Origin of the sequence: Streptomyces sp. NPDC089919 (genome assembly GCF_040684615.1) — a bacterium.
Classification (GTDB): domain Bacteria; phylum Actinomycetota; class Actinomycetes; order Streptomycetales; family Streptomycetaceae; genus Streptomyces.
This window is the reverse complement of sequence record NZ_JBFBGK010000027.1, coordinates 1-54,746: the sequence shown is the minus strand read 5'-3', so window position 1 is coordinate 54,746 and position 54,746 is coordinate 1. Positions and strand designations below refer to the sequence as shown.

Sequence of the window (54,746 nt, the reverse complement as noted above, 5' to 3'; positions counted from 1 at the left end):
ACCATGGAGGTGCACCAGATCAAGCGGCTGCCGGTGATCGACGTGGTCAACGGACACCGGCTGATCGGCATGATCACGGAGGCGAACATCGCCAAGAACCTGTCGGACGCGGACATCGCGGAGTTCGCGATGCGCGTCTACACCCACTGACGAGGGGGCGGTACCACCCCGCCCGGCCACCACGGGCGTCCCGGGCGCGCCGGACCGGAGCCGGCCGGCGCGCCCGGGACCGGGTCAGCCCTGTCGGGGCTCCGGCTTGAGGACCGCGAAGGCCGCGGCGTGCCCGTCGGCCAGCCAGGCCATCCGGCCGACGCCGTCCAGGTCCATCGCGGGCATCACCACCGAGCCGCCCGCCGCCTCGGCCCTGCGCACCGTCTCGTCGGTGTCGGAGACCATGAAGTACGGGATCCACTGCGCGGGCATCGGCGCCTGGGCGGGGGCCACGTCGGTCGGGGCCACCCCGCCGAAGGACGCGTCCTGGATGTCGCCGTCGGCGGTGGACAGCACCCGGTAGGTCATCCCGGGGGTCGGCATGTCCTGGTGGCGCCAGCCGAAGAGGCCGTTGTAGAAGCCGATCGAGGCCAGGGGGTCGGCGGCCATCAGCTCGACCCACAGGAGCGTGCCCTCCTCGGAGGTCCGGCCCAGCCCCTTGGTCCGGCCGGGCTCCCAGACCGCGAACCCGGCGCCGCCGGGGTCGGTGAACTGGGCCAGCCGGCCCTCCCCCATCACGTCCATGACCTCGGCGCGGACGGTGCCGCCGGCCTTGGTGACGGCCGCGGCGGTGGCGTCGGCGTCGTCGCTCTGGAAGTAGACCGTCCACGCGGACGAGGCGCCCTCCTCGGTGAGCGGGCCGACCGCGCCGACGGTCTGCCCGCCGAGCTGGAAGAAGCCGTAGCCGCCGGCCTCGGGGCCCGCCGAGACGAACTCCCAGCCGAAGACCTGCTGGTAGAAGCCGGCGGTGGCCCCGGTGTCCGGGGAGCCGAGGTCGATCCAGTTGGGCGAACCGTGGACGTAGTCGGTGCCGAGCATGGGGGCCTCCTTGGGTACGCGTGCGTCCGTACGTGCGTCCGAGCCACGATGTCCGACCCGTACCCGGCCCGCCCGCGGCCACACCGCCGTGTCATCCCTCCGGGGGAACACCCGAGCGAGTCGCGGCCGACCCGGACCGCGCAGCGGTATGCGCGGACGGCCCCTTACCGCCGCGCCGAAGGCGCCGGCGTGGGACGGACGATCTCGCCGAGCGTCGGCACCGCCTCCGGTCTGGCGCGGACCGCCTCCGTGCACTCCCAGGCGCGGGGCGGGTCGGTGTCCGGGCCGCCCAGGACCACCGGGCCGGTGGAGCCGAGGGCCCCGCTGTCCGCGAAGGTGCAGACGATCTGCGCCAGGGCCAGCGGCGGCAGGTCCTCGGGCTTGCGGCTCAGCCGCAGGGTGCCCTTCGGGTCCCCGGTCCGGGCCGGCGCCACGTCCAGCCCGGCCGGCACACCGGTGGAGAAGCCGGCGTCCCGCTCCTCCTGCGAGGGCGTCCGCTCCAGCTCGCTCAGCAGTGCCTGCGCCTCGTGCAGCGGCCGCTTGTCGATGCCCTCGAGCACCCGCTCCAGCCCGACCAGCTGGGATCCGCAGACCAGTTCGACCGTGGCCCGCACCCCCTCGCGGACCGCCGGCCGGTCGTCCGCCGCCGGCGTGTCGCAGGAGACCCGGGAGGGCGCCGCGCCCACGTCGACGGGCACGGTGGTGGCCCGGATCCCGCAGCCGGAACCGAGCAGCGCGAGCGCGACCACCGTCGTCACCCAGCGGGCCCTCATCGCGCACCGGCCTCTCCCAGCGGCGGCACCGGCAGCCGCAGCGTGAACAGCGCGCCCCCGCCGGGGGCGTTCTCGGCGGTGATGTCACCGCCGTGGATGTGGGCGTTCTCCATCGCGATGGAGAGCCCCAGGCCGCTGCCGTCCGACTTCGGCCGGCTGGCGCTGGCCTTGTAGAACCGGTCGAAGACGTGCGGCAGGACCTCCGCCGGGATGCCCGGGCCGTTGTCCTTGACCGCGATGACCAGCGTGTCGCCCTCGGCCCCCGCCTCCGTGCGGATCGACACCCGCACCGGCGAACCGCCGTGCTTGAGGGCGTTGCCGATCAGGTTGGCGAGGATCACGTCGAGCCGGCGCGGGTCCAGCCGGACCATGATGCCGCGGGCCGCGTCCAGTTCGACCGCGTCCAGCCAGGCCCGGGCGTCGATGCAGGCGGTGACCTGGTCGGCCACGTCCACGTCGTCGACGACCAGCCGGGCGGTGCCCGCGTCGAAGCGGGTGACCTCCATCAGGTTCTCGACCAGGACGTTCAGCCGCCGGGTCTCGCTGACCACCAGGGCCACCGCCGGCGCGATCATCGGGTCGAGGTCCTCGATCTCCTCCTCCAGCACCTCGGTGACCGCCGTCAGCGCCGTCAGCGGCGTGCGCAGCTCGTGCGACATGTCCGCCACGAACCGCCGGCTGGACTCCTCGCGGGCACTCATGTCCGCGACCTTCTTCTCCAGCGCCTCGGCGGTCTTGTTGAACGTGTGCGACAGGTCGGCCAGTTCGTCGGTGCCGGACACGTCGAGCCGGGTGTCCAGCTCGCCCTCGCCGAGCCGCCGCGCGGCCTCCCCCAGCCGCTGCACCGGCCGCAGCACGGTGGTCGCCGCGGCCTGGGCCAGCAGCGCGGAGCCGAGCAGCGCCAGGGCCGTGGCGATCCCCAGCGACCAGGCCAGGGAGTTGAGGTCGTCGCGCTCCTGGGCCAGCGACTTGTACATGTAGCCGGTCGGCCCGCCGCCCACGATCCGGGTGCCGCCGACCAGGTACGGGTTGCCGCCGGGCTTCGTCCGCTGCCAGTAGACGTGGTACTGCGCGTCGTTGGCCGCGGTCACCTTCTGACGGTCGTTCACCGCCTGCTGGAGGGAGGACGGTACGTCGGACAGCTCGAAGGCGTCGGGCCCCGCGGAGCCCACCACCCGCCGGCCGTCCGGCTTCTCGTCCACCAGCAGCACGCTGTAGCCCGGACTGGAACCGGCCATCAGCTCGGCCGTGCGCTGCAGTTCCTCCGGGGTCGGGTCGCCCGGCAGGGCCGCGGCGCGGTTCTGCATCTCCTGCCGGAAGTCACCGAGCGCGGCGTCCTGCGTCCGGGTGAGCACCGCCTCGCGGTTGAGCCAGTAGGCGATCCCGGAGGCGGAGACGGCGGCGGTCAGCGCGACCAGCCCGAACACGACCATGAGCCGCAGCCGCAGGCTGGTCCAGCGCCGGCCCGCGAACAGGGCTCGGATCACTGCGGGGAGTCCAGTCGGTAGCCGACGCCCCGGACCGTTCGGATCAGCGTGGGCGAGGAGGGCACTTCCTCGACCTTCGCGCGCAGCCGCTGCACGCAGGCGTCGACGAGCCGCGAGTCGCCCAGGTAGTCGTGCTCCCACACCAGCCGCAGCAGCTGCTGGCGGGAGAGCGCCTGGCCGGGCCGGCGGCTCAGTTCGAGGAGGAGGCGCAGCTCGGTCGGCGTGAGCTGCAGGTCCTCGCCGTTCTTGGTCACCGTCATGGCGGAGCGGTCGATGACCAGCGAACCGAAGACGGCGGAGTCGGTGGCCTCGCGCTCGCCGCGGCGCAGCACGGCCCGGATCCGGGCGTCGAGCACCCGGCCCTGGACGGGCTTGACGACGTAGTCGTCCGCGCCCGACTCCAGGCCGACGACCACGTCGATGTCGTCGTTGCGCGCGGTCAGCAGGATGATCGGCAGCTGGTCGGTGCGGCGGATCCGCCGGCACACCTCGAAGCCGTCGATCCCGGGCAGCATGACGTCGAGCACGATCAGGTCCGGCCGCTGCTCGCGGAGCAGCTTCAGGCCGTCCTCGCCCGTCGCCGCAGTGGCCACGCGGTGGCCCTGGCGGGACAGGGAGAGCTCGAGGGCCGTGCGGATGGCGTCATCGTCCTCGATCAGCAACAGGAAGGGCACCCGCTCATTCTGTCCCATGGTCCGGCGCGGCTCGACCGTCAGGACCGTTCGTCTTGGGTCCGCGCGGGCCGGCGGCGGGCCCGGCGGGCCCCCGCCGGAGCTTTCCCGCCAGAGCTCCCCCGGGCGCCCGGTCGCTGTGACAGGCCTGTGACAGTCGACGGACACCCCGGTTATGTGGGCCGGGCAGAGTTCTGGTCAACGGAACGAAGCAGACTCCACGACGGGGGGCGCGAGATGAACACGCTGCACAGCACCACGACCAGCGCGGTTGTCACGCGGCTGCACGATGTGACCCGCCGGGCGGGTGTCCGTACGGCCGCCCGTCCGCGGCCGGCACACGTGGTGGCCATCGACGCGAACACGTACGCGGTGCCGGTGACGGTTCCCGCCCAGCGCCGCCTTTCCGCCAACGCGGAGGCCGAGTTCACCGCCTACGTCCAGGAGCGCCGGGCCTCGCTGTACGCGACGGCCTACCACCTGACGGGCGACCGCCACGAGGCCGAGGACCTGCTGCAGAGCGCGCTCTTCTCCACGTACCGCGCCTGGGACCGGATCACGGACAAGGCCGCGGTCGGCGGGTACCTCCGCCGCACCATGACCAACCTGCACATCAGCGCCTGGCGCCGGCGCAAGCTCAACGAGTACCCGACGGAGGAGCTGCCGGAGACGGTGGGCGAGACCGACGCGATGCGCGGCACGGAGCTGCGCGCGGTGCTCTGGCAGGCGCTGGCGAAGCTGCCCGAGCCGCAGCGCACGATGCTCGTGCTGCGGTACTACGAAGGCCGGACCGACCCGGAGATCGCCGACATCCTGGACATCAGCGTCGGCACCGTGAAGTCGAGCATCTGGCGCTCGCTGCGCCGCCTGCGGGAGGACGAGGCCCTGAGCTTCGGCCCGACCCAGGCCGAGTGCTTCGGCGAGCTGGTCGCCTAGCGGCCATGAGACGGGTCGGTGGCGTCGTCGCACACGCCACCGGCCGGGCACCACGCGGCCAAGGGGGCCGTCCCGCGGGGGTGGGACGGGGCCGAGGGGGACGAGGGAGCGGGACCGGAAGCCGTCGGGGGTCGGCGACCGGTTCCGCTCCCTCTTTTTTGCGTACGGGTGCTGCGGGTACGGGCCTGCGCACGGGAGGCGACCCGCGGGGGCGGGTCAGGCGCCGGCGGCGGCCTTGGCCACGCGGTGCCGGCCCGCGGCGGCCGCGGCCAGCCGGCCCAGCGCCTCGTCCCGGGCACAGGCGTGCGCCCCCAGGGCGGTGTGCCGGGCCACGATCCCGCGCTCGGCGCGCATCAGCCGCCAGCCGCGGCGGACCAGGAACAGCGCGGACTTCCGGCCCTCGCGCAGGTCCCGGGCGAGCCGGCGGCGGAAGGTCGTGGCGGGGCGGCCGCGCAGGCAGATGGCGTCGGCGAGCAGCCCCAGCTCCTCGCAGCGGGCCACGATGTCGGCCGCGAAGATGCCCTCGGCGATGAAGAGCGGGGTGCGGGAGATGTCCAGGACCTCCGCGCCGGTGCGCGAGCTGGTCGAGATGTCGTAGACCGGCACCCGGGTGCGCCCGGTCCGGCACAGCTCGGCCACCGCGGCGACCGCGGCCTCGGTGTCCCAGGACAGCGGGGAGTCCCAGTCGATGTCGGAACTGCCCGGCACCTGCGGGAGCGAGGGGTCGTCCCCCTCCTTGTAGAAGTCGTCCAGGCGCAGCACCGGCAGCCCGGACCGCGCCGCAAGGGAGGACTTGCCCGACCCCGAGGGACCCGTCAGCAGGACGACGCGCGTCGGAAGAGGAGATGAACAGCTCACGGGACACCAGTGTGGCGCATTACCCCGCGTAGGGGACTCCCTCCGGGGCCCGTTGGTATTCAGCATCACACCTCCACTACGCTGCGTGCCCGTCCGATCACCGGCCTCGAGCGACTTCAGGCGGATTCCATGGCACGTCACGCACTCCCCGGCAGCAAGCGGCGCACCCTGCTCAGTGCAGGTCTGACGGTCTCGATGGCCGGGGCGGCCCTCGGGCTGGCCGGGGCGGCCGCGCAGGCCGACCAGATCTCGGTGCCGCACGCGCTGGCCGGCACCCTCGGGCCGCTGAAGGGGCTCCAGGTGGACCCGCTGGCCAACACGGGCGTGGACCCGCTGGACAACGGCGTGGGGACCTCGGTCGGGGACTTCAAGCCGGTCAGCACCAAGGCCGTCACGGACACCATCACCAAGGGCGCCAAGATCGGCGAGCTGCCGGGGGTCGCCCTGCTGTCGCCGCTGCTGCCGGGCTGAGGCCCCGCGGCCCCGGGTGCGCCGGAGCCCCCGACCGCGGAAGAGCGGCCGGGGGCTCCGGTGTGCCGTACGGGGCGGCTAGTACGCCGAGCCGGAGGCGCCCAGCGAACCCGTGGGGTGCCAGACGGTCTTGGTCTCCAGGAAGGCGGTCATCCGCCGGGTGTCCTGGTCGGCGCTCCAGTCGTCCACAGGCTGTGGACGCAGCACGCGCTTGAGGTTGTCGGCCGCGGCGATCTCCAGCTCCTTGGCCAGCGCCGCGTCGGCGCCCGCCAGGTCGATGGCGTTGACGTCCTGGTGCGCGGCCAGGTGCGGACCCATCTCGGCGGCCTTGCCGGACAGGATGTTGACCACGCCGCCCGGCAGGTCGGAGGTGGCCAGCACCTCGCCCAGGGACAGGGCCGGCAGCGGGGCCTTCTCGCTGGCGATGACCACGGCGGTGTTGCCGGTGGCGATCACCGGGGCGATCACCGAGACCAGGCCGAGGAAGGACGACTCCTGCGGGGCGACGACGGTGACCACGCCGGTCGGCTCCGGGGTGGAGAGGTTGAAGTAGGGGCCGGCGACCGGGTTGGCCCCGCCCACGACCTGGCCGATCTTGTCCGTCCAGCCGGCGTACCAGACCCAGCGGTCGATGGCCTGGTCCACGACGGCGCCGGCCTTGGACTTGGACAGCCCCTCGGCCTCGGCGACCTCGCGGACGAACTGCTCCCGGCGGCCCTCGAGCATCTCGGCGACGCGGTAGAGGACCTGGCCGCGGTTGTAGGCGGTGGCGCCCGACCAGCCGCCGAAGGCCTTGCGGGCGGCGACCACGGCGTCCCGGGCGTCCTTGCGGGAGGACAGCGGGGCGTTGGCGAGCCACTTGCCCTTAGTGTCGGTCACCTCGTACACCCGGCCGCTCTCGGATCGCGGGAACTTGCCCCCGACGTACAGCTTGTAGGTCTTGAAGACGTTCAGACGCGTCGACTCAGACATCGAGGTAGGCCTCCAGACCGTGCCGGCCGCCCTCGCGGCCGAAGCCCGACTCCTTGTAGCCGCCGAACGGCGAGGTCGGGTCGAACTTGTTGAACGTGTTGGCCCACACGACGCCGGCCCGCAGCTTGGACGCGACGGCCAGGATCCGGGAGCCCTTCTCGGTCCAGATGCCGGCGGACAGGCCGTACTGGCTGTTGTTCGCCTTGGCCACGGCCTCGTCGGGGGTGCGGAAGGTCAGCACGGAGAGCACCGGGCCGAAGATCTCGTCGCGGGCGATGGTGTGCGCCTGGGTGACGTTGGTGAAGAGCGTCGGGGCGAACCAGTAGCCGGCGGACGGGATCTCGCAGGCCGGGGACCAGCGCTCGGCGCCCTCGGCCTCGCCGGTCTCGGCGAGGGCCGTGATCCGGGCGAGCTGCTCGGCGGAGTTGATCGCGCCGATGTCGGTGTTCTTGTCGAGCGGGTCGCCCAGCCGCAGGGTGGACAGCCGGCGCTTGAGGGAGTCCAGCAGCTCGTCGTGGATCGACTCCTGGACCAGCAGCCGGGAGCCCGCGCAGCAGACCTGGCCCTGGTTGAAGAAGATGCCGCCGACGATGCCCTCGACGGCCTGGTCGATGGGAGCGTCGTCGAAGACGATGTTGGCGCCCTTGCCGCCCAGCTCCAGGGTGACCTTCTTGTCGGTGCCGGCGACCTGGCGGGCGATGGCCTTGCCGACCGCGGTGGAGCCGGTGAAGGCGACCTTGTTGACGTCCGGGTGCGCGACCAGGGCCGCGCCCGCCTCGCCGTAGCCGGGGAGGATGTTGACGACGCCCTTGGGCAGGCCCGCCTGGCGGCAGATGTCCGCGAAGAACAGCGCCGACAGCGGCGTGGTCTCGGCCGGCTTGAGGACCACGGTGTTGCCGGTGGCCAGCGCCGGGGCGATCTTCCACGCCAGCATCAGCAGCGGGAAGTTCCACGGGATGACCTGGCCGGCCACGCCGAGCGGGCGCGGGTTCGCGCCGTAGCCGGCGTGGTCGAGCTTGTCGGCCCAGCCCGCGTAGTAGAAGAAGTGCGCGGCGACCAGCGGGAGGTCCGCGTCGCGGGTCTCCTTGATCGGCTTGCCGTTGTCCAGGGTCTCCAGGACGGCCAGCTCGCGGCTGCGCTCCTGGATGATCCGGGCGATCCGGAAGAGGTACTTGGCGCGCTCGGAACCGGGCAGCGCGGACCACTTCTCGAAGGCCTTGCGGGCGGCCTGGACGGCCCGGTCCACATCGGCGGTGCCGGCCTGGGCGACCTCGGCCAGCACCTCCTCGGAGGAGGGGCTGACGGTCTTGAAGACCTTGCCGTCGGCGGCCTCGGTGAACTCTCCGTCGATGAAGAGGCCGTAGGAGGGCGCGATGTCGACGACCGAGCGCGACTCGGGGGCCGGTGCGTAGTCGAATGCAGATGCCATGGTGATCAGTCCACCGTCACGTAGTCGGGACCGGAGTAACGCCCGGTGCTCAGCTTCTGGCGCTGCATGAGCAGGTCGTTCAGCAGGCTGGAGGCGCCGAACCGGAACCATTCGTTGGTCAGCCAGTCCTCGCCCGCGGTCTCGTTGACCAGGACCAGGAACTTGATCGCGTCCTTGGTGGTCCGGATGCCGCCGGCCGGCTTCACACCGATCTGGATTCCAGTCTGCGCCTTGTAGTCGCGGACGGCCTCGAGCATCAGGAGGGTGTTGGCGGGGGTGGCGTTGACCCCGACCTTGCCGGTGGAGGTCTTGATGAAGTCGGCACCGGCGAGCATGCCGATCCAGGAGGCGCGGCGGATGTTGTCGTAGGTCGACAGCTCGCCGGTCTCGAAGATGACCTTCAGCCGGGCGGCCGTGCCGTCCTCCCGGACGCAGGCCTCCTTCACGGCGCTGATCAGCTCGTAGGTCTCCAGGTACCGGCCGGCGAGGAAGGCGCCCCGGTCGATGACCATGTCGATCTCGTCGGCACCGGCGGCGACGGCGTCGCGGGTGTCGGCGAGCTTGACCGGCAGTGCGGCCCGGCCGGCCGGGAAGGCGGTGGCGACCGAGGCGACCTTGACGTCGGCGCCGTTCAGGGCGGCCTTGGCGGTGGCCACCATGTCGGGGTAGACGCAGACCGCGGCGGTCATGGGGGTCGTCCGGTCGGTCGGATCGGGGTTGACGGCCTTGGCGGAGAGCGCCCGGACCTTGCCCGGGGTGTCCGCGCCTTCCAGCGTCGTCAGGTCGATCATCGAGATGGCCAGGTCGATGGCGTACGCCTTGGCCGTCGTCTTGATCGAGCGGGTACCGAGCGCGGCCGCGCGGGCTTCCAGGCCGACGGCGTCGACGCCGGGCAGCCCGTGGAGGAAGCGGCGCAGTGCGCTGTCGGACCTCGTCACGTCAGCGAATGCGGGAGATGTGGTGGGCATGGTCACCAGATGAGCATATCTACGCGCGTAGCGACCTGTCACCCCCCAGCGCTCCTCCGAGCCGTACGTGACGCATCTGTGACGGGAGCGGGTCCGCCCGGCGCTCCGTCCGGGCCCGCGGAAGGCGGGTCCGCCCTTCTCGTCGCCGGCCGGGGCGTGAGGCAGAATCGACCCCATGACGAACCCCCCGAGCCCCGCCGAGCCGGTCTACGCGGACCGCGTCTACCGCTCCCCCGCCGCGCTGGTGGCGGGTGTGCTGCTGCTCGGGCTCGTCGCCTGGATCGGCGGGGACGCCCTGCTGCGGGGCGACGGCTGGACCCCCTGGATCGCCGCGGCCGGCCTGCTGGTCGCGGTCCCGCTGATCGTCGCCTTCACGCTCCGCCCGGCCGTGCAGGCCAACGACGACCGACTGCGGGTGCGCAACCCCTTCCGGCTGGTGACCGCCCCCTGGGCGGCCGTCGAACACCTGCGCTCCGGGTACTCGGTCGAGCTGTTCGCGGGCGGCGCCAAGTACCAGCTCTGGTCCATCCCGGTCTCCCTGCGCGAGCGCAAGCGGGCCAACCGCGGCGCCATCGGGGCCCGGCCGGGCGTCTTCGGCCGCAGCGGCCGGGAGGCCGGCTCCGGTACGGAGGCCGTGGCCGCGGCCGGCGAGCAGACCCGCCGGGCCACCGCGGACCGCACCGTCGACGAGCTGAACGACCTGCACCAGCGGTGCGCCGGCCGGCCCGGCGCCCAGGGCCCGGTCACCGTCCGCTGGGCGTACGAGATCCTCGCCCCGCTGGCCGCGGGGCTGGTGCTGCTGGGCGTGGTGCTGGGCCTGCGGTAGGGCGCCCGCGACCGCGGCCGACCGGGCCCGCGTCACCCTGCGTCACCTCACACGCACGTTCGGGAATGTGTGATTCCGGCCGCGTGGCCCGCCCGGCGGAACCGCCACCACGCACTATGGCGTCCCTCGGGGTGTGCAACAGCGTCATGAGCTGGGCGGCGGCGCCGCCCTACGACTCCGGGCCGTGAGCGGCGTACTGCTCCTCGCGCACCTCGTACTGGTCGGCTGGGTGACCCTGAGACCGCTGGACGTGCCCTGGGCCGCGGCGGCGAACATGACCCCGCTGGACGGCATCCGCGCCGACCTCGCCTACGAGCCGCTGGAGGCGGCCCGGCGGATCGGCGAGGGGCTGGTGCTGCTGGCCCCCCTGGGTGTGCTGCTCCCCCTGGCCCTGGGCCGGATCGGGGGTTCACCGCTGGCCTCCCTGCTGCGCACCACCGCCACCGGCGCCCTGGTCTCGCTGGGCATCATCCTGCTCCAGACGGGCGTGCCGGGGCAGGTCGCCGACGTGGACTCGCTCCTGCTCAACACCCTCGGGGTGGCGCTGGCGCACCTGGCCGTGGTGCCGGTGCTGCGAGCGCGGCTGCGGCGCGGGCGGTCGGCGGTACCCGCCTCTCAGGGGCCGCCCGGAGACGACCCTCAGGGGTCGACCCCGAGGGTTTCCAGGGTCGGCATCGGCCCGTGGGGCGACGTCCTGTCGGCGGTGCCGCGGGAGTATTGAGACATCGCAGAAAGCGAGCAGACCGAAGGAGAAACCCCATGAGCGCGCCCCTCGTCCGACCGGCCAACGGCCGCATGATCGGCGGCGTCTGCGCCGCGCTGGCGCAGCGCTTCGGGACCTCGGCCACCACGATGCGGGTGATCTTCCTGGCCTCCTGCCTGCTGCCCGGCCCGCAGTTCCTCCTGTACCTGGCCCTGTGGGCCCTGGTGCCGTCGGAGCGCAGCCCCAAGGCCGCCTGGTAGTTCCCGCCCGGCCGGCCCCGTCGGCTCAGCGCCCCGCCGCCACCTTCGCCACCTGCCGGTCCGCCACCTCGTGCGGTACCTGCGCCGGCTTCGAGGCCGCGGCGACGTTCAGGGCCATCAGGCGGATCACGGTCGGCCCCTTGCGGACGACCACGACGTGGATCGGGGCCGAGACGCCCTCGGCGGTGGCCGTGGTGGTCCAGCTGACGCTCTCGTCGCCGCCGACTGCATAGGGCGCCGGGCGGACGTCGCGGTAGGTGCCGCTCTGCTGCTGGATGGCGGCGGTGAAGCCGTCGCCACAGGCGCGGACGGCCCGCCGGAGCCTGGCGAGGAGCTGTTCCGCCCCGGCTTCGGAGTAGGTGCTGAGCGAGGCGGAGACCGCGAGGCCGAGCTGCTTCTGGGAGCCGATGCCCCGGTTGACGGTCTCACCCGCGGCCGGGTCCGGCTTGTCGCCCATCACGTCCGCCAGCGGCTGGCAGGCCTTCTTGTCGGCCTGCGGCTGCCCGTCGGGCGCGGCCGGGTTCTTGGCCTGGGCCGAGATCTGGTAGCCGGGCAGGTCGCCCTGGACCAGGGCGGCCCGCTCCAGGGGCGTGCCGGGCGCACGGGTGGCGCCGGCCGGGGAACCGGCCGACGGACCGGAGGAGGGGCCCGGCGTGGCGCCGGAGGTGGCCGGGGCTTCGGCGCCCTTCCCCTCGGGTGCGGCCGCCGGGCCGCCGTCGCCGCCGGACGAGCAGCCCGCGGCGAAGAGCAGCACGGGCACCGTGAGGAGCGCAGCCGCGCCCCCGACCTTCACGCGCATGGTTCGGAACCCCATCATCCGTATGTCCTGCGGCAGTTGTCGGCGATGCTGGCACACCGCACGTCGGGGCGCACACCCGATCGAAAGGGTGTGCGCCCCGGTGCTTGCGCGTTCGAATGACGCAGCTCAGCCGCCGAGCGGCAGACCGCCGGCCAGCGGGATGCCGCCGAGCAGGCCCTGGACCGGGTCCGTGGCCTGGCCACCGGACTGCTCGGCCTGCGCGTCCTGAGAGTGGTTCAGGGTGTTGGCGAGCGGGCCGGCGATCCCGGTGACCGTGTCGAGCGGGCCCGCGGCACCGATGGCCGGGGCGGCGGAAGCGGTGCCGGCGGCGGCTGCGGCTGCGGCGACGCCGAGGGCGACGACACCGAGGGTCCTGGCAGCTGACTTCTTCATGAAATCTCGTCCTTGCGACGGGGAATTGAGCGGCTCCGCAAAGTAGCCATCCCAAACCCCCCACCGCAAACATCCTCAAATACGAGGAAGCGCCCGGGAACCGGGGTTCCCGAGCGCTTCCGCGTACCGCCGGACCGCTTACGCGGAGACAGAACCGCTGGTGGAAGCGGTCTGCCGGAACAGCCACTCCGACTTCAGCTCCGCGTAGCCGGGCTTGATCACGTCGTTGATCATCGCCAGTCGTTCATCGAAAGGAATGAACGCCGACTTCATCGCATTGACGGTGAACCACTGCATGTCGTCGAGCGAATAGCCGAAAGCACCGACCAGGTGCTCGAATTCACGGCTCATGCTGGTGCCGCTCATCAGGCGGTTGTCCGTGTTGACCGTGGCGCGGAAGTGCAGGCGGCGCAGCAGGCCGATCGGGTGCTCGGCGTAGGAGGTGGCCGCACCGGTCTGCAGGTTGGAGGTGGGGCACATCTCCAGGGGGATGCGCTTGTCCCGGACGTAGGACGCCAGCCGCCCGAGGGTGACGCTGCCGTCCTCGGCGACCTCGATGTCGTCGATGATCTTCACGCCGTGGCCGAGCCGGTCGGCGCCGCACCACTGGAGCGCCTGCCAGATCGACGGCAGGCCGAAGGCCTCGCCCGCGTGGATGGTGAAGTGGTTGTTCTCCCGCTTGAGGTACTCGAAGGCGTCCAGGTGGCGGGTGGGAGGGAAGCCGGCCTCGGCGCCGGCGATGTCGAAGCCGACGACGCCGTTGTCCCGGTAGCGGTTGGCCAGTTCGGCGATCTCCAGGGCGCGGGCGGCGTGCCGCATCGCGGTGAGCAGTGCGCCCACCCGGATGCGGTGGCCGTTCTCCTTCGCGCGGCGCTCGCCCTCGCGGAAGCCGTCGTTGACGATCTCGACGACCTCTTCGAGGGTCAGGCCGCCTTCGAGGTGCTGCTCGGGGGCGTAGCGGATCTCGGCGTAGACGACGCCGTCCTCGGCCAGGTCCTCGGCGCACTCGGCGGCGACCCGGAAGAGGCCTTCGCGGGTCTGCATGACGGCGCAGGTGTGCGCGAACGTCTCCAGGTAGCGCGGCAGGGATCCGGAGTCGGCGGCCTCCCGGAACCAGATGCCGAGCTTGTCGGCGTCGGTCTCGGGGAGGTTCTCGTAGCCCACCTGGGCGGCCAGCTCGATGATCGTCCCGGGGCGCAGACCGCCGTCCAGGTGGTCGTGCAGCAGCACCTTCGGCGCGCGGCGGATCTGTTCGGGGGTCGGCAGGTTGAGAGTCTCGCTCGTCATCTCCGCACTGTAACTCCTACGCGCGTAGAGTTCGTCGGCGACCGCCGCGGTCGATACGTAACAGTGACCGTGCGGACGGGTGGCGTACACCTCCGCGTCTGAGACTGTTCCGCCATGGCACAGCATGCGACCCGTCTGGGACGGGCGAACGGCGCGGGTGGCGCGGTCAGCGGCGTGGTGCTCCTCCTCCCCGGTTCCTCCCGGCTCGCGCCGGGCCCGGTGCACCGGCTGACCCGGGCGCTGAGCCGGGCCGGTACGGCGGAGGGCCTGGTCACGCACGTGGTGCGGTACGGGAGAACGGAAGCCGGCGGCGGGGCGCTCACCGAGGCCGCCGAGTGGGGTGCGGCCGAGGCGCTGCGCCGGTACGGGGACGTGCCGATATGCCTGGCGGGGTACGGGGACGGCGCCCTGGCCGCGCTCCGGGCGGCCGGCCACGAGGGCGTCAACTCCGCGCTGGCGCTTGCCCCTTGCGTGCCGGAGGGGGAGTTCGGCAACTCCCCGGAACCGGTGAAGCAGCTCTCCGGGCGCCGGGTCCTGATCGTCCACGGCACCAACGACTCGCGTACCGACCCGGAGTTGTCCTTCCATCTGGCGGCCCGCGCGAAGAAGGCCAACCGGAACACCTGCCGCTTCGAGGTGCACTCGGACGGGCACGGCCTGCGCGAGCACCGCGCCGAAGTCGTGGCGCTGGCCGTGGACTTCGTCCTCGGCTCGGTCTTCACCGGGCGCTACTCGCGGCCGGTGACCGACGCCCTGGCGGCGCCCCCGCCGCTGGGCCTGCGGATGCCCCTCGCCTCCGGCTTCGGCCGGGCGCTGCGCGGCTGACCCGGGTGCCGGGGCGGGCCCTGGAGGCCGTACCGAGCGGTGCTGGAGCGGGCCTCGGCCCCCTCTCGAGCGAGGGGCCCTAGTCCATGGTGAACCGGGCGTCCCCCCACACCGCGTGGAAGGGGGCGTTCACCGTGCCCGCGGGGCGCCGGGTGACCTCGACCTCGATGGTCAGCCGCCGGGCACCCGCGACGTCCAGGTCGATCGTGCGCTCCTCGCCCACCGCCAGGGTGGCGCCGGAGTCCACGGGAGTGCGGTCGCGCTCGACCTGGAAGAAGGCCGCGGAGCCGTCCTGCGTCCGGTCGTCGAAGCCGGTCACCGCCTTGAAGTGCCGCATTCCCGGAGGGATGTTGTACGTCACGGTCAGGCGACCGGATGCGAAGGAGCTGGGGGCGTGGACGATGCTGTTCCCGTAGGTCCGACCGCCCATCTCGACGGTGCCGGTCCGCGTCCAGTTGCCCAGCCCGCCGACCGGATCGAGGGCTGCGAGGTACTGGATGCGGGGCTGCGGCGCGGGATCGGCGGGCTCGTCACCGGGCGGGCTCTCCGGGGGCTCCGTACGCGGCGCGGCCGTGGTGGGCTCCGCAGTATCGGCCGGCGGGGGCTCCGGCGACCGCGTCACCTCGTCGCCGCCGGGCGGCGCGGTGGGCGTCGGCGAGAGCGGGGCGAGCGCGGTCGGCTGCGCGCCGCCGCTCTGCGGGCCCGCGGCTCCGTGGGAGTCGTCCGCTGAGAACAGGTTGGTGAGGACAGTGATGAGGCCGCCGACGAGGGCCAGCGCCAGGCCGACCTTGAAGGCCTCGCTCTGCCACCACGGCTTCGGATTGACCGTTCCCACGCCCGTCCCCCTGAGTGCTGGGCCGCCAGTCGGTGGCCGCGATGCTACACCCGGGGAGCAGGTCTCCAACTTCATTCGATAGTACGGAATTTACGGACCGACGGGACGGGGCAGGCGGGGCCCCAGGAGTTCCGTGGCACGGGAGAGGGTGGCCGCCAGCTCGAAGGCGGTCGGGGCGGTGGCCAGCACCCAGGCGTGGTGCCGGCCGCCGGTGGGCGGGTGCCGGACCACCGCACCGGGCGGGATCCGCAGGGCCACCCGGACCACCCCCGGCAGCGCCCGGATCCCGGCCAGCCCGGCGAGCGGGACCGGTCCGGCCGGGAAGTCGAGGTAGCGCACGCCCGCGTGGGCGGCCCGGGGCCGGCCGGGCGGGCCGGGCAGCCCCAGCCCGGCCGCCACCGCCAGCGCGTACGGGTCCGTGCCGTGGGCCAGCCGCAGCAGCGCGGCCAGTTCCTCGCCGCCGGGCCGGGCGTGGCACTCCACCAGCCGGGGCCCGGCCGCGGTGAGGACCAGCTCGGTGTGCGAGGGGCCGTCCCGGTGGCCCGCGAGGTCCAGTACGGCCCGGACCAGCCGCCCCACCTCCTCGCGCACCGCCGGGGCCATCAGGTAGGGCAGCTCGTACCCCTCGGCGGCCAGGGCCGCGCCGCCGGAGGGCAGCCGCCGGGCGCAGCCCAGGATGCGGTGCCGGCCGCCGCGGGACAGGGCCGCCACGGTCAGCTCGGGGCCCTCCAGGAACTCCTCCACCAGCAGGTCGGTGATCCTCGGGTAGGCGGACGCGGCCAGCACCGCGTCGGCCGGGTCGAGGATCCGCCGCACGCCCTCCCCACCGTGGCCCGCGCGGGGCTTGACCACGCACGGGTAGCCGATCAGGTGGGTGAGGAAGGGGACGAGGTCGGCCCGGCCGCAGCGTACGAAGGAGACCGGCCGGCCGCCCAGGGCGTTCACCCGGGCCCGCAGCGAGGCCTTGTCCATGAGGGCGGTGACGGCCCCGACCGGGGTGCCGGGCAGCCCGAGCGCTTCGTTGGCGCGGGCGGCGGCCAGCGCGCCGGCCGCGTCGAAGCCGAAGACGGCGGCACCCTCCCGCAGCTCGGGCCGCTCCCCCAGGGCCCGGACCAGCTCGGCGTGGTCGCGCCAGTCCGCCCGTACCGGCCGATCCGCCCCCTCACGGTCGGACGCCACGGTGCGGTCCGGCGCGACCACCACGGGATGGGCGCCCGCCCTGCGGGCCGCCGCCACGACGGCGGGGAGCGGACCGAGAAGAAAAGCCACCGGCTTCCGCTGTCGCATACCGCGCTCCCCCTCCACGCCGTGCGACCACCATGCCCCGCTGTCATATGCCGGGCGGCGGTTCCGAGGCCTCATCTTGGCGCCTGTCGGAAATCCGAGGGGTTTATAGAACGGCGGTTTCCGGGACGAATACGCACATGCCAGCCGACCACCCCGACCCGCCCGCCGGGCCCGGCCCGGACACCCGTACCGAGGTCCGCACGCCGGCCCCGCCCTGCCCGGACGGGCTCGGACTCGGGCCGGTGGCCCGGGCGCTGTACGCGTACGCGGTGGACCGGTACTCCTTCACGGCGGAGGAGGCGGCCGCCGCGCTGGGCCGGGACCTGGCCGGGGTGCGCACCGCCGTCGGCGAGCTGACCTCGGCGTACCTGCTCCAGCCCGCGCCGGGCCCGGCGGCCGGCCGGCGCTGGAGCGCGGTGGCGCCCCGGGCCGCGGCGGCCCGCGCGCTGGCCCCGCTGACCCGCCGGGTGCGTGAGACCCAGGACGAGATGGACCGGCTGCGGGGTGCGCTGGAGGAGCTGGTCCCGCAGTACGAGGCGGGGGCCGCCCAGCGGGACCTGACCCGGTCGGGCCACCTGGAGCTGGTCACCGACCTGGCGGCGGTGCGCGGGGTGATCGCCGAGCTGGCCGAGTCCTGCGAACACGAACTGCTGACCTCCCAGCCGGGCGGCGGCCGCCCGCAGTCGGCCCTGGAGGAGGCCATCGGCCGGGACGAGGCGATGCTGGCCCGGGGCGTGCGGATCCGCACGATCTACCAGCACACCGCCCGCTACAGCCGGCCCACCGCGGCGTACGTCGAGCGGGTGACCGCGCTCGGGGCGCAGGTGCGGACCCTGGGCGACGGGCTGATGCGGATGCTGGTCTTCGACCGGCACACGGGGGTGATGGGCGTGCGGGACGTGGGCGGGGCGGCGCTGGTGGTCCGGGAGGCGAACGTCGTCCACTTCATGGCCGGTGCGTTCGAGAGGTCCTGGGTGGGGGCGGAGCCCTTCCCCGTCTCCGTCGGGCCGGACCTGGCCCGCACGATCTCGGAGGAACTGCGGCGGACCATCGTCCGGCTGCTGTCGGAGGGCATGGAGGACAAGGTCATCGCGCGGCGGCTGGGCATGTCCCAGCGGACCTGTCAGCGGCACATTGCCGAGATCATGCGGGCGGTCGGCGCCACCAGCCGCTTCCAGGCCGGCTACCTCCTCCACACGGCCCTGACCTCCCCTCAGCACCCGCCCCCTGACGAGCCGTAGCCCCGCCGCAGGTGGTCGGGCCCGGGGCTGAGCCGCGCTCAGCCCACGTACGGCTCCTGGCCGTCCGGGAGCAGCTTTCCGCGGCGGGAGAGGAGGAAGCGCTTGAAGGCGGCGACCGGTGGGGTGTCGGGGTGGCCGTCGAGCCAGGCGACGCCGATCTCGCGGACGGCCCGGGGGGCGGTGACGGTCAGTTCGACGACGCCGGGGCGGGCCACCGCGGGCGGCGGCAGCAGGGCGACGCCCAGACCGGCGGCGACCAGGCCGCGCAGGGTCTCCGCCTCCTCGCCCTCGAAGGCGACCCGGGGCCGGAAGCCCGCCTCGGCGCACAGGTCGTCGGTGATCCGGCGCAGTCCGTAGCCCGCCTCCAGGGTCACGAAGGTTTCGTCGGCGGCCTCCGCCAGCCGGATCCGGCGCCGCCCGGCCAGCCGGTGGTCGTCGGGCACCACCAGCCGCAGCCGCTGCTCGTCCAGCCGGCGGGCGACCAGGTCCGGCGCCTCCGGGACCGGCGAGGTCAGGCACAGGTCCAGCTCCCCGGCCCGCAGCCGCTCCAGCATCGCCTCGCCGTAGTTCTGCACGAGGGAGAACCGCACCTTGGGGTGGTCGGCGCGGAAGGCCCGCAGCAGGGCGGGTACCGTCTCCGAGCCCAGGGTGTGCAGGAAGCCGAAGGCGACCTTGCCGGTGGCCGGGTCGGCGTCGGCACGGACCGCCTCGGCGGCCCGCCCGACCTCGCCCAGGGCGCGTTCGGTGCCGTCCAGGAAGGCCCGGCCGGACGGGGTGAGGGAGACGCTGCGGCCCTTGCGGACGAAGAGCGCCACCCCGAGGTCGGCCTCCAGCCGGACCATCGCCCGGGACAACGTCGGCTGCGGGACGCCGAGTTCGTGGGCGGCGCGGGTGACGTGCTCGTGCCGGGCGACGGCCGCGAACCAGGCCAGCCGGGGCGCGAGCAACTGTGTCACCAGAGCGTCTTCTTCGTAACGGCTCATCGACATCCACCCCTGTGACCTGTGCTCATACGCCAGTGTATGGATTTCCGGGATTCCATGCATTGGACGCATGAAAAGCATCGGCCTACTTTCGACGTATGCCTCCCGCTCATACCGGGGCACCCGTCACCACGGGTGCCTCCACGCCGTCGTCCCCGCAGCCCCTCTCCCCCGGTGCCGCCGGCTACCGCCGGCTGAGCCTCGCGCTCTTCGCCGCCGGACTCGCGGCCTTCGCCCTCCTCTACTCCACGCAGGCGCTGCTGCCCGCGGTCTCCGCCGGCCTCGGCGTGAGTGCCGGCCAGGCCAGCTGGACGGTCTCCGCGGCCACCGGCGCACTCGCCCTGTTCGTCCTGCCGCTGAGCGCGCTCTCGGAGCGGTTCGGCCGGACCCGGATGATGACCGTCGCCCTGTCGGTGGCGGTGGCCCTGGCGCTGCTGATCCCCTTCGCCCCGAACCTCGAGTGGCTGGTGGCGCTGCGGGCGCTGCAGGGCGCGGCGCTGGCCGGGCTGCCGGCGAGCGCGATGGCGTACCTGGTCGAGGAGGTCTCGCCGAAGGCGCTGGTCGGGGCGATCGGACTGTTCGTGGCGGGCAACTCGATCGGCGGCATGAGCGGCCGGCTGGTCACCGGCTGGACCGCCCAGATGTGGGGCTGGCGGGCCGGGCTGGCCGCGGTCGGCCTGATGGCGCTGGGCTGCCTGGTGGTCTTCCGCGTGCTGCTGCCGCGGGCCCGGTTCTTCTCGCCGGCGGCGCTGGACCCGCGCTCGGTGGTGCGGACCGTCGCGGGGCACCTGAAGGACCCGCTGCTGCTGCGGCTGTACGCGATCGGCGCGCTCTTCATGACCGTCTTCGGCGCGGTCTACACGGTGATCGGCTACCGGCTGGTGGACGAGTTCGAGCTGCCGGCGGGCGTGGTGGGCTCGGTCTTCCTGGTCTACCTGGTGGGCACCGCCTCCTCGGCGGCGGCCGGGCAGCTGGTGGCCCGGGCGGGCCGGCGCGGGGCCCTGTACCTGGCGGTCGCGGCGACCACCGCGGGGCTGCTGCTCTCGCTGGCCGGGTCGCTGGGCTGGATCATGGCCGGCCTGGTCCTGATCACGGCGGGCTTCTTCGCGGGGCACGCGGTGGCCTCCTCTTCGGTCAGCCGGGCCGCGAAGACCGGCCGGGCGCAGGCCTCGGCGCTCTACCAGTCGGCGTACTACCTGGGGTCCAGCGCGGGCGGCACGCTCGGCGCGGTGGCCTACCACGCGGCGGGCTGGCAGGCCACGGTCGCGCTGGGGCTGGTCGCGGTACTGGGCGTCGTCTCGATCACGCTCTACGGCACCCGGGTGGCACGCCTGGAGGAGCGCACGGCCCGGGCGGCCCGGGCGCTGGTCCGGGCGGCCTGAGCCGCCGGCCGCGGAGGGCCCGGAGCGGTACGTGCGGACGGCTCGCGCGTACCGCTCCTGCATGAGCCGAAGTACGCCCGCCGGCCGTGCAACTGTCCCCCGGGTCCCGTGCGTCAACCTTCCGAGGGCGGACCGCGGAGACCTGCGGAGCCCTGGGGAACGGGAGGGATCCGATGGGGGTTTTGGCGGCGATACGCACGGCGTCCGCGACGCGTACGGTGCGGACCGCGGGGGTGGCGGGCGCGGTGGCCGCGCTGGCCGTGCCGCTGGCGGTGGTGGGCGGCGCCTCGCCGGCCGGGGCGGCCTCGTGCACCGCGGGCACCGGGCCGTACCAGAAGCAGGTGGAGAAGTTCCTCGGGCGGCCGGTCGACGGCCGGCAGTCCACCGCCGACTGCACGGCGATCCGGGGCTTCCAGGCCCAGCACGGCATCGTCCCGACCATCGGGTACGCCGGGCCGATCACCTGGCGGACGATGAGCACCATGCTGGCCCAGCGGGCGGCGGGTTCCAACCCCAACAAGGCCGGCACCTGCCCCACCAACCGCGGCCGGATCGCGTGCGTGGACCTGACCCGGCAGCTGAGCTGGATCCAGGACGGCCGGACGCTGAAGTACGGCCCGGTGCCGGTGCGCACGGGCAAGGACGGCACGGAGACCCGGACCGGCAGCAAGAAGGTCTACCAGCGCGAGATCAACCACTGGTCGACGCTGTACCACGTGTGGATGCCGTACTCGCAGTTCTTCGACCGCGGGCAGGCCTTCCACTCCACGACCAAGGACATGTGGAACCCGCCGGGCTCGGGCGGCTGCGTGAACATGCGGCCTGCCGACGCGAAGGCCTACTGGAACCTGCTGAGCCGGGGCGAGGACGTCTTCGTCTACGGCCGCAAGCCCGGTACGTGACGGTTCCGGCTGCCGTTGTCAGTGCCCTCGGGTAGGTTCCGGAACATCGGGACCGACCTGGGGGACGGACGGCATCATGAGTGATCTTGCGACACGACCGGAGCTCGACTCCGCCATGGATCGGTACCGGGTCGAGCTGACCGGGTACTGCTACCGGATGCTGGGCTCGTCCTTCGACGCGGAGGACGCCGTCCAGGACACCTTCGTGCGCGCCTGGCGGTCCTACGACAAGTTCGAGGGCCGCGCCTCGCTGCGGTCCTGGCTGTACCGCATCGCGACCAACGTCTGCCTGGACCTGCTGGGCGCCGCCAAGCGGCGGGCCCGGCCGATGGACCTCACCGAGCAGGGCCACCAGGCCACCGCCACGCTCAACGCCCTCCCCGAGGTCACCTGGCTGGAGCCGGTGCCGGACGGCCGGGTGCTGCCGCAGTCCGCCGACCCGGCGGAGCTGGCGCTGGCCAAGGAGTCGGTGCGGCTGGCGTTCATGGCCGCCCTCCAGCACCTGCCCGCCAAGCAGCGGGCAGTGCTGATCCTGCGCGAGGTGCTGGCCTGGAAGGCCGACGAGGTCGCCGAGCTGCTGGACACCTCCGTGGCCTCGGTCAACAGCGCCCTGCAGCGCGCCCGGGCCACGATGTCCGCCCGGCAGATCAAGGAGAGCGAGTCGGCCGACCCGCTCGACGAGGAGCAGAGCAAGCTCCTCGCCCGCTACCTGACCGCCTTCGAGGCGTACGACATCAGCGGCCTGGCCGCGCTGCTCCACGAGGACGCGGTGCTGTCGATGCCGCCGTTCGACCTGTGGATCCAGGGCCCGGCGGAGATCGCGGCCTGGCACCTGGAGCAGGGCATCGGCTGCAAGGGCTCCCGCATGATCCCGACCACGGCCAACGGCATGCCCGCCTTCGGCCAGTACCGCCCGGCCGCGGACGGCTCCGGCCACGAGCCGTGGGCGCTCCAGGTGCTGGAGGTCTCACGGGGCCGCATCACCGGCCTCAACGCCTTCCTGGACACGGCCAGGTGGTTCCCGCTCTTCGGCCTGCCGGAGCGCCTGGCCTAGGCCGGTCAGTTCGAGCAGGGCCGCCAGCTTCAGGGGCGTGCCGGTCAACCGGAGCCGACCGCCGCAGCGGCGGGCGGTGAGGGCGAGCCGGGCCAGTGCCTCCAGCGTGCCCGGGCCCGGGGCGGTGAGGGCGGCCAGGTCGCATCGGACCTCCGGCGTCCCGCACCGGTAGCGCTCCGCCAGGGCGGCGCACAGCCCGGGCACGTCTTCGGCCCTGATGTCCGGACCGGGCAGTGTCATGTCCTCCGTGGTCGTCACGTAGGGGATGACCGCCGCCCGGGCCCGGACTCATCGGTCCGGGCCGGGCGGGCCGGTGCCGGCGGGGTTACGCGATCCGGTCGAGGACGATCGGGGACGCGGTGAAGGCGGTGCCGGCGGGGGCGATGTCGTACGTGCCTTCCAGGGACTGGAGGGCGTAGGAGAACTTCTCCGGGGTGTCCGTGTGCAGGGTCATCAGCGGCTGGCCCGCGGTGACGGTGTCGCCCGGCTTGGCGTGCAGCTCGACGCCCGCGCCGGCCTGCACCGGGTCCTCCTTGCGGGCCCGGCCCGCACCCAGGCGCCAGGCCGCGACGCCCACGCCGTACGCGTCGAGGCGGGTCAGCACGCCGGAGGACGGCGCGGTGAGCACGTGCTGCTCGCGGGCCACCGGCAGCGCCGCGTCCGGGTCGCCGCCCTGGGCCGCGATCATCCGGCGCCAGTGGTCCATCGCGGAACCGTCCGCCAGGGCCTTCGCCGGGTCGGCATCCTTGATGCCCGCCGCGTCCAGCATCTCCTTGGCCAGCGCCACGGTCAGCTCGACCACGTCCGCCGGGCCGCCGCCGGCCAGCACCTCGACCGACTCGCGGACCTCGAGCGCGTTGCCCGCGGTCAGGCCGAGCGGGGTGGCCATGTCGGTGAGCAGGGCGACGGTCTTGACGCCCGAGTCGGTGCCCAGGCCGACCATGGTGCGGGCCAGCTCGCGGGCGTCCTCGATGTTCTTCATGAAGGCGCCGGAGCCGACCTTCACGTCCAGGACCAGCGAGCCGGTACCCTCGGCGATCTTCTTGGACATGATCGAGGAGGCGATCAGCGGGATCGCCTCGACGGTGCCGGTCACGTCGCGCAGGGCGTACAGCTTCTTGTCGGCGGGGGCCAGGCCGTCGCCGGCCGCGCAGATCACGGCGCCGGTGGTGTCCAGGACGTGCAGCATCTCCTCGTTGGAGAGCAGGGCCCGCCAGCCGGGGATGGACTCCAGCTTGTCCAGGGTGCCGCCGGTGTGGCCCAGGCCCCGGCCGGAGAGCTGGGGCACGGCCGCGCCGCAGGCGGCGACCAGCGGGGCCAGCGGCAGGGTGATCTTGTCGCCGACGCCGCCGGTGGAGTGCTTGTCGGCGGTCGGGCGGGACAGCGAGGAGAAGTCCATGCGCTCGCCGCTGGCGATCATCGCGGCGGTCCAGCGGGCGATCTCGGCGCGGTTCATGCCGTTGAGCAGGATCGCCATGGCGAGCGCGGACATCTGCTCGTCGGCCACCACCCCGCGCGTGTAGGCGTCGATGACCCAGTCGATCTGCTCGGGGCTCAGCTCACCACGGTCACGCTTGGTGCGGATGACGGAGATGACGTCCATGGATGACTACCTTTCCGGCGGTATTCGTACATCGTCGTACTGGTACGCGAGACATGCGCGACTCTACGCGCATAGAGGGATGGAAGGCGGACGGCCCTTCCGCATCCCGCGGAAGGGCCGTCGGAGGTGGCCTACTTCAGGTGGTCGGGCCCGAAGGCCTGCGGCAGCATCGCGGAGAGCGGCAGCACGCCCTCCGGGGTGTCCACCAGCAGCTCCGGCCCGCCGAACTCGTACAGCAGCTGGCGACAGCGCCCGCACGGCACCAGCAGGTCGCCCTGCCCGTCCACGCAGGTGAAGTGGCTGAGCCGGCCGCCACCGGTGGCCGCGAGCTCGGAGACCAGCCCGCACTCGGCGCAGAGCGCCAGTCCGTAGCTGGCGTTCTCCACGTTGCAGCCGGTGATGACGCGGCCGTCCTCGGCGACCTGGGCCGCCACGCCGACCGGGAAGCCCGAGTAGGGGGCGTACGCCCGGGACATCGCGTCCCGGGCCACGGCCCGCAGGGCCTCCCAGTCGAAGGCCGGTGCCTCGGTCGTCACTTGCCCTGGCCCTTGCGGTACGGCAGGCCGTCGGCCTTGGGCATCCGCAGCCGCTGTGCCGAGAGCGCGAGCACCAGCAGCGTGGTGACGTACGGCGCGGCGTCCACGAACTGGCTGGGCACCTGGTCGGTGAGCGCGTACCAGAGGAAGAGCAGCGCGGCGAAGACCGCGGCCACGCCCGCCTGGACGTACTTCTTCTTGTACAGCTGCCAGGCCAGGGCCAGCACCAGCAGGATGCCGACGAGCAGCAGCATCGCGTGGACGTTCTCGGCACCGCCGCGCAGCTTGAGGCTGTCGGTGAAGCCGAACAGGCCGGCGCCCAGGGCCATGCCGCCGGGCATCCAGTTGCCGAAGATCATCGCGGCGAGGCCGATGTAGCCGCGGCCGCCGGTCTGGCCCTCCTGGTAGATGCCGGTGGAGACGATCGCCAGGAAGGCGCCACCGAGACCGGCCAGCCCGCCGGAGATCACCACGGCGATGTACTTGTACTTGTACACGTTGACGCCGAGGGACTCGGCGGCCACCGGGTTCTCGCCGCAGGAGCGCAGGCGCAGGCCGAAGGAGGTCCGCCACAGCACCCAGATGCTGGCCGGGATCAGCAGCACGGCCACGATGGTCAGCAGCGAGAGCTCGGTGACCAGGCCGCCGATCACGCCGGCGATGTCCGAGACCAGGAACCAGTGCTTGGCCTGGAGGTCGGACATCCAGTCCGAGAGCCCCGGGATCGTGATGTCGGTGATCGGGTCGATGCGCGGGGACTGCTTGGAGGAGCCGCCCTCGGCCTCGGCGAAGGTGTAGTTCGACAGGTACTGCGTCATGCCGACCGCGAGGATGTTGACCGCCACACCGGAGACGATGTGGTTGACGTTGAACGTCACGGTGATGATCGCGTGCAGCAGGCCGCCCAGGGCGCCGCCGACGACGCCCATGAGGACACCGTTCCAGGGGCCCCACTGGTAGCCGGCCCAGGCACCGAACCAGGTGCCGAGGATCATCATGCCCTCGAGGCCGATGTTGACCACGCCGGCCCGCTCGGCCCACAGGCCGCCGAGACCGGCCAGGCCGATCGGCACCGCGAGCTGGAGGGCGCCGGAGACCTGGCCGACGGAGGTGAGGTCGTTCGCGCCGCTGATCACGCGGACCAGGGACACCAGCGCCAGGGCGCCGGCGACGATCAGCAGGATCCAGGGCAGGGAGAGCTTCTTGCGGCCGCCGCCCGCCTTGGGCGCCTGGCTCGTCGCGGAAACGGTGGTGGTGCTCACGCCGCGACCTCCTTCTCGGTCTTCATGGCCCCGCCGGCGGCGAGTTCCTCGCCGACCTTCTGCTGCTGGCGGCGGATGCCGTATCGGCGGACCAGTTCGTACGAGACGACGACCGCGATCACGATCAGGCCCTTCATGATCGTGGCGATCTCCTTCGCGTACCCGTACTGGTCCAGCGAGGCGGACGCCTTGTCGAGGAACGCGATCAGCAGGGCGCTGAAGAAGATGCCGACCGGGTGGTTGCGGCCGAGCAGCGCGATGGTGATGCCGGTGAAGCCCACGCCGACCGGGAAGGACAGGCTGTAGGTGTGGGTGTCGCCCAGCAGGGTCGGCAGACCCGCGAGGCCGGCCACCGCACCCGAGATGAGCATCGAGGTGAGGATCATCTTCTTGGCGTCCACGCCCGAGGCCTGGGCGGCGGACTCGCTGGCGCCGGTGGCGCGCAGGTCGAAGCCGAACCGGGTCCGGTTGAGGACGAACCAGTAGACGACGCCCAGCGCGAAGGCCACGAAGGTGAAGCCGTAGATCTCGCCGGAGTCGCCCATGCTGACGGCCGGGAACCAGCCGGACTCGGGGATGTCGCCGGTGGTGAGGTCGTTGGAGCCAGCCGGCTGCACGCCGAGGTTCTTCGGCAGCAGCAGCCAGGCGATCAGGCTGGTCGCGATGGCGTTCAGCATGATCGTGGAGACGACCTCGCTGACGCCGCGGCGGGCCTTGAGGACACCGGCGATGCCGGACCAGAAGGCGCCGGTGGCCATGGCGACGACCACGATCAGCAGGATCTGGATCGGACCGGGCAGGTCCACCGCGGCACCGACCACGGCGGAGAGCATCGCCGCGAGGCGGTACTGGCCGTCGACGCCGATGTTGAAGAGGTTCATCCGGAAGCCGATGGCCACGGCCAGGGCGGCGAGGTAGTACGTGCCGGTCTGGTTGACGATCAGGACCTGGACGTCCTCGTAGCCGGCGTTCTCGATCATCAGGCGGATCGGCTCGATCGGGTTCACGCCCGTGGCGAGCAGCACCAGGGAGGTCAGCACGAAGGCGCTGACCAGCGCGAGCACGGGACCGGCTGCGCCCAGGAGCAGCTTGTCCTTGTCGATTTTCTTCATCGGGCCTCGTCCTCCGGCGATTCGGCGCCCTCGGCGGAGTCGTTGTGGTCGGTGGCGGCGGGCGCGGTGTCCTCGCCGGCCTCCAGGTGGCCCCGGGCCGCGCCGGTCATGGCGGTGCCCAGCTCCTCCGGGGTGATGGTCGCGGGGTCGGCGTCCGCGACCAGGCGGCCTCGGTAGATCACGCGCAGCGTGTCGGACAGGCCGATCAGCTCGTCCAGGTCGGCGGAGATCAGCAGCACGGCCAGGCCCTCGCGGCGGGCCTCGCGGATCGCGTCCCAGATCTGCGCCTGCGCGCCGACGTCCACACCGCGGGTGGGGTGGGCGGCGATCAGGAACTTGGGGTTGTGGCTCATCTCGCGGCCGACGATCAGCTTCTGCTGGTTGCCGCCGGAGAGCGAGGCCGCGGTGACCTCGATGCCCGGGGTGCGGACGTCGTACTCGCGCACGATGCGCGCGGTGTCCGTCCGGGCGGCCTTCGGGTCGAGGATGCCCCGCTTGGAGTTGGGCGCCTCGGTGACGTGGCCCAGGATGCGGTTCTCCCACAGCGGGGACTCCAGCAGCAGGCCGTGCCGGTGCCGGTCCTCGGGGATGTAGCCGATGCCGCCCTCGCGCCGCTTGCGGGTCGGCATGGTGGAGATGTCCGTGCCGTCGAGGGAGATGACCCCGCCGTCCGGGATGCTCATGCCCATCAGGGCCTCGATGAGCTCCGTCTGGCCGTTGCCCTCCACGCCCGCGATGCCCAGGACCTCGCCCTTGTGGATCGTGAAGTCGATCCCGGCCAGCACCTCGCGGACCACCCCGTCGGGGTCGGTCGCGGCCAGCCGCAGGTCCTGGACCGTGAGCATCGGCGTGGTGGTGACGGTGGACTCGCGGGTCTCCGGCGAGGGCAGCTCGCTGCCCACCATCAGCTCGGCGAGCTGCTTGGTGGTGGCCGTCTTCGGGTCGGCGGTGCCGACCGTGGTGCCGCGCCGGATGACGGTGATGTCGTCGGCGACCTTCAGCACCTCGCCCAGCTTGTGGGAAATGAAGATGACGGTCAGGCCCTCGGCCTTGAGCTCGCGCAGGTTGTCGAAGAGCGCGTCGACCTCCTGCGGGACGAGCACGGCGGTCGGCTCGTCGAGGATCAGGATCTTCGCGCCGCGGTAGAGGACCTTCAGGATCTCCACGCGCTGGCGGTCGGCCACGCCCAGGTCCTCGACCAGGGCGTCCGGGCGCACGCCCAGACCGTAGGCGTCCGAGATCTCCAGGATCTTCTTGCGGGCCTTGGACCCGATGCCGTACAGCTTCTCGCCGCCGAGGACCACGTTCTCGAGGACGGTCAGGTTGTCGGCGAGCATGAAGTGCTGGTGCACCATGCCGATACCGCGGGCGATGGCGTCGCCGGGCGTGCTGAAGGTGACCTGCTCCCCGTCGATGGCGATGGTGCCCTCGTCCGGCTTCTGCATGCCGTAGAGGATCTTCATCAGGGTCGACTTGCCGGCACCGTTCTCACCGATGAGGGCATGCACGGTGCCCTTGCGGACGGTGATCGCGATGTCCTTGTTGGCGACGACGCCGGGGAAGCGCTTGGTAATGCCGTGCAGTTCTACGGCGGGGGGCGGGCTGGACGCGTTGATGACGCACTCTCCTTGGCGCGAAGGAGCGGAGGCAGGGGGGTGGACAGCAGGCTGGAAGGCGGTGAGAGAAGGTATCGCGTCCACGACACCTCTACGCGCGTAGCACTGCCAGAAGAGAAAAGATTGAGCCGCAAAAGCGACCCGGGGCCCGGGAGGCGGCTGCTGCCAGCCTTCCCGGGCCCCGGCCGAACACGTCCTTACGGAGTGGTCTTGACCTTGATCTTGCCGGCGATGATGTCGGCCTTGGCCTTCTCCACCGCGGCGGTCAGGTCCTTGTTGGCGGTGAACGCCGGGTTGGAGTCGGCCAGGCCGACACCGCCCTTGGCGAGGTCGTAGCGGATCTCACCGGTCTCCGGCTTGCCGTCCTTGACCGACTTGATCAGGTCGAACACGGCGCTGGTGACGTTCTTGGTGGCCGAGGTCAGGATCTGGTCCTTGAACTTGGCCAGGCCCGCCTGCTTGTACTGGTCCGAGTCGACACCGATGGCCCACTTGCCCGCGGTGGCGGCGGCCTCGATGGAGCCCGAGCCGGCCAGACCGGCGGCGGCGTAGATCACGTCGGCGCCCTTGGACAGCTGGCCCTGGGCGGCGGCCTTGCCGAGGTCGGGCTTCGAGAAGCCGTCGAAGTTCGGCGGCTGGGTCAGGTACTGGGTCAGCACCTCGGCCTTGGGGTTGGTGTCCTTGACGCCCTGGACGTAGCCCGCCTCGAACTTCTTGATCAGCGGAACCTCGACGCCGCCGATGAAGCCGACCTTGCCGGTCTTGGAGGCCTTGGCCGCGGCCACGCCCGCCAGGTAGGAGCCCTGCTCCTCGTTGAAGACCAGGTTCGCGACGTTGGAGCCGGTCACCGAGGTGTCGTCGATGATGCCGAAGGTGGTCTTCGGGAACTTCGGCGCGACCTTCTTGATGGCCGGGGCGTAGGCGAAGCCGACACCGATGACCGGGTTGGCGCCGGTGCGAGCCAGCTCGGTGAGGCGCTGCACCTTGTCGGCGTCGCTCTCGCCCTCGGTGGGCTCGGCCTGCTTGATCTGGAGGCCGAGGTCCTTCTCGGCCTTCTCGGCACCCGCGTACGCGGCGTCGTTGAAGGACTGGTCGCCGCGGCCGCCGATGTCGTAGGCGATGGCGGCGGTGGCCTTCTTCGAGTCCGAGGACCCGGAGTCCGTGGACTTCTTGCCGCCACACGCGGTGGCGGTAAGGGCGAGGGCCGCGGACGCGACACTCACGGTGGCGATCCTGGTGATCCGGCGCAAGGGGAGGCTCCTTCAAAACCTGACCGAAGCGCCACTGACCGGCGCTGGTTTCGCCGCGATCGTAACGCGCGTAGATGTCAGTTAAAGGCCCGTTCAGGAGTCGTTATCGGATCGTCGTGAACCGGACAGTGACCGGTTGGTAACCCGAGGGGCCCGAACCCCAGTTGTACAGCGGCTTTCCCGGGCCCGTCGCGGACCCGGGAAAGTGTCGTGTGAGGTTTACCCGACCGGCCTGGCGCGGCGGCCGTCCAACAGGGCCGCGGCGGTGAACAGCTCCACCCCGACGGCGATCGCGGACTCGTCGACGTCGAAGTCGCCCCGGTGCAGATCGCGCTTGACGGTGTCACCCGGAGTGCGCACGCCCAGCCGGGCCATCGCGCCCGGGACCTGCTCCAGGTACCAGGAGAAGTCCTCGCCGCCCAGGCTCTGCTCGGTGTCCTCGACGGCGTGCACCCCGCGCCGGGCGGCCATCGCGTCCCGCAGCAGCTCGGTGACGACCGGGTCGTTGACCACCGGCGGCACCCCGCGGACGTAGTTGATGGCCGACTTGGCCCGGTGCAGGGTGGCCAGCTCGTCGATGGCCGCGTGGATCAGGTCGGGGGCCTCGTGCCAGGCGTTCAGGTCCAGGCAGCGGACCGTGCCGGCCAGCTCGGCGGTCATGGGGATGACGTTGCAGGCGTGGCCGGAGGCGATCTTGCCCCAGGTGACCGCGAGCCCCGAGCGGGTGTCCATCCGGCGGGCGAGCAGGGCCGGCAGGTCGACCGCCATCCGCGCCGCGGCGGTGACCAGGTCGGTGGTCAGGTGCGGCCGGGCGGTGTGGCCGCCGGCGCCCGAAAGGGTGATTTCCAGCCGGTCACAGGCGGAGGTGATGGGCCCGGGCCGCAGCCCGATCCGGCCGGCGTCCACCCGCGGGTCGCAGTGCACGGCGATCATCTGGCCGACCCCGTCGAGCACCCCGGAGGCGATGGCGTCGCTGGCGCCGCCGGGCAGGACCTCCTCGGCGGGCTGGAAGAGCAGCCGCACCGGCCGGGGCAGCAGCCCCTGGCCGTGCAGCTTGGCGAGCACCAGCCCGGCGCCGAGGACGGTGGTGGTGTGCACGTCGTGCCCGCAGGCGTGGGCCCGGTCGGGGACGGTGGAGCGGTACGGGACGTTGGTCTTGGCGTCCGGGATGGGCAGGGCGTCGATGTCCGCGCGCAGGGCCAGCATCGGCCGTACCCCGTCCCAGGACCCGATGTCGCAGATCAGGCCGGTACCGGTCTTCAGGACGCGGGGGCGCAGCCCTGCCTTCTCCAGTCTGGCCTTGATCGCTGCCGTGGTCCGGAACTCCTGGTGGCCCAGCTCGGGATGCATGTGCAGGTCCCGGCGGAAGGCTACGAGTTCGGAGCGCAGGCTATCCGGGAGCTTGCCGGGCAGGGCCGGCTCGACAGGCTTTCCGTTGAGGACGGTCTGGGACTCTCGGGACATCAACTGGTTCACCCGTTTAAGCCTAGGCGCACCCCCCGGCCAACTGGCTGGCGATCAGGAAAAGTTCAGCCCGTTAGGGTAAAAAAACCGAGCCGCCGGGTGCATGACCTTTGTGTCCGCGGGGTAAACTCCGCCGTTTCTCAAGCGGAGGCCGCTGCCGGCGGGGATCCGGCCGCGGCGAGCCTTCGCACGTCACGGGCGGTGTCGGTGACCCCGGCGAGGAAGCTCTGGGCCCGCGGGGAGGCGTTTCCGGTGAGCCAGCCGGGGTCGATCTCGCAGACCGCGACCGTCACTCCCGTACCGGCCAGTGCGTAGGGCAGGGTGTGGACGACCGTGGACGGAAAGCTGACGATCGTACGTCCGACCGGGCCCCGCCGGGCGATCAGCTCGAGCGGCAGGTCGGGCCGGACGATCTCCAGCCCAGTGGCCTCGCTCAGCGCCCGCAGCTTGTCGGGCGACTCCCGGCGGTGCGCGAAGTAGCGGGTGGCGCCGTGCGCCCGGGCCAGCTCGCGGACGGCCGCGAGGTAGCGCTCCGGCTCGACCACGCCGGTCTCCACCAGGGAGGTGCCGACCAGGTCGGTGCCCTTGCACAGCCGCGGCGGGCCGAAGGCCGACCGGGTCCAGGCGAAGTCGTTCACCCGCAGCTCCGTCCCCTCGGGAACGGTGACCGGCATGGAGCTGAAGACCTGCACCCGGCGGCGACCGCCGGGGGTGAAGCGGCGCCGGGCCTGCGCCGAGACCGGTGCGTACACCAGCTCCCGGACCCGGCCGGGCAGCCCCTGGGCGCCCACCCGGTGCCAGCGCACCAGCCGCTCGCCGCGGCTGATCTGGCCGACGAACTCCATCGTGGCGGTGCCGTCGTCGACGACCACCAGCTCCTCGGCGCGCACCACGGTCAGCAGCAGCTGGACGAAGCGCGAGAAGGGGTCGCCCACCACCAGCCGCTCGGCCCGGCGGACGTCCTTGCCGAGGGCGGCCAGCGCCCGGAAGGGCGCGAGGGAGCCCCCGCGCGCCTCCTGCCACTGGACGCGGTGACCTTCGTCGCGGGCCAGTGCGGACATCCGCCGCAGCTGGCCGCGCGACATCGGGTCCACCGGCGGCAGCACGACGATCCGCAGGCCGGGCAGGACCGGCGGGCGTCGGGTGACGCGGGTGGGCTGGGGCGGTACGGAGGCCAGCAGGGGGCGTTCCTCCTGCTGGGCCACCGCTTCCGCATGGGCCCACTCCAGGACGTTCAGGAGCTGGACCGGGCTCTCCACGAGGGCCAGAGTGGTCGCTTGTGCCGTCACCGCGTTCTCCTCGTCGTCTCTGGGGTGGTCCTGGCCGGGCGGGTCAGACGCCGGCGAGCTCGCCGACCTCGCCCTGGACCCGGCGGAGCTTCTTCATCGGGCCGAGCTCGGACTCGTAGACCTTCTTGACCCCGTCGCCGAGGGCGGTCTCGATGGTGCGGATGTCGCGGACCAGGCGCTGCAGGCCGCCGGGCTCCACGGAGGCGGCCTGGTCGGAGCCCCACATGGCGCGGTCGAGGGTGATGTGGCGCTCGACGAAGCTGGCGCCGAGGGCGACCGCGGCAAGGGTGGTCTGCAGGCCCGTCTCGTGGCCGCTGTAGCCGATCGGGACGTTCGGGTACTCCTCCTGGAGGGTGTTGATCACCCGCAGGTTGAGCTCCTCGGCCTTGGCCGGGTACGTGGACGTGGCGTGGCAGAGCAGGATGTTCTCGCTGCCCAGCACCTCCACCGCGTGGCGGATCTGCTTCGGGGTGGACATGCCGGTGGAGAGGATGACGGTGCGGCCGGTGGCGCGCAGGGCGCGCAGCAGCTCGTCGTCGGTGAGGGAGGCGGAGGCCACCTTGTGGGCCGGCAGGTCGAACTTCTCCAGGAAGGCGACGGCCTCGGTGTCCCACGGGGAGGCGAACCACGCGATGCCGCGCTTCTTGCAGTGCTCGTCGATGGCGCGGTAGTCGTCCTCGCCGAACTCGACGCGGTGCCGGTAGTCGATGTACGTCATGCGGCCCCAGGGGGTGTCGCGCTCGATGTCCCACTGGTCCCGCGGGGTGCAGATCTCCGGGGTGCGCTTCTGGAACTTGACGGCGTCGCAGCCCGCGTCGGCCGCGGCGTCGATCAGGGCGAAGGCGTTGCCCAGGTCGCCGTTGTGGTTGATGCCGATCTCGCCGACGACGTAGACGGGACGGCCGGGGCCGGCGGTGCGGTCGCCGAGGGTGCGCAGGCGGGGGCTGGAGGCGGTCATGGCAGGTGACGTCCTTCGGGGTGTGGAGCGGGGTGCAGGGGTGTGGGGTGTGGACTCGGATGAGCGAGGGGTGGGTCTGGGGAGAGCGGGCGCCGCGCCTAGGTCGTGGCGGGGATCCCGGCGGGCAGCGCGGGGCCGGGGACCAGCGAGCCGGCCGCCTCCCCCGCGTCGAACAGCGGCGCCAGGGCGCGGGCCCGGGCCAGGTCGTGCGGGTCGTCGATCTCCAGCACCCGGGCCGGGTCGGTGCGCACCGGCACGATGTGGCCGAAGAAGCGGTGGCCGCTGGCGCGGAAGCCCGGGACGGCCATCGCGTAGGCGGCGCCGGTCTCCAGCAGGTCCTCGGGGCGGTCCTGGCGGCGCGGCCGGTGGGCCTCGTCGTGGTTGACGCCGTAGCCGGAGCGGCCGGCCGGTACCGCCGCCTCGCGCCACAGGAAGCCGTGGAAGGGGGCGACGGTCAGCGCGCTGTCGGCGCCGTCCACGACCACCGCGGCGGCCACCGCGGCCACGTCGCCGGAGGTGAGGAAGGGGCTGGTGGCCTGGACGAGCAGGACCACGTCCACCGGCCGCCCGCCGGCCGCCTCGTGCGCGTCCAGGGCGTGCAGGACCGCCGCCTCGCTGCTCGCGGTGTCCCCGGAGAGCTCGGCGGGCCGCTGCACGACCTCGGCGCCGGCCTCCCGGGCCTCGGCGGCGATGGCCGGGTCGTCGGTGGAGACCACCACGTCGGTGACCGGGCCGGCCTCGCGGCAGGCCCGCACCGCGCGGGCCACCAGCGACCGGCCGCCGACGGGGGCGAGGTTCTTGCCGGGGACGCCCTTGGAGCCGCCCCGGGCTGGGATCACGGCCAGGACCCGCGGGGTCCTCTTCGACTGGTCGGCGGTGCTCACAGTTCTCCCATCCGGCGGATGACGGGGGCCACCCGCTGCACGCCGTGCCGGTAGGCGCCGCGGGCCGCGTCGCGCAGCCAGGAGCGCACCGCGCGGCGCAGCTTGGACTCGCCGGCGGCCGGCCGGGCCGCGCCGGGCAGCGGGGTGCCGTCGGGGCCGAGGTGGTGGCGGGCGAGGATGCCCGGCAGGTAGCCGGGCGCGGTGGTGTGCGTGTAGTAGGGGTCCGGCGCGGGCAGCTCGGGCAGGGCGGCCAGGGCCGCCACCCGCTCGCGCGCGGTGTCGAAGGCCCGCTCGTAGGGCCCCTCCGAGGCGACGCCCTGGCGGGCCAGCCACTGCGGGTCGGCCGCCGGGCGCAGGCCCGCGTCCAGCTGGTCCCAGCTGGCCAGGCAGCCGGAGCCGAGGAAGTGGTGGTTGCCCAGGGCCTCGCGGACGCCGAGGTCGGTGAGGACGGCGGTGGGGACGCCCCGGTGCAGCGACTCGAGGGCGGCCGTGGAGCTGACCGTCACCAGCAGGTCGGTGCCGTCCAGGACCTCGCCCATGTTCCCGTAGACCAGACGGCAGTTGACCGGCAGGCCGCCGGGCAGCTTCTCGGCGAGCCGCTGGTAGGGCAGCTCCTCCAGGTGCGTGGTGTGCTCCCCCGGCTTGCTGCGCAGCTTGACCAGCACCTCGCGGTCCGGGTGCCGACGGGCGTGCTCGGCGGCCCGGCGCAGCAGGTACGTCCGGTCGGCGCGGCTCTCCGGGACAGAGGGCTGGGCGGCGAAGACGACGGTGTGGGCGCGGTCGGTGACCTGCTCGTAGGGGGCGCCGCCGAGGAAGGGCAGCGCGGTCTCCGTGACGGCGCCGGCGTCGGCGCCGACCCCCTCGTACACGGCGCGGAAGCGGTCCGCGTCGTGCCGGGAGTTGGCCAGCACCAGGTCGGCGCCGTGCCGCAGCAGGAGGCCGTCGGCCAGCTTCTCGTAGACCACGCCCACGTAGCCGGTGACCAGGACGGGCCGCTCGGCGGGGGCCGGCCACAGCGCGCGGGCGCCGTGCAGGACGGCCTGGACGGCGCCGCCGACGAGCGCGAGGACGACCACGTCGTACCCCCCGCTCTTGAGCTCGGCGAGGAATTCGGCGCAGGTGACCTCGGTCAACCGGTCGGCCCGCACGCCCACTTCGCCCAGCTGCCGGGCGGTCGGGGTGGCCCGGCCGCGCAGCAGGAACCCGGTGAGCGTTCCGCCCGGTTCGGTGCAGTCGGGGGCAATGCGGTGCGCGGTGAGTGCGCCCCATTTCCATCGCGTATCGGAATCTGCGAGTACGGCAACCCGCATCTTCCCTTTGGCAGTTACGCCGCTGGTACTTACTGGCACGTTGCGAAGCTATGCGGGAATTCCGGTGATCGGCCCAACGACCGTGCAACAGAGGGTTAACAGCCCGTCGACGTGATGCGAATACGGCCGGGAATGGGCCGGGGACCGGGCCGGTTAACAGATCCGCCGCTGTGCGTTCACCTCGCGGCCGTGCCCGGTCCATGGTGAATGCCGCGCCAAGTCCTAGTGTCACGCGGGTGGTCAAGCTCTCCGTGGTCGTGCCGTTCTACAACGTGCAGACATACGCACCAGACGCCCTGCGAAGCCTGCGCGCGAACGCGCGGGAGGACTTCGAGTTCGTCCTCGTCGACGACTGCTCCACCGACGGCACCCCCGGCCTGCTGGAACGGGCCGCGCAGGAGCTGCCGGGGGCGGTGTACGTCCGGCACGAGAAGAACGGCGGACTGGCCACCGCCCGCAACACCGGGCTGGACGCGGCCCGCGGCGAATACCTCACCTTCATGGACGGCGACGACTGGCTGGCCCCTGGCCACCTGGCCCGGGTGCTCTCCGCGATAGAGGGTCTGAACTGCGACTTCGTCCGGATCGACCATGTCCAGTGCACCGGCCGGGCCCGGCTGGTGCAGCGGATCCCGCACGGTCCGCAGGGCGTGGTCTCCTCCCCCCGGGAGGCGATCCTGCCGGCCGACCGCTCCACCTCGGTCGACTACCCGTACGCCTGGGCGGGCATGTACCACCGGCGGCTGGCGGACCGGGGCCTGCTGCACTTCACCCACGGGCTGCGGACCGCCGAGGACCGGCCGTGGATCTGGCGGCTGCACCGCGAGGCGGACTCCTTCGCCGCGGTCGGGCTGCCGGGCCTCTTCTACCGGCGGGGCGTCTCGACTTCCCTCACCCAGATCGGTGACGTCCGGCAACTCGATTTCATCCGGGCATTCGACCAGGTAATCGAGGAAACCGCCGCGGACCGCGATGCGGACCGATTGCTGCCCAAAGCCGTGCGCACGTACTGCGCAATTATTTCGCACCATATCGGTTCCATCGAAAGGTTCGAGCCGCCGGTGGCCAGAAAACTCCGTTCGATGAGCGCCGCGGCCCTGAAGCGAATGCCGCAGGACGTTCTCGACGAGGCGATCGATTCCATGGACGTACCGCGCGCGGTCCTGCTGCGCCGGCTCCGCCGCCGGGCGCTGCTCAGCACGGGGGTGACCGGCTGATGGCCCCCTCCCCCGCGCCCGCGACCACCCAGATCTTCCTCGCCTCCACCCTCTACGGGGCGGCCACCCTGGCCGCGGCCCTGGACGCCGGCTGCTTCGGCCCGGCCGACCGGCGACTGCTGCTGGTCAGCAACAACGCCGCGATCCCGGAGACCACCCCCGGACCGGACCGGATGCCCGGCTTCGCCGAGCTCGCCGCCCGCTTCGACGCGGTGCTCGACTGGAACGCCACCATCGAGCCCTTCCACCCCGGCGGCTGGCTGCCGCGGCCCGACGACGCCCCGCTGTGGGAGCGGCAGCTGCGGACGCTGTGGGAGCTGGGCGAGGACCGCGTCGAGCTGGTCGTCGAGTCCATCCAGGTCGCCCCCGCGCAGGCGGTGGTGCAGCTCTTCCCCGGCGCCCCGATCGAGGTCTACGCCGACGGGCTGATGAGCTACGGCCCGACCCGCAACAAACTCGACCCGGCGATCGGCGGCCGGATCCGCCGGCTGCTCCACCTCGACCTGGTGCCGGGCCTGGAGCCGCTGCTGCTCACCGAGTTCGGCGTACCGGCCGAGCTGGTGCCGGCCGCGGCCTTCCTCGACGTACTGGCCTCGCTGCCGGTGGACGAGGCCGAGCTGGCCGGGATCGGCGAGGCGCCGGCCCTGCTGCTGGGCCAGTACCTGTCCGCCATCGAGCTGCTGACCCCGCAGGAGGAAGAGGAGCTGCACGTGCGGATGGTCCGCGGGGCGCACGCCCTCGGCCACCGCGAGCTGGTCTTCAAACCGCACCCCAGCGCCCCCGCCCGGTGGTCCCGGATGGTCGAGGAGGAGGCCGCCCGGCTGGGCGCGCGGCTGACCGTCCTGGACACCCCGGTGCTGGCCGAGGTGCTGTACCGGCGGCTGGCGCCGGCGCTGGTGGCCGGTTGCTTCTCGACCGGGCTGCTCACCGCCGCCACCCTCTTCGGGATCCCGGTGGCCCGCACCGGCACCGCGCCGCTGCTGGACCGGGTCACCCCGTACCAGAACAGCAACCGGGTGCCGCTGACGATCGTGGACGCGCTGCTGCCCGAGCTGTCCGACCCGGAGGCGGTGCGCGCCTGGAGCCCGCCCGGGCCGGCCGCCGTCAAGGAACTGGCCGCGCTGGTCACGGCGGTGGGCTACGCGATGCAGTCGCAGATCCTGGCGGCCCGGCGGCCGGAGGCCGAGCGGTTCCTCGCCCACCACCTGGACGAGCGGGTCTGGCGCTACTTCAAGCGGCGCCGGCTGACCGCGCTCGGCCTGCCCGGCGCGGTCCCGGCCCAGCTGGCCTTCATCCCGCGCAGCCCCACCGTCAAGCGCGTGGTGCGCCGGGTGCGCCACCTGCGCCGGACGGCCCTCGGATGACGGCCCCGGCGCTGCCCGCACAGCAGGGCCAGCCGCAGGACCGGGAGTCCGCCGCCGCGCCGCGCCGGGCGGGCGGCCGGCTGCGGGCCCTGGACGGGCTGCGGCTGGTGGCCGCGCTGATGGTCGCCGGGTACCACTACGGCGGCCGGGGCGGGGAGGTCCAGGCGTCCTGGGGCGCCTCGCCCCGGCAGCTCTTCCCGACGGCCTCGCCCTGGCTGGCGTACGGCTGCCTGGGCGTGCAGGTGTTCTTCGTGATCAGCGGCTTCGTCATCTGCATGAGCGCCTGGGGCAAGCCCCTGAAGTCCTTCCTGGCCTCCCGGGTGTCCCGCCTGTACCCCGCCTACTGGGCGGCGATCGCGCTGGTGACGCTGGTCTTCGCGCTGCCCTGGCTGCCGTACCGGACGGTCGGCCTCAGCGACGCGCTGGTGAACCTGACGATGCTCCAGCAGCCGGTGGGCGCCCAGCGGGTGCTCGGCGTGTGCTGGACCCTCTGGGCGGAGCTGCGCTTCTACGCGCTCTTCGCGCTCTTCGTGATCCTGCCCGGCGGCGGGCGCCGCCGGACCCTGCTCTTCTGCGGGGCCTGGACCCTGGCCGCGGCCCTCGCGGACGCCTCGGACCAGCCCTTCCTGACCCAGGCGCTGATGCCGGAGTACGCGCCCTTCTTCATCGGCGGGATCGGGCTGTACCTCGTCCACCGGGACCGGCGGGACGTGCTCGCCTGGGGCGTGACCGCGGCCGGCTGGCTGATCGGCCAGCACTACGCGGTGGCCGGCCTGTGGCACGCGCCGGACCCGCGGTTCTTCTCGTACCGCAGCGCGGCGGTGATCGTCGCGGTGGTGACGGCCGGCTTCGTGGCGGTGGCGCTGATCGCCACCGGGCGCCTGGCCCGGCTGGACTGGCGCTGGCTGACCGTGGCCGGCGCCCTGACCTACCCCTTCTACCTGGTGCACGAACACCTCGGCTGGGTGGTGATCCGGCTGCTGCGCCGCCACCTCGGGCTGCCGGCCCCGCTGGTCCTCGTCCTCACCACCGCCTCGATGCTGGCCCTGGCCTGGCTGCTGCACCGGTACGTGGAACGCACCCTGACGCCGCGGCTGCGGCGGGCCCTGGAGGGCGTCCGGTGACCCGCGGCCCACGCCGCGTCAGGTGCCATCTCATGTGATGGAACTGTCACCCGGGATGTCGTACCCGCGTGCGAGACTCGCCGCATGCTGGGTGTGACAGACCTTCCGACGTACCTGGCCGGGCTCGTGCTGATCATCCTGCTGCCCGGTCCCAACTCGCTGTACGTGCTCTCCGTGGCCGCGCGCCGGGGCGTGCGGGCGGGCTACACCGCCGCGGCCGGGGTGTGGACCGGCGACACCGTGCTGATGGTGCTGGCCGCCGGCGGCGCCGCCTCGCTGCTCCAGACCAACGCCCTGCTCTTCGGCATCGTGAAGTTCCTCGGCGCCGGGTACCTCGCCTGGCTGGCCGTCGGGCTGATGCGCGCCGCGTGGACGATGTGGCGGGAGCGGGCGGCCCGGCAGGAGGAGATCATGACCGGCGAGCCGCCCGCGGACGCCGAGCGCCCCTACCGGCGGGCCCTGCTGATCAGCCTGCTCAACCCGAAGGCCATCCTCTTCCTGCTGTCCTTCTTCGTGCAGTTCGTCGACCCGGACTACGCCTACCCGGCGCTGTCGTTCCTGGTCCTGGGCGGCCTGCTGCAGCTCGGCAGCTTCCTCTACCTGACCGCGCTCATATTCGGCGGCACCCGCCTGTCGGCGGCCTTCCGGCGGCGCCGCCGGCTGTCGGCCGGGGCGACCACCGCCGCGGGCGTGCTCTTCCTCGGCTTCGCCGCCAAGCTCACGCTCAGCAGCGTCTGACCGCGGCCGCTCGGAAGGCGTCGGCCGGCCTCTGACCGCGAGCGCTCAGAAGACGTCAACCGGGACGTAGCCGCCCCACACCTCCCGCAGCGCGCCGCAGACCTCGCCCACGGTCGCCCGCGCCCGCAGCGCCTCCCTCATAGGAGGGAGGACGTTCGCCGGGCCGGCCGCCGCGGCCCGCAGCTCCGCCAGGGCCGCGGTCACGGCCGCCCCGTCCCGCCCGGCCCGCAGCCGGGCCAGCCGCGCCACCTGCCGCTCCTCGATCGCCGGGTCCACCCGCAGCGGCCGGTACGGCTCCTCCTCGTCCAGGACGAAGCGGTTCACCCCGACCACCACCCGCTCCCCGGCGTCGGTCTCCCGCGCGATCCGGTAGGCGTTGCGCTCGATCTCCCCCTTCTGGAAGCCCTGCTCGATGGCGCCCACCGCGCCGCCCAGCCCCTCCACCCGGTCCATCAGCGCCACCGCCGCCGCCTCGAGGTCGTCCGTCATCCGCTCGATCGCGTAGGAGCCGGCGAACGGGTCGACGGTGGCGGTCACGTCCGTCTCGTACGCCAGCACCTGCTGGGTGCGCAGCGCCAGCCGGGCGGCCTTCTCGGTGGGCAGCGCGATGGCCTCGTCGAAGGAGTTGGTGTGCAGCGACTGGGTGCCGCCGAGCACCGCCGCGAGGCCCTGGACGGCCACCCGGACCAGGTTGACCTCGGGCTGCTGGGCGGTGAGCTGGACCCCCGCCGTCTGGGTGTGGAAGCGCAGCATCAGCGACCGCGGGTCCCGGGCGCCGAACTCCTCGCGCATGGTCCGCGCCCAGATCCGGCGGGCCGCCCGGAACTTGGCCACCTCCTCCAGGAGGCTGGTGCGGGCCACGAAGAAGAAGGACAGCCGGGGGGCGAACTCGTCCACCGCCATCCCGGCCGCCAGCGCGGTACGGACGTACGCGATCCCGTCCGCCAGCGTGAAGGCCACCTCCTGCACGGGCGAGGCCCCGGCCTCCGCCATGTGGTAGCCGGAGATGGAGATGGTGTTCCACCGGGGCAGCTCGGCCCGGCAGTACCGGAAGGTGTCGGCGACCAGCCGCAGCGAGGGGGCCGGCGGGAAGATGTAGGTGCCGCGGGCGATGTACTCCTTGAGCACGTCGTTCTGGACCGTGCCGGTCAGCGCCGCCGCCGGGACCCCCTGCTCCTCGGCGACCAGCTGGTACATCAGGAGCAGCACGGCGGCCGGGGCGTTGATGGTCATCGAGGTGGAGACCCGGTCCAGCGGGATGCCCTCGAACAGCTCCCGCATGTCCTCGACGGAGTCGACGGCCACCCCGACCCGGCCGACCTCGCCGTGCGCGAGCGGGGCGTCGGAGTCGTGGCCCATCTGGGTCGGCAGGTCGAAGGCGACGGACAGGCCGGTGGAGCCGCCGGCGATCAGCGCCCGGTAGCGGGCGTTGGACTCGGCGGCCGTCCCGAAGCCGGCGTACTGCCGCATCGTCCAGGGCCGTCCGGTGTACATCGTCGGGTACACGCCCCGGGTGAAGGGGTAGCCGCCCGGCTCGCCGAGCTGCCCGGCGGCGTCCCAGCCGCGCAGCTGCTCCGGCCCGTAGACCGGCTCGATGGGGATCCCCGACTCGGTCTGCCGCGCCATCGTTACCGCTCCTTCATCGAGCCTGGTGCCGCGTACTGGTACAACCTGTCCCGCCGTGCCGTCGTTCGCAACCACACGGCGCCGGGAAGCATCCCTACGTACACACGCAGAAATCGGGGGGCACGATGTACCGCCAGAGAGTCATGAGAAGCGCCGTGGTGGCGGCCGTCGCGGCGGTCGTCGCGACCGGCTGCGGGCCGCAGGGGTCGGGGGCCGCGGGGTCCTCGGGCGGGACCGGTTCCGGCCGTTCCGCCGCACCGAGCGCACCGGCCGACCCGTCGGCCGCCCCTTCCCATGACGACAAGCCGGCCGGGGACACCGCCTCGCCCAGCGCCTCCGCCACCCCCGGCGCCGCCAAGGCGCTGATGGCCGAGGGCTCCGAGAGCGAGCAGGTCCGCGAGCTGCAGGCGCGGCTGAAGCAGCTCGCCTACTTCCACCGCTCGCCCACCGGCTTCTACGGCTCGATCACGAGCACGGCCGTCAAGGGCTTCCAGACCAAGCGGCAACTTTCGGCCACCGGCAGCGTCGACGAGGACACCTGGCAGAAGCTGCTCGCCATGACGCACCGGCCCACCGACGCCGAGCTGCGCCCGCCGACCACCAACGAACTCGACACGCCCGACCCGCGCTGCCTGACCGGCCGCGTCATGTGCATCAGCAAGGAGAGCCGCACCCTCGCCTGGATGATCGACGGCAAGGTCCAGCTCGCCTTCGACGTGCGCTTCGGCTCCGAGAACACCCCGACCCGCGAGGGCCAGTTCAACGTGGAGTGGAAGGCCCGCGAGTGGACGTCCACGCTGTTCCACACGCCCATGCCGTACGCGATGTTCTTCAGCCGGGGCCAGGCGGTGCACTACTCGGCGGACTTCGCGGCGCGCGGGTACGCGGGCGCCTCGCACGGCTGCGTCAACGTCCGGGACAAGGTGAAGCTGTCGTCGCTCTTCGACCAGGTGAAGGTCGGGGACAAGGTCGTCGTCTACTGGTGACGTCCGCTCGCGGGCCGCGTCCGGCCGCCGGGGGCCCCGGCGGCGGGGCGGGGAAGTAGAGGGCGCGGGCAGGGCCGGGGGAACGTGCCCCGCCCGCGCCGAGTGCGCAGAGCCCAGGGGTACGGGGGGAACCCCGGCTCATGCGCGGCCGATGACCAGTCGGCTCGTTATGTACTGCGCCGGGCGCGCGAAAAGTGTTACAGCCGCTCGCGGCGGGGGTCGGGAACCGACACGGGAGCGGTCGGAGCGGCCTTGTGCGGGGTGAAGCCGAGGGGGGTCGAGCCGCCCTTCTTGCCGCCCTTGCCCTTGTCCTTGCCGTCGTCCTTGCCGCCGCCCTTGCCGGCGGAGTCCCCGTCTCCGGTGCCGCCGGTACCCGTGCCGGTGCCGAGCAGCCGGTCGCAGAAGCGCTCGACCCGGTCGCCGCGGGCGGCGCCCTCCAGGTCCGTCCGGCGGATCCCGTCCAGGTGCCCGGCGCGCAGGTCCTTGCAGTTGTCGATCAGCCTGCGGCGGGCCTCGGCGCCGCCGCCGGTCGTGCCGCCCGCGTCGGTGCCCCCGGTCTTCTTGGGCTCGGGCTGCTCCGAGGGCGTGCCGGTGCCGGCCGTGGCGGTGGCCTCGGGCCCGGTCGTACCGGAGGGCGCGCCGGTGACCGGCGGGTCCGGCAGCCGGCGGGTGCCGAAGCGCTCGCCGGTGCCACCGGTCGGCTCCGGGGCCACCCGGGAGAACTCCTGGGAGGGCAGCACGGAGACGGTGGCCGAGGGCCCGGCGCCGGCGCGCACCTCCTGGCCGGGCAGCAGTCCGGTGGTGGCCGCGGCGGCGACCCCGCCGATGGTGAGTCCGGCGACGGCGGCGGCCAGGCCCAGCCGCAGCGGCCGGCGGCCGGCTCCGGCACGGCGGGGCGCGCGGACCGGACCGGTCAGCGGCCGCAGCTCCACGGCGCCCGCGGGCGCCGTGGGCGCCAGCCGGACCGTCGGTTCGGCGGCTTCCCGGGCCTGGGTGTCGGCGGTCCGGGCGGCCCGGAAGGCAGCCAGCGCGGCGGCCTCACCGGGCAGTTCCGCCTCGGGGCGGGCAGCCGGAACCAGGGAGTCGAGTGCGTGGGCGAGGCGGGCCGCCCCGGGCCGCCCCGGGTGTCCGTCGCCGGGCAGGACCGGTTCGCCGGAGAGCAGCTTTTCGGCTGCGGCCCCGTCGAGCCACCCGTAGCGATCGTCGGCCATCACATGTCCTTCTGCGTCCGCCAACGCGATTGCGTCACACCGGTCCGCTCCTTGGGACCGGCCCGCGGGCCGCGTTGTGCCGGCACGGCGTCGAGGTCCCCGCTGCCCCCCTCGCCACTGCCGCCTCCGGGGTTGCCGGGGGCGTCGTGGCCTTCGGCATTATCCCCGAACTCCGAGCCCAGCAGCTCGGCCAGTTTCTTCAGTCCCCGGTGGGCCGCGGTGCGGACCGCGCCGGGCCGCTTGCCCAGGGTCTCGGCGGCGCTCTTGGCGTCCAGGCCGACGACCACCCGGAGCACCACGGCCTCGGCCTGGTCCCGGGGCAGCCGGGATATCAGTTCCATCGTCCGGCCGGTGGACAGCGCCTCCATGGCCTCGCCGTAGGTGTCGGAGTCGGCGGCCCGGCCGGTCAGCTCGGTCTCGTCGCCGCCCACCGCGGGGCGCCGGCCGCGCATGCGTATGTGGTCCAGGGCGCGGTTGCGGGCGATCCGGGCGGTCCAGCCGCGGAAGCGGTCGGCGTCGCCCTCGAAGGCGGCGAGGTCGCGGGCTATCTGCAGCCAGGCCTCGGAGGCCACGTCCTCCGCCTCGGCCTCGCCGACGAGCGTGCGCAGGTACCCGAGCAGGCGCGGGTGCACCGTGCGGTACACAGTCCGGAACGCGTTCTCGTCGCCGTCCTGTGCCGCGAGCACCGCGGCGGTCAGCTCCGCGTCGTCCCCCAGCACGTCCCCAACCCGTTCACTGTCCTGTACGTCTTGCGCAAATCAGCACGTTACGGCCTTCCGGGGCCTCTCGTCCATGACTTGTACAAGCTGCAACCATCCGAGCGCGAAGCGGGGTGTGACAGAAAACGCACCCGCGACGCAGACATGTATACGGGCTTGTCGCACGAGCCCGTAACGGACGGCGGCCGGGGCCTCTCCTGTGGGGGGTGGCGGCCTCGGTCGCCTTCCGGATCCCCCGCGCGGTGCCCACGGCCGTCCGCCGGGCCCCCGACGACCGGTCCCGATGACGACTCACGTCCAGGATTCTGCGCCATCCGGGTGAACACCCGTGAACCGGCACCCGTCCCGCGCGCGTCCGCAACCCGCCCCGCCTCCCCGTGCGGGTGAAATCCTCCTCGTCGCACGCCTGCGGCACCCCTCAGGTCGGTAGCGTGGCGGCACACCCCCGACACGCCCCGAGGAGCCCCCCGCTGTCCAGCCACCTTCCGGCACAGGTCCGCGGCTGCTCCGGGCTGGCCCGGTTCAACGCCGCGGCCCCCGAGGCGGCCGAGGAGTCCCTGCTGCACTGCTGCGGCAGCCGCCGGTGGGCCCACCGGGTGGCGGCCCACCGCCCGTACCCGGACCTGGAGGCGCTGCTCGCCGCGGCCGACGAGGCGGCGTACGACCTCTCCCGGGCGGACCTGAGCGAGGCACTGGCCGACGAGTTCCCCGCCGAACTGCACCGGGACGCGCTGCCGGCCGCCCATCTGGCGCTGGCCGCGGCGCAGGACGAGTACGAGCGGACCTTCGGGCACGCCTTCCTCATCTGCCTGGACGACCACCCGCCGGCCGAACACCCCGACCTCGTGCTGGCCGCCGTGCACCGCCGGATGGCCAACGACCCCGAGGAGGAGCGGACCATCGCCGCCGACGAACTGCGGCGGCTGGCCCGCGGGCGGCTGGTCGCCCTGGTGGGCGGGATGGCCGGCCTCGCGGGAGTGAGTGCCGTACGCCCGAATTGGCCTACTTCCGAGTTGTCGGATAGCCCGTCCGTGCCTGTTTGATCACACCAAGGGACCCCGCGCGAAGGAACCGACAAGTCGTCGCTACGATGTCCGGGGCCGGTGGACCGTACCCGGCCGGGCCCGACCGACAAAGAAGCCGGCGGCCCTCGCCTCGCTTCCGGAGGGTTTTCCGTGCCGGCTGGAACGTTGTACCGCGGCCGGGAAGGTATGTGGTCCTGGGTGGCTCATCGAGTCACCGGCGTCCTCATCTTCTTCTTCCTGTTCGTACACGTCCTCGACACCGCTCTCGTCCGCGTCTCCCCCGAGGCGTACGACGATGTCGTGGCTACCTACAAGACCCCGATTGTCGGGCTGCTGGAATACGGCCTCGTGGCCGCGATCCTCTTCCACGCCCTCAACGGACTCCGTGTCATCGCCGTGGACTTCTGGTCCAAGGGCCCCCGCTACCAGAAGCAGATGCTCTGGACCGTCGTGGGCATCTGGGTCGTGCTGATGGCCGGGGCCCTGTACCCCGTCCTCGGTCACGCGGCTTCTGAACTGTTCGGGAAGTGACACCGATGTCTGCTGACACCTCTTCTTCCTCGATCGGCGCCGTCGAAGGCGTGAGCCTCTACGACGTCGACAACCCGGCCCCGTACATCGAGGCCCCGCGCAAGCGCACCTCGAAGACGCCCCGGTCGACCCGCGGCAACTTCGAGATGGCCGCCTGGCTCTTCATGCGCCTGTCCGGCATCGTGCTGGTCGTCCTGGTCCTCGGCCACCTGCTGATCCAGCTGGTGCTCGACGGCGGCGTGTCCAAGATCGGCTTCGCCTTCGTGGCCGGCCGCTGGGCGTCCCCGTTCTGGCAGGTGTGGGACCTGCTGATGCTGTGGCTGGCCATGCTGCACGGCTCGAACGGCCTGCGTACCGTCATCAACGACTACGCGGAGCGCGCGAACACGCGGCTGTGGCTGAAGGGCCTGCTCTACACCGCCACGGTGTTCACCATCCTCCTGGGCACGCTGGTGATCTTCACCTTCGACCCGAACATCCGCTAGGCAACGGGGCTGAGGCGACACATCGCATGAAGATCCACAAGTACGACACCGTCATCGTCGGCGCCGGCGGCGCCGGTATGCGCGCCGCCATCGAGGCGACGAAGCGCAGCCGCACCGCCGTGCTGACCAAGCTGTACCCGACCCGCTCCCACACGGGCGCCGCGCAGGGCGGCATGGCCGCCGCGCTCGCCAACGTGGAAGAGGACAACTGGGAGTGGCACACCTTCGACACGGTCAAGGGCGGTGACTACCTGGTCGACCAGGACGCCGCCGAGATCCTGGCGAAGGAGGCCATCGACGCGGTCCTCGACCTCGAGAAGATGGGCCTGCCGTTCAACCGCACCCCGGACGGCACCATCGACCAGCGCCGCTTCGGCGGCCACTCGCGCGCCCACGGCGAGGCCCCGGTCCGCCGGTCCTGCTACGCCGCGGACCGCACCGGTCACATGATCCTCCAGACGCTGTACCAGAACTGCGTCAAGGAGGGCGTGGAGTTCTTCAACGAGTTCTACGTCCTGGACCAGCTGATCACCGAGGTCGACGGGGTCAAGCACTCCGCCGGCGTGGTCGCCTACGAGCTGGCCACCGGCGAGATCCACATCTTCCAGGCGAAGGCCGTGATCTACGCCTCCGGCGGCAACGGCAAGTTCTTCAAGGTGACCTCCAACGCGCACACCCTCACCGGTGACGGCCAGGCGGCCTGCTACCGGCGCGGCCTGCCGCTGGAGGACATGGAGTTCTTCCAGTTCCACCCGACGGGCATCTGGCGCATGGGCATCCTACTGACGGAGGGCGCCCGCGGTGAGGGCGGCATCCTCCGCAACAAGGACGGCGAGCGCTTCATGGAGAAGTACGCGCCGGTCATGAAGGACCTCGCGTCCCGTGACGTCGTCTCGCGCTCCATCTACACGGAGATCCGCGAGGGCCGCGGCTGCGGTCCCGAGGGCGACCACGTCTACCTCGACCTGACGCACCTGCCGCCGGAGCAGCTGGACGCCAAGCTGCCGGACATCACCGAGTTCGCCCGTACGTACCTCGGCATCGAGCCGTACACGGACCCGATCCCGATCCAGCCCACCGCGCACTACGCCATGGGCGGCATCCCGACCAACGTCGAGGGTGAGGTCCTCTCGGACAACACCACCGTCGTCCCGGGCCTGTACGCGGCCGGCGAGGTGGCCTGCGTGTCGGTGCACGGCGCCAACCGGCTGGGCACCAACTCGCTGCTCGACATCAACGTCTTCGGCAAGCGCTCGGGCATCGCGGCCGCCAAGTACGCGTCCGAGGCCGACTACGTCGAGCTGCCGGAGAACCCGGCCCAGCAGGTGGTCGACCTGGTCGAGCAGCTGCGCGCCTCCACGGGCAGCGAGCGGGTCGCGGAGCTGCGCAACGAGCTCCAGGAGACGATGGACGCGAACGTGTCCGTCTTCCGTACCGAGCAGACGATCAAGACCGCGGTCGAGAAGATCGCCGAGCTGCGCGCCCGGTACAAGAACGTCTCGGTGCAGGACAAGGGCAAGCGGTTCAACACGGACCTGCTGGAGGCCATCGAGCTGGGCAACCTGCTCGACCTGGCCGAGGTCATGGCCGTCTCGGCCCTGGCCCGCAAGGAGTCCCGCGGCGGTCACTACCGCGAGGACTACCCGAACCGCGACGACGTCAACTTCATGCGCCACACCATGGCGTACCGCGAGGTCGGCGACGACGGCACGGACTCCGTCCGGCTCGACTACAAGCCCGTCGTCACCACCCGCTACCAGCCGATGGAGCGTAAGTACTGATGGCTACCCCGACCCTGGACAAGGTGGAGGCGGAGGCCGCGGCCTCCCCGTACATCACGGTCACCTTCCGGATCCGCCGCTACAACCCGGAGGTCTCGGAAGAGGCCCAGTGGCAGGACTTCCAGATCGAGATCGACCCGAAGGAGCGCGTGCTCGACGGTCTCCACAAGATCAAGTGGGACCTGGACGGCACGCTCACCTTCCGCCGGTCGTGCGCGCACGGCATCTGCGGCTCCGACGCGATGCGGATCAACGGCAAGAACAGGCTCGCCTGCAAGACGCTGATCAAGGACATCAACCCGGAGAAGCCCATCACGGTCGAGGCCATCAAGGGCCTCACCGTGATGAAGGACCTCATCGTCGACATGGAGCCCTTCTTCCAGGCGTACCGGGACGTCATGCCGTTCCTGGTCACCAAGGGCAACGAGCCGACCCGCGAGCGCCTGCAGTCCGCCGAGGACCGCGAGCGCTTCGACGACACCACCAAGTGCATCCTGTGCGCCGCGTGCACGTCCTCGTGCCCGGTGTTCTGGAACGACGGCCAGTACTTCGGCCCGGCGGCGATCGTCAACGCGCACCGCTTCATCTTCGACTCGCGTGACGAGGCCGGCGAGCAGCGGCTGGAGATCCTGAACGACAAGGACGGCGTGTGGCGCTGCCGCACCACGTTCAACTGCACCGACGCGTGCCCCCGCGGCATCGAGGTCACCAAGGCCATCCAGGAAGTCAAGCGCGCCCTCATCACGCGCCGCTTCTGACCCCTCCCGGTCGCCCGCACCACGACGAAGGCCCCGCCCCCCCGGTTCTCCGGGGAGCGGGGCCTTCGGCCGTTCGGGTGGCCGCGGCCCCGTTGGCCTCCCCCACAGACGCGACGCATGGTGTCGTGCGGGCGGAGACTCTTGGGAGGCATGCGGTGCCCACGCTGCTCGAAGGAGCCGACTGGTTCATGGAGCGCAACCCGGGCTGCCGGGTGGAGATCATCGACGGTCAGATCCGGCTGTCATTCTTGCGGGACGGGCCCCACCAGGAGGTCACCGCCAACAACTTCCGGGCCGACCTGCACACCAAGGTCCGGGCATACGGCAACGCCGGCATCCCCGTCTACGTCATCGTCGACCGCAGGCACCAGCGCCTGCACGTACTGACCGAGCCACAGGCCGACGGGTACGAGACGCACCGCGTCCATGCCCCCGGCGAGCTCGTCACCCTCCCCGAGTCCATCGGCGCCAAGGTCACCCTGGACGTGGCCGAGGTGCTGCGGGCGGCCGCGCCCAAGCCGAAGGCCGAGTAGCCCCGGTCAGGCCGTCGGCTTGGGGACCGTGAAGGTGTAGAGGTCCATGTTCCCGCCGCGGCCGCAGGTGTTGTCGGGGGCGATGTAGTTGGCGTCCTGGACGGCGTCGCCGAAGGCCTCGCCGGGGCCGCCCGCGACCTTGATGCGCATCTTCACGTCCTTCGTCGCGCCCGCCTTCACGCCGCCCGGCACGGTCTGGAAGGCGAGGTGGCCGGCGGGCATGGCCCGCCACGTGGCCGCGGCCTTGTCCCACCACTGCACGGCGATCTTCCGGTCCGCGCGCACCGGGCTGTACTGCGTCACGCCGGCGTCCACCTGGAGGGCCACCGCCTTGAGCGGGCCCTGGGAGGTGTTCTTGACGCGGAAGGTGAACTTGGTCCAGGTGGCGGCCGGGATCGTCTCCGGCAGGCCCAGGAGCTCGGTGTGGAGCCGGGAGACCGGGTAGGGCTCCCACTTCGCGCAGGAGGCGAAGGGGTCGGCGGCGGGCCGGTCGGCGGCGTCGGCGACACCGGACGTGGCGAGCAGCAGGGCCGGTACGGCGAGGCCGGTCAGGGCACGGCGAATCTTCATGTTCCCCCCAGGGACATACGTGGTGCGATATGCGCCGCGCCTGGTCATGCGCGGCTTTCACGATCATATGAGGTGTTCACCCCACCCCTTTCCATCACACCCTGAACCTGTTCAAAAACAGGCTTGAACGTGTTCAAAGACAGGGCTACAGTCAGTCCTGCCAACACTTTGAACACGTTCAAGAGGGGGGTGGGGTCATGGACCTCACTGTCTGGGCCTACGTCATCTACCTGCTCGTCAGCATCGGGCTGACCGTCTGGGTGGCACGCACCCTGAGCCGGAACGGGCGGATCTTCATCGCGGACGTACTGCACGGGGACGAGAAGCTGGCGGACGCCGTGAACCACCTGCTGGTGGTCGGCTTCTACCTCGTCAACCTCGGCTTCGTCAGCCTGTACCTGCGGGGCGCGGAGGACATCGAGGACCCCGCCGGCCTCTTCGAGGCACTGTCGCGCAAGCTCGGCGTCGTCCTGCTGGTGCTCGGCGTGATGCACCTCGGCAACGTCTGGGTGCTCAACAAGATGCGCCGCCGCGGGATCCTGGAGCGGCAGAACACCCCGCCGGTCCCCCCGCAGGGCTGGACCGCGCCGGTCGGGGCCTGAGCCCGTGCGGCCCCCCGGCAGCGCCGTGCGCCGGCTGACGGTGCTCTACGACGCGAACTGCCCGCTCTGCGTGCACCTGCGCAACTGGCTGCTGGGCCAGCGGTGGCTGGTACCGCTGGCGCTGGTGCCGGCCACCTCCCTGGAGGCGCAGCGCCGCTTCCCGCAGCTGGACCACGCCGCCACCCTCCGGGAGATCACGGTGGTCGGGGACGGCGGCCAGGTGTGGACCGGTGCGCACGCCTTCGTCATGTGCCTGTGGGCGCTGGCCGAGCACCGGCCCCGGGCCAACTGGCTGGCCACCCCGGCCGGCTTCCCCTTCGCCCGGGCCGCCATGCTCGCCGCGGCCAAGGTCCGCCAGAACACCACACGCTGCGACGAGCAGTGCGGCGTCCCCGGATAGGCTCGTACACCGTGACTGACGTGAAGCCCGCCAAGAGCGAACAGACCCGCACGCTCATCCTCGAAACCGCGCTCCGGCTCTTCCAGGAGCGCGGCTACGACAAGACGACCATGCGGGGCATCGCCAAGGAGGCCGGCGTCTCGGTCGGCAACGCCTACTACTACTTCGAGTCCAAGGAACACCTGGTCCAGGGGTTCTACGACCGGATCGCCGCCGAACACCAGGCGGCGGTCCGGCCCGTGCTGGACGCGGAGACCGACCTCCAGAAGCGGCTGGCCGGGGTGCTGACCGCCTGGCTGGACATCGCCGCCCCGTACCACGAGTTCGCCGCCCAGTTCTTCAAGAACGCCGCCGACCCCGAGAGCCCGCTCAGCCCGTTCTCCGCCGAGTCGGAACACGCCCGCGAGCAGGCCATCGCGGTCCACCGGGAGGTGCTGGGCGGCTCCAAGGCCAAGGTCCCGGAGGAGCTGCGGGAGATCCTGCCCGAGCTGATGTGGCTCTCGCAGATGGGCCTGGTCCTCTACTGGGTCTTCGACCGCTCCGAGGGCTCCGAGCGCACCCGCCGGCTCGCCGAGCGGGGCGCCGCGCTCACCACCCGGGGCGTGACCCTGGCCCGGTTCCGGGTGCTGCGGCCGCTGGTCCACGAGGTGCACGAGCTGTTCACCGACTTCCTGCCGGGAATGGCACAGGCCGCCAGCGCCCGCAAGCGCTGACGGCCCGTCGCCGGTGCCGGCCCCGGCTCAGAGCCGGTGGGACCGGTGCCGGCTCACAGCCAGTTGAGGTCCCACAGACGCCACACGCCGGTGCCGTCCGCGAGGAACTGCGCGCCGGTGACGGCGTCGCGGCTGATCACGTACTCCTTCTTCTGCCAGAGCGGCAGGACCGGGACCTGCTCGGCCACCAGCTGCTGCGCGGCCCGGAAGTCGTTGAGCGAGTCACCGCGGTCGCTGTAGGACTGGGTCTTGCTGATCAGCGCTTCGAGGGCCGGGTCGTTGAACCCGCTGCGCCAGCCGGAGTCCTTGCCGACCAGCGGCGCGGTGAAGTTGTCCGGGTCCGGGAAGTCCGCGACCCAGCCGATGAGGTAGGCGTCGAACCTGGCCGCCGCGTACGCCTTCTGGAAGGACGTGAAGTCCGGGATGGTGTCGATCTTGACCTTGAAGAGGCCCGTCTCCTCCAGCTGCCGCTTGACCTCCGCGGCCTCCGCGACGTTGGCGTCGCGCTTGTTGATGCCCAGCGTGAAGGAGACCGGGGTGCTGATGTCGGCCTTCCGCAGGATCGACTTCGCCTCGGCCGCGCTCGGCTGCGGGTAGACGTCGTAGAAGGGCGTGCTGTGGCCGCTGACGCCCTGCGGGATCAGCGAGTACAGCGGCGTGACGGTGCCCTCGAAGACGTTCCGGGCGATGGCAGAGCGGTCCAGCACCGCGGCGACGGCCTGCCGGGCGGCCCGCTCCCGGAAGGTGGAGTTCTTGCGGACGTTGAAGACCATCGAGCGGATCTCGGAGCCGCCGGACTCGTGGTAGCGGGTGTCCTCGATGCCCGGGTTCAACTGGGCCAGGACGTTCGGCGGCAGCTCGCGGTGGGCCACGTCGATGTCGTGGTTCTTCCACGCGGAGTTGAGCTGCTCGGAGTCCTCGTAGTACTTGACCGTGACCGGGACGTGCGCCGGCTTGGCGTTGCCCTGGTACGAGCCGTTGGGCGTGAGCTCGATCTGGCCGTTGGTGGAGGACTCCAGGACGTACGGGCCCGAGCCGTCGACCTCGGTGCCCGTGCGCAGCCCGTCGGCCGGGTACTTCTCCTTGTCCACGATCGCCCCGGCACCGGTGGCTATCTTGAACGGGAAGGTCGCGTCGCGCTGGGACAGGTTGAAGGTGATCGTCCGGTCCCGCACGCTGACCGACTTCAGCGTGTTCAGCAGCGGCTTCGGACCCTGGTCCGAGTTGATCTTGAAGATCCGGTCGAAGGAGAACTTCACGTCCTCCGCCGTCATCTCCCGGCCGTTGGAGAACTTCATGCCGGGCCGCAGCTCGCACTGGTACGTGGTGAGCTTGAGCCCGATGAACTTGCAGGAGCTCGCGGCGTCCGGGACGGGTACGTCGGAACCGTTCTTGAGCGTCAGCAGTGACTGGTAGACATTGCTGTACAGCGCCCAGGAGCCGGCGTCGTAGGCGCCGGCCGGGTCGAGGGAGGAGACTTCATCGGTCGTCCCGACCGTGATGGCGTCCTTCTTGCCGTCCGAGGGCAGCAGCTGCCAGGCCCCCACCCCGGCGACCACCAGAACCGATCCGGCCGCCAAGGCCCCAATAGCAACACGCCGCATGCCGAGCCATCCTCCACGCCCCACCACGCCGACGGGCCCCTTTAGCCGTCGACCACTGGACCGTCCGGCTTCGTGAGCCGACGGCCTGAGAGCCGCCGGCCCCCTTAGCCGTCAGCTCTTGCAAACGTTGCCCACTCAACCACGGAAATTTCACAAGTGGAAGGGCGTGTCACTACAGCTTTCACCAAGTTACGTCTGATAAGACGCAAGCTCTACGACGGTGATGTCGGAGGGGGCTCCGACCCGTACCGGCGGCCCCCACGCGCCGGCCCCACGAGAAACGTACAACTGCGTGTCCCCGTACCGCTCCAGGCCGGCCACGGTCGGGTTGGCGAGGGCCGCGATGTACTCCCCCGGCCAGAGCTGGCCGCCGTGCGTGTGGCCGGAGAGCTGGAGGTCCACGCCGTAGCGGACCGCGTCGTGGATCACCACCGGCTGGTGGGCCAGCAGCACCGCCGCGCGGGAGCGGTCCCGGTCGCCGAGGGCCCGGCCGAAGTCGGGCCCCTCGCCCTCGCGTTCGCCCGCCACGTCGTTGACGCCGGCCAGGTCGAAGAAGGGCATCGGGGTACGGGCGTTCTCCAGCGGGTGCACGCCCAGCTCGCGGACGTGGTCGACCCACTGGCGGGCGCCGGAGAAGTACTCGTGGTTGCCGGTGACGAAGTAACTGCCGTGCCGGGCGCGCAGCCGGGCCAGCGGCTCGGCGGCCGGGCCGAGGTCGTGGACGCTGCCGTCGACCAGGTCCCCGACGATGGCGATCAGGTCGGGCTGGGTGGCGTTGACGGTGTCGACGATGCGCTGGGTGTGGGCCCGGCCGAGGATGGGGCCGAGGTGGATGTCGCTCACCACGGCGATGCGGTAGCCGTGGGCGGCCCTGGGGAGTTTGGCGAGGGGGACCTGGACGCGCTTGACCCTTGGTCCGCGCATGACGCCGTACGTTCCGTACGCGACCGTCGTGCCGGCCGTTGCCGCGGCTGCGGTTGCCAGGGTCCTGGCCACGAACACCCTGCGGGTGCTCCCGGGGGCTCCGCCCCCGGACCTTCGCCACCCGCCCCTACCCGGGCGGCCTGACCTACTCCGGTCACCCGCTGGCCTGCGCGGCCGCGG

At 72.4% G+C, this 54,746-nt stretch carries 55 protein-coding genes and 2 pseudogenes (1 of these 57 running past the window's edge); 25 read left to right on the top strand and 32 right to left on the bottom strand.

The window, feature by feature from the left end; all coding sequences use genetic code 11:
- Positions 1 to 150, top strand: partial view of a CBS domain-containing protein gene (locus AB0O40_RS14400; RefSeq protein WP_365040072.1) — the 3' end only. Its footprint begins 285 nt before the window's first position; only the last 150 of its 435 coding nucleotides appear in the window; the start codon falls outside the window, past its left edge; the stop codon is at positions 148 to 150.
- A gap of 84 nt (positions 151 to 234) precedes the next feature.
- On the opposite strand, the gene AB0O40_RS14395 is transcribed toward AB0O40_RS14400, so the two are convergent.
- From AB0O40_RS14395 to afsQ1, 4 genes are all read right to left on the bottom strand, one after another.
- Positions 235 to 1,029, bottom strand: a complete 795-nt coding sequence (locus AB0O40_RS14395) for a VOC family protein (protein WP_365040069.1) — start codon at positions 1,027 to 1,029, stop codon at positions 235 to 237.
- Positions 1,030 to 1,193: 164 nt separating this feature from the next.
- Positions 1,194 to 1,787 (bottom strand): hypothetical protein, encoded by a 594-nt coding sequence (locus tag AB0O40_RS14390; protein ID WP_365040066.1) that lies wholly within the window; start codon positions 1,785 to 1,787, stop codon positions 1,194 to 1,196.
- 11 nt (positions 1,788 to 1,798) lie between these two features.
- A complete protein-coding gene (locus tag AB0O40_RS14385; protein WP_365040063.1) occupies positions 1,799 to 3,289 on the bottom strand; it encodes a HAMP domain-containing sensor histidine kinase in 1,491 nt (496 codons plus the stop codon).
- Complete coding sequence (gene afsQ1, locus AB0O40_RS14380; protein WP_215035186.1) at positions 3,286 to 3,963, bottom strand: two-component system response regulator AfsQ1; 678 nt, start codon at positions 3,961 to 3,963, stop codon at positions 3,286 to 3,288. The genes AB0O40_RS14385 and afsQ1 overlap by 4 nt, the downstream gene beginning before the upstream one ends.
- Before the next feature lie 234 nt (positions 3,964 to 4,197).
- On the opposite strand from afsQ1, the gene AB0O40_RS14375 reads away from it, so the two are divergent.
- Positions 4,198 to 4,896 carry a SigE family RNA polymerase sigma factor gene (locus tag AB0O40_RS14375; RefSeq protein WP_365040060.1) on the top strand — a complete coding sequence of 233 codons (699 nt, stop codon included), beginning with the start codon at positions 4,198 to 4,200 and terminating at the stop codon, positions 4,894 to 4,896.
- Between the two features lie 216 nt (positions 4,897 to 5,112).
- Here AB0O40_RS14375 and AB0O40_RS14370 read toward each other — a convergent pair whose 3' ends face one another.
- Positions 5,113 to 5,820 carry a uridine kinase gene (locus tag AB0O40_RS14370; protein WP_365040057.1) on the bottom strand — a complete coding sequence of 236 codons (708 nt, stop codon included), beginning with the start codon at positions 5,818 to 5,820 and terminating at the stop codon, positions 5,113 to 5,115.
- Positions 5,821 to 5,883: 63 nt separating this feature from the next.
- Here AB0O40_RS14370 and AB0O40_RS14365 point away from each other — a divergent pair, with 63 nt between their 5' ends.
- Positions 5,884 to 6,225, top strand: a complete 342-nt coding sequence (locus AB0O40_RS14365; RefSeq protein ID WP_365040054.1) for a hypothetical protein — start codon at positions 5,884 to 5,886, stop codon at positions 6,223 to 6,225.
- A gap of 78 nt (positions 6,226 to 6,303) precedes the next feature.
- On the opposite strand, the gene AB0O40_RS14360 is transcribed toward AB0O40_RS14365, so the two are convergent.
- Genes AB0O40_RS14360 through deoC form a run of 3 tightly spaced genes read right to left on the bottom strand, consistent with a single transcriptional unit; the run spans position 6,304 to position 9,594 of the window.
- A complete protein-coding gene (locus tag AB0O40_RS14360) occupies positions 6,304 to 7,197 on the bottom strand; it encodes an aldehyde dehydrogenase family protein (protein WP_365040051.1) in 894 nt (297 codons plus the stop codon).
- A complete protein-coding gene (locus AB0O40_RS14355; RefSeq protein ID WP_365040048.1) occupies positions 7,190 to 8,626 on the bottom strand; it encodes an aldehyde dehydrogenase family protein in 1,437 nt (478 codons plus the stop codon). The genes AB0O40_RS14360 and AB0O40_RS14355 overlap by 8 nt, the downstream gene beginning before the upstream one ends.
- A gap of 5 nt (positions 8,627 to 8,631) precedes the next feature.
- Positions 8,632 to 9,594, bottom strand: coding sequence for a deoxyribose-phosphate aldolase (gene deoC / locus AB0O40_RS14350; RefSeq protein WP_365040045.1), 963 nt, complete (start codon positions 9,592 to 9,594; stop codon positions 8,632 to 8,634).
- A 175-nt stretch (positions 9,595 to 9,769) separates the two neighbouring features.
- Here deoC and AB0O40_RS14345 point away from each other — a divergent pair, with 175 nt between their 5' ends.
- The 3 genes from AB0O40_RS14345 (at position 9,770) to AB0O40_RS14335 (ending at position 11,383) form a co-directional block, all read left to right on the top strand.
- On the top strand, positions 9,770 to 10,420 hold the full coding sequence (locus AB0O40_RS14345) for a PH domain-containing protein (protein WP_365040042.1): 651 nt from the start codon (positions 9,770 to 9,772) through the stop codon (positions 10,418 to 10,420).
- A gap of 184 nt (positions 10,421 to 10,604) precedes the next feature.
- Complete coding sequence (locus AB0O40_RS14340; protein WP_365040040.1) at positions 10,605 to 11,141, top strand: VanZ family protein; 537 nt, start codon at positions 10,605 to 10,607, stop codon at positions 11,139 to 11,141.
- Positions 11,142 to 11,179: 38 nt separating this feature from the next.
- Positions 11,180 to 11,383: a PspC domain-containing protein gene (locus AB0O40_RS14335; RefSeq protein WP_365040037.1), complete on the top strand. Its 204-nt coding sequence runs from the start codon at positions 11,180 to 11,182 to the stop codon at positions 11,381 to 11,383.
- Between the two features lie 25 nt (positions 11,384 to 11,408).
- On the opposite strand, the gene AB0O40_RS14330 is transcribed toward AB0O40_RS14335, so the two are convergent.
- From AB0O40_RS14330 to AB0O40_RS14320, 3 genes are all read right to left on the bottom strand, one after another.
- Entirely contained in the window at positions 11,409 to 12,200 is a 792-nt protein-coding gene (locus AB0O40_RS14330) for a hypothetical protein (RefSeq protein ID WP_365040034.1), read from the bottom strand.
- A 108-nt stretch (positions 12,201 to 12,308) separates the two neighbouring features.
- On the bottom strand, positions 12,309 to 12,575 hold the full coding sequence (locus AB0O40_RS14325; RefSeq protein WP_365040032.1) for a hypothetical protein: 267 nt from the start codon (positions 12,573 to 12,575) through the stop codon (positions 12,309 to 12,311).
- Positions 12,576 to 12,713: 138 nt separating this feature from the next.
- Positions 12,714 to 13,862 carry an adenosine deaminase gene (locus AB0O40_RS14320; protein WP_365040030.1) on the bottom strand — a complete coding sequence of 383 codons (1,149 nt, stop codon included), beginning with the start codon at positions 13,860 to 13,862 and terminating at the stop codon, positions 12,714 to 12,716.
- Positions 13,863 to 13,976: 114 nt separating this feature from the next.
- Here AB0O40_RS14320 and AB0O40_RS14315 point away from each other — a divergent pair, with 114 nt between their 5' ends.
- The gene (locus AB0O40_RS14315; protein WP_365040029.1) at positions 13,977 to 14,687 is read left to right on the top strand and encodes a prolyl oligopeptidase family serine peptidase; all 711 of its coding nucleotides are present in this window, start codon (positions 13,977 to 13,979) and stop codon (positions 14,685 to 14,687) included.
- Positions 14,688 to 14,766: 79 nt separating this feature from the next.
- On the opposite strand, the gene AB0O40_RS14310 is transcribed toward AB0O40_RS14315, so the two are convergent.
- On the bottom strand, positions 14,767 to 15,522 hold the full coding sequence (locus AB0O40_RS14310) for an NPCBM/NEW2 domain-containing protein (protein ID WP_365040027.1): 756 nt from the start codon (positions 15,520 to 15,522) through the stop codon (positions 14,767 to 14,769).
- A gap of 90 nt (positions 15,523 to 15,612) precedes the next feature.
- Positions 15,613 to 16,809, bottom strand: a complete 1,197-nt coding sequence (locus AB0O40_RS14305) for an ATP-grasp domain-containing protein (protein WP_365040025.1) — start codon at positions 16,807 to 16,809, stop codon at positions 15,613 to 15,615.
- Positions 16,810 to 16,946: 137 nt separating this feature from the next.
- On the opposite strand from AB0O40_RS14305, the gene AB0O40_RS14300 reads away from it, so the two are divergent.
- Positions 16,947 to 18,050 carry a helix-turn-helix transcriptional regulator gene (locus AB0O40_RS14300; protein ID WP_365040023.1) on the top strand — a complete coding sequence of 368 codons (1,104 nt, stop codon included), beginning with the start codon at positions 16,947 to 16,949 and terminating at the stop codon, positions 18,048 to 18,050.
- Between the two features lie 38 nt (positions 18,051 to 18,088).
- On the opposite strand, the gene AB0O40_RS14295 is transcribed toward AB0O40_RS14300, so the two are convergent.
- Positions 18,089 to 19,069, bottom strand: a complete 981-nt coding sequence (locus AB0O40_RS14295) for a LysR family transcriptional regulator (protein ID WP_365040143.1) — start codon at positions 19,067 to 19,069, stop codon at positions 18,089 to 18,091.
- A gap of 62 nt (positions 19,070 to 19,131) precedes the next feature.
- On the opposite strand from AB0O40_RS14295, the gene AB0O40_RS14290 reads away from it, so the two are divergent.
- From AB0O40_RS14290 to AB0O40_RS14280, 3 genes are all read left to right on the top strand, one after another.
- On the top strand, positions 19,132 to 20,415 hold the full coding sequence (locus AB0O40_RS14290; protein WP_365040020.1) for an MFS transporter: 1,284 nt from the start codon (positions 19,132 to 19,134) through the stop codon (positions 20,413 to 20,415).
- A gap of 173 nt (positions 20,416 to 20,588) precedes the next feature.
- Positions 20,589 to 21,317, top strand: coding sequence for a L,D-transpeptidase family protein (locus tag AB0O40_RS14285; protein WP_365040018.1), 729 nt, complete (start codon positions 20,589 to 20,591; stop codon positions 21,315 to 21,317).
- A gap of 76 nt (positions 21,318 to 21,393) precedes the next feature.
- Positions 21,394 to 22,371, top strand: coding sequence for a sigma-70 family RNA polymerase sigma factor (locus AB0O40_RS14280; protein ID WP_365040016.1), 978 nt, complete (start codon positions 21,394 to 21,396; stop codon positions 22,369 to 22,371).
- Here the strand turns inward: AB0O40_RS14280 and AB0O40_RS14275 are convergent.
- From AB0O40_RS14275 to AB0O40_RS14220, 12 genes and pseudogenes are all read right to left on the bottom strand, one after another.
- Positions 22,285 to 22,611: an STAS domain-containing protein gene (locus AB0O40_RS14275; protein ID WP_365040140.1), complete on the bottom strand. Its 327-nt coding sequence runs from the start codon at positions 22,609 to 22,611 to the stop codon at positions 22,285 to 22,287. The genes AB0O40_RS14280 and AB0O40_RS14275 overlap by 87 nt on opposite strands.
- An 85-nt stretch (positions 22,612 to 22,696) precedes the next feature.
- Positions 22,697 to 23,974: a thymidine phosphorylase gene (locus tag AB0O40_RS14270; protein WP_365040014.1), complete on the bottom strand. Its 1,278-nt coding sequence runs from the start codon at positions 23,972 to 23,974 to the stop codon at positions 22,697 to 22,699.
- 131 nt (positions 23,975 to 24,105) lie between these two features.
- Complete coding sequence (locus AB0O40_RS14265) at positions 24,106 to 24,510, bottom strand: cytidine deaminase (protein ID WP_365040011.1); 405 nt, start codon at positions 24,508 to 24,510, stop codon at positions 24,106 to 24,108.
- On the bottom strand, positions 24,507 to 25,772 hold the full coding sequence (locus AB0O40_RS14260) for an ABC transporter permease (protein ID WP_365040010.1): 1,266 nt from the start codon (positions 25,770 to 25,772) through the stop codon (positions 24,507 to 24,509). The genes AB0O40_RS14265 and AB0O40_RS14260 overlap by 4 nt, the downstream gene beginning before the upstream one ends.
- Entirely contained in the window at positions 25,769 to 26,884 is a 1,116-nt protein-coding gene (locus AB0O40_RS14255; RefSeq protein WP_365040008.1) for an ABC transporter permease, read from the bottom strand. The genes AB0O40_RS14260 and AB0O40_RS14255 overlap by 4 nt, the downstream gene beginning before the upstream one ends.
- Complete coding sequence (locus tag AB0O40_RS14250) at positions 26,881 to 28,500, bottom strand: ABC transporter ATP-binding protein (protein ID WP_365040138.1); 1,620 nt, start codon at positions 28,498 to 28,500, stop codon at positions 26,881 to 26,883. The genes AB0O40_RS14255 and AB0O40_RS14250 overlap by 4 nt, the downstream gene beginning before the upstream one ends.
- Before the next feature lie 197 nt (positions 28,501 to 28,697).
- Complete coding sequence (locus AB0O40_RS14245; RefSeq protein ID WP_365040005.1) at positions 28,698 to 29,750, bottom strand: BMP family ABC transporter substrate-binding protein; 1,053 nt, start codon at positions 29,748 to 29,750, stop codon at positions 28,698 to 28,700.
- A 219-nt stretch (positions 29,751 to 29,969) separates the two neighbouring features.
- On the bottom strand, positions 29,970 to 31,214 hold the full coding sequence (locus AB0O40_RS14240) for an amidohydrolase (protein ID WP_365040134.1): 1,245 nt from the start codon (positions 31,212 to 31,214) through the stop codon (positions 29,970 to 29,972).
- A gap of 140 nt (positions 31,215 to 31,354) precedes the next feature.
- A complete protein-coding gene (locus AB0O40_RS14235; RefSeq protein WP_365040002.1) occupies positions 31,355 to 32,503 on the bottom strand; it encodes a hypothetical protein in 1,149 nt (382 codons plus the stop codon).
- Positions 32,504 to 32,546: 43 nt separating this feature from the next.
- The gene (locus AB0O40_RS14230) at positions 32,547 to 33,461 is read right to left on the bottom strand and encodes an N-acetylneuraminate synthase family protein (RefSeq protein ID WP_365039999.1); all 915 of its coding nucleotides are present in this window, start codon (positions 33,459 to 33,461) and stop codon (positions 32,547 to 32,549) included.
- A 149-nt stretch (positions 33,462 to 33,610) separates the two neighbouring features.
- Positions 33,611 to 34,345 (bottom strand): annotated as a pseudogene (locus tag AB0O40_RS14225) (acylneuraminate cytidylyltransferase family protein); the annotation flags it as partial.
- Entirely contained in the window at positions 34,342 to 35,655 is a 1,314-nt protein-coding gene (locus tag AB0O40_RS14220) for a DUF6716 putative glycosyltransferase (RefSeq protein ID WP_365039996.1), read from the bottom strand. The gene AB0O40_RS14220 and the pseudogene AB0O40_RS14225, both read right to left, overlap by 4 nt.
- 236 nt (positions 35,656 to 35,891) lie before the next feature.
- Here AB0O40_RS14220 and AB0O40_RS14215 point away from each other — a divergent pair, with 236 nt between their 5' ends.
- The 4 genes from AB0O40_RS14215 to leuE all read left to right on the top strand — a co-directional run bounded on the left by AB0O40_RS14215 (position 35,892) and on the right by leuE (position 40,098).
- A complete protein-coding gene (locus tag AB0O40_RS14215; protein WP_365039994.1) occupies positions 35,892 to 36,872 on the top strand; it encodes a glycosyltransferase family 2 protein in 981 nt (326 codons plus the stop codon).
- Complete coding sequence (locus AB0O40_RS14210) at positions 36,872 to 38,236, top strand: polysialyltransferase family glycosyltransferase (RefSeq protein WP_365039990.1); 1,365 nt, start codon at positions 36,872 to 36,874, stop codon at positions 38,234 to 38,236. Before AB0O40_RS14215 ends, AB0O40_RS14210 begins: the two co-directional genes overlap by 1 nt.
- A complete protein-coding gene (locus AB0O40_RS14205; protein WP_365039987.1) occupies positions 38,233 to 39,360 on the top strand; it encodes an acyltransferase in 1,128 nt (375 codons plus the stop codon). The genes AB0O40_RS14210 and AB0O40_RS14205 overlap by 4 nt, the downstream gene beginning before the upstream one ends.
- 84 nt (positions 39,361 to 39,444) lie before the next feature.
- Positions 39,445 to 40,098, top strand: a complete 654-nt coding sequence (leuE, locus tag AB0O40_RS14200) for a leucine efflux protein LeuE (protein ID WP_365039984.1) — start codon at positions 39,445 to 39,447, stop codon at positions 40,096 to 40,098.
- Positions 40,099 to 40,143: 45 nt separating this feature from the next.
- Here the strand turns inward: leuE and AB0O40_RS14195 are convergent, their stop codons facing one another.
- Positions 40,144 to 41,724 carry a methylmalonyl-CoA mutase family protein gene (locus AB0O40_RS14195; RefSeq protein ID WP_365039981.1) on the bottom strand — a complete coding sequence of 527 codons (1,581 nt, stop codon included), beginning with the start codon at positions 41,722 to 41,724 and terminating at the stop codon, positions 40,144 to 40,146.
- Positions 41,725 to 41,867: 143 nt separating this feature from the next.
- On the opposite strand from AB0O40_RS14195, the gene AB0O40_RS14190 reads away from it, so the two are divergent.
- Positions 41,868 to 42,710, top strand: a complete 843-nt coding sequence (locus AB0O40_RS14190) for a L,D-transpeptidase family protein (RefSeq protein ID WP_365039978.1) — start codon at positions 41,868 to 41,870, stop codon at positions 42,708 to 42,710.
- Positions 42,711 to 42,907: 197 nt separating this feature from the next.
- Here the strand turns inward: AB0O40_RS14190 and AB0O40_RS14185 are convergent, their stop codons facing one another.
- Together AB0O40_RS14185 and AB0O40_RS14180 are read right to left on the bottom strand one after the other, a co-directional pair.
- On the bottom strand, positions 42,908 to 43,921 hold the full coding sequence (locus tag AB0O40_RS14185) for an extensin (protein WP_365039975.1): 1,014 nt from the start codon (positions 43,919 to 43,921) through the stop codon (positions 42,908 to 42,910).
- Positions 43,921 to 44,640, bottom strand: coding sequence for an RNA polymerase sigma factor (locus AB0O40_RS14180; protein ID WP_365039972.1), 720 nt, complete (start codon positions 44,638 to 44,640; stop codon positions 43,921 to 43,923). Before AB0O40_RS14180 ends, AB0O40_RS14185 begins: the two co-directional genes overlap by 1 nt.
- Before the next feature lie 512 nt (positions 44,641 to 45,152).
- On the opposite strand from AB0O40_RS14180, the gene AB0O40_RS14175 reads away from it, so the two are divergent.
- The 6 genes from AB0O40_RS14175 to AB0O40_RS14150 all read left to right on the top strand — a co-directional run bounded on the left by AB0O40_RS14175 (position 45,153) and on the right by AB0O40_RS14150 (position 49,753).
- Complete coding sequence (locus AB0O40_RS14175) at positions 45,153 to 45,683, top strand: 2-oxo-4-hydroxy-4-carboxy-5-ureidoimidazoline decarboxylase (RefSeq protein WP_365040131.1); 531 nt, start codon at positions 45,153 to 45,155, stop codon at positions 45,681 to 45,683.
- 132 nt (positions 45,684 to 45,815) lie between these two features.
- Positions 45,816 to 46,196, top strand: a complete 381-nt coding sequence (sdhC, locus tag AB0O40_RS14170; protein WP_365039969.1) for a succinate dehydrogenase, cytochrome b556 subunit — start codon at positions 45,816 to 45,818, stop codon at positions 46,194 to 46,196.
- Between the two features lie 5 nt (positions 46,197 to 46,201).
- Positions 46,202 to 46,681 (top strand): succinate dehydrogenase hydrophobic membrane anchor subunit, encoded by a 480-nt coding sequence (locus tag AB0O40_RS14165; protein WP_365039967.1) that lies wholly within the window; start codon positions 46,202 to 46,204, stop codon positions 46,679 to 46,681.
- 26 nt (positions 46,682 to 46,707) lie between these two features.
- Entirely contained in the window at positions 46,708 to 48,462 is a 1,755-nt protein-coding gene (gene sdhA / locus AB0O40_RS14160) for a succinate dehydrogenase flavoprotein subunit (protein ID WP_365039964.1), read from the top strand.
- Complete coding sequence (locus tag AB0O40_RS14155; RefSeq protein WP_365039961.1) at positions 48,462 to 49,220, top strand: succinate dehydrogenase iron-sulfur subunit; 759 nt, start codon at positions 48,462 to 48,464, stop codon at positions 49,218 to 49,220. The genes sdhA and AB0O40_RS14155 overlap by 1 nt, the downstream gene beginning before the upstream one ends.
- Positions 49,221 to 49,408: 188 nt before the next feature.
- Positions 49,409 to 49,753 carry a Uma2 family endonuclease gene (locus AB0O40_RS14150; protein ID WP_365040128.1) on the top strand — a complete coding sequence of 115 codons (345 nt, stop codon included), beginning with the start codon at positions 49,409 to 49,411 and terminating at the stop codon, positions 49,751 to 49,753.
- A gap of 6 nt (positions 49,754 to 49,759) precedes the next feature.
- Here AB0O40_RS14150 and AB0O40_RS14145 read toward each other — a convergent pair whose 3' ends face one another.
- Positions 49,760 to 50,323, bottom strand: coding sequence for a hypothetical protein (locus AB0O40_RS14145; RefSeq protein WP_365039958.1), 564 nt, complete (start codon positions 50,321 to 50,323; stop codon positions 49,760 to 49,762).
- A gap of 197 nt (positions 50,324 to 50,520) precedes the next feature.
- Between AB0O40_RS14145 and AB0O40_RS14140 the strand changes: the two genes are divergently transcribed.
- From AB0O40_RS14140 to AB0O40_RS14130, 3 genes are read left to right on the top strand one after another with little or no spacing between them, the layout of a single operon-like run.
- Positions 50,521 to 50,925: a hypothetical protein gene (locus AB0O40_RS14140; RefSeq protein ID WP_365039955.1), complete on the top strand. Its 405-nt coding sequence runs from the start codon at positions 50,521 to 50,523 to the stop codon at positions 50,923 to 50,925.
- A gap of 4 nt (positions 50,926 to 50,929) precedes the next feature.
- The gene (locus AB0O40_RS14135) at positions 50,930 to 51,325 is read left to right on the top strand and encodes a DCC1-like thiol-disulfide oxidoreductase family protein (protein ID WP_365039952.1); all 396 of its coding nucleotides are present in this window, start codon (positions 50,930 to 50,932) and stop codon (positions 51,323 to 51,325) included.
- Positions 51,326 to 51,336: 11 nt separating this feature from the next.
- Positions 51,337 to 52,038, top strand: a complete 702-nt coding sequence (locus AB0O40_RS14130; RefSeq protein ID WP_365039950.1) for a TetR family transcriptional regulator — start codon at positions 51,337 to 51,339, stop codon at positions 52,036 to 52,038.
- Between the two features lie 53 nt (positions 52,039 to 52,091).
- Here the strand turns inward: AB0O40_RS14130 and AB0O40_RS14125 are convergent, their stop codons facing one another.
- Both AB0O40_RS14125 and AB0O40_RS14120 read right to left on the bottom strand, forming a co-directional pair.
- Positions 52,092 to 53,642: an ABC transporter substrate-binding protein gene (locus tag AB0O40_RS14125; RefSeq protein WP_365039947.1), complete on the bottom strand. Its 1,551-nt coding sequence runs from the start codon at positions 53,640 to 53,642 to the stop codon at positions 52,092 to 52,094.
- A gap of 189 nt (positions 53,643 to 53,831) precedes the next feature.
- Positions 53,832 to 54,665 (bottom strand): annotated as a pseudogene (locus AB0O40_RS14120) (metallophosphoesterase); the annotation flags it as partial.
- Positions 54,666 to 54,746: the final 81 nt, after the last annotated feature.

Bases quoted from the DNA above. Each gene is read 5' to 3' on its own strand.
- AB0O40_RS14395 (WP_365040069.1), bottom strand. From the start codon at position 1,029: ATGCTCGGCACCGACTACGTCCACGGTTCGCCCAACTGGATCGACCTC.
- AB0O40_RS14375 (WP_365040060.1), top strand. From the start codon at position 4,198: ATGAACACGCTGCACAGCACCACGACCAGCGCGGTTGTCACGCGGCTG.
- AB0O40_RS14370 (WP_365040057.1), bottom strand. From the start codon at position 5,820: ATGCTGAATACCAACGGGCCCCGGAGGGAGTCCCCTACGCGGGGTAAT.
- AB0O40_RS14365 (WP_365040054.1), top strand. From the start codon at position 5,884: ATGGCACGTCACGCACTCCCCGGCAGCAAGCGGCGCACCCTGCTCAGT.
- AB0O40_RS14360 (WP_365040051.1), bottom strand. From the start codon at position 7,197: ATGTCTGAGTCGACGCGTCTGAACGTCTTCAAGACCTACAAGCTGTAC.
- AB0O40_RS14355 (WP_365040048.1), bottom strand. From the start codon at position 8,626: ATGGCATCTGCATTCGACTACGCACCGGCCCCCGAGTCGCGCTCGGTC.
- deoC (WP_365040045.1), bottom strand. From the start codon at position 9,594: ATGCCCACCACATCTCCCGCATTCGCTGACGTGACGAGGTCCGACAGC.
- AB0O40_RS14345 (WP_365040042.1), top strand. From the start codon at position 9,770: ATGACGAACCCCCCGAGCCCCGCCGAGCCGGTCTACGCGGACCGCGTC.
- AB0O40_RS14335 (WP_365040037.1), top strand. From the start codon at position 11,180: ATGAGCGCGCCCCTCGTCCGACCGGCCAACGGCCGCATGATCGGCGGC.
- AB0O40_RS14330 (WP_365040034.1), bottom strand. From the start codon at position 12,200: ATGATGGGGTTCCGAACCATGCGCGTGAAGGTCGGGGGCGCGGCTGCG.
- AB0O40_RS14325 (WP_365040032.1), bottom strand. From the start codon at position 12,575: ATGAAGAAGTCAGCTGCCAGGACCCTCGGTGTCGTCGCCCTCGGCGTC.
- AB0O40_RS14320 (WP_365040030.1), bottom strand. From the start codon at position 13,862: ATGACGAGCGAGACTCTCAACCTGCCGACCCCCGAACAGATCCGCCGC.
- AB0O40_RS14315 (WP_365040029.1), top strand. From the start codon at position 13,977: ATGGCACAGCATGCGACCCGTCTGGGACGGGCGAACGGCGCGGGTGGC.
- AB0O40_RS14305 (WP_365040025.1), bottom strand. From the start codon at position 16,809: ATGCGACAGCGGAAGCCGGTGGCTTTTCTTCTCGGTCCGCTCCCCGCC.
- AB0O40_RS14300 (WP_365040023.1), top strand. From the start codon at position 16,947: ATGCCAGCCGACCACCCCGACCCGCCCGCCGGGCCCGGCCCGGACACC.
- AB0O40_RS14290 (WP_365040020.1), top strand. From the start codon at position 19,132: ATGCCTCCCGCTCATACCGGGGCACCCGTCACCACGGGTGCCTCCACG.
- AB0O40_RS14285 (WP_365040018.1), top strand. From the start codon at position 20,589: ATGGGGGTTTTGGCGGCGATACGCACGGCGTCCGCGACGCGTACGGTG.
- AB0O40_RS14280 (WP_365040016.1), top strand. From the start codon at position 21,394: ATGAGTGATCTTGCGACACGACCGGAGCTCGACTCCGCCATGGATCGG.
- AB0O40_RS14275 (WP_365040140.1), bottom strand. From the start codon at position 22,611: ATGACACTGCCCGGTCCGGACATCAGGGCCGAAGACGTGCCCGGGCTG.
- AB0O40_RS14270 (WP_365040014.1), bottom strand. From the start codon at position 23,974: ATGGACGTCATCTCCGTCATCCGCACCAAGCGTGACCGTGGTGAGCTG.
- AB0O40_RS14255 (WP_365040008.1), bottom strand. From the start codon at position 26,884: ATGAAGAAAATCGACAAGGACAAGCTGCTCCTGGGCGCAGCCGGTCCC.
- AB0O40_RS14240 (WP_365040134.1), bottom strand. From the start codon at position 31,214: ATGTCCCGAGAGTCCCAGACCGTCCTCAACGGAAAGCCTGTCGAGCCG.
- AB0O40_RS14230 (WP_365039999.1), bottom strand. From the start codon at position 33,461: ATGACCGCCTCCAGCCCCCGCCTGCGCACCCTCGGCGACCGCACCGCC.
- AB0O40_RS14220 (WP_365039996.1), bottom strand. From the start codon at position 35,655: ATGCGGGTTGCCGTACTCGCAGATTCCGATACGCGATGGAAATGGGGC.
- AB0O40_RS14210 (WP_365039990.1), top strand. From the start codon at position 36,872: ATGGCCCCCTCCCCCGCGCCCGCGACCACCCAGATCTTCCTCGCCTCC.
- AB0O40_RS14205 (WP_365039987.1), top strand. From the start codon at position 38,233: ATGACGGCCCCGGCGCTGCCCGCACAGCAGGGCCAGCCGCAGGACCGG.
- leuE (WP_365039984.1), top strand. From the start codon at position 39,445: ATGCTGGGTGTGACAGACCTTCCGACGTACCTGGCCGGGCTCGTGCTG.
- AB0O40_RS14195 (WP_365039981.1), bottom strand. From the start codon at position 41,724: ATGGCGCGGCAGACCGAGTCGGGGATCCCCATCGAGCCGGTCTACGGG.
- AB0O40_RS14190 (WP_365039978.1), top strand. From the start codon at position 41,868: ATGAGAAGCGCCGTGGTGGCGGCCGTCGCGGCGGTCGTCGCGACCGGC.
- AB0O40_RS14185 (WP_365039975.1), bottom strand. From the start codon at position 43,921: ATGGCCGACGATCGCTACGGGTGGCTCGACGGGGCCGCAGCCGAAAAG.
- AB0O40_RS14165 (WP_365039967.1), top strand. From the start codon at position 46,202: ATGTCTGCTGACACCTCTTCTTCCTCGATCGGCGCCGTCGAAGGCGTG.
- sdhA (WP_365039964.1), top strand. From the start codon at position 46,708: ATGAAGATCCACAAGTACGACACCGTCATCGTCGGCGCCGGCGGCGCC.
- AB0O40_RS14155 (WP_365039961.1), top strand. From the start codon at position 48,462: ATGGCTACCCCGACCCTGGACAAGGTGGAGGCGGAGGCCGCGGCCTCC.
- AB0O40_RS14150 (WP_365040128.1), top strand. From the start codon at position 49,409: ATGGAGCGCAACCCGGGCTGCCGGGTGGAGATCATCGACGGTCAGATC.
- AB0O40_RS14145 (WP_365039958.1), bottom strand. From the start codon at position 50,323: ATGAAGATTCGCCGTGCCCTGACCGGCCTCGCCGTACCGGCCCTGCTG.
- AB0O40_RS14140 (WP_365039955.1), top strand. From the start codon at position 50,521: ATGGACCTCACTGTCTGGGCCTACGTCATCTACCTGCTCGTCAGCATC.
- AB0O40_RS14125 (WP_365039947.1), bottom strand. From the start codon at position 53,642: ATGCGGCGTGTTGCTATTGGGGCCTTGGCGGCCGGATCGGTTCTGGTG.